Source organism: Shewanella gaetbuli (genome assembly GCF_023284065.1).
GTDB lineage: Bacteria > Pseudomonadota > Gammaproteobacteria > Enterobacterales > Shewanellaceae > Shewanella > Shewanella gaetbuli.
In genome coordinates, this window is the sequence record NZ_JAKIKP010000001.1 from 576,714 (window position 1) to 617,387 (window position 40,674).

A 40,674-nucleotide genomic window follows, 5' to 3' on the forward strand; every position below is an offset into this window, starting at 1 on the left:
TTGAGCTGCTTATTAACAAGAGAAATTAGTATGAATAACTTGTCAGGAACAACATATCATTCGCCAGTTATTGAAACCCATCTAACAAGCCCTGTAGGGCTATTAGCGTTAAAAGCGTCTTCTGTTGGATTAACCCATTTGACGGTGGTAGATCTTCAGCAGCAGTCAAGCCAAGTTACACCGCTATCAGAAACCTCAATTGTGCAAAAAGATAGTCAGCAATATTTAGAACAAGATATTACCCACGCTAAATCTCACATTAAAAATGTCCAAAAACAGCTAGATGAATATTTTTCAGCTAGGCGGAAAAGTTTTGACGCCCCCCTTGCCCCTAAAGGAACAGAATTCCAACAACAAGTATGGCAAGCATTGGCAGAATTACCCTTTGGTCAAACTTGCAGTTATGCCGATATTGCCTCAAGCATACATCGCCCCAAAGCGGTTCGGGCGGTAGGGGCGGCTAATGGCGCTAACCCTATCGCGATAATTGTGCCGTGCCATCGTGTGATTGGTAAAAGTGGCAAATTAACCGGCTATGCATATGGTTTAGAAATGAAACAGTTTCTATTAAATCTTGAGAGTCAATAACTTGGCTTTAGTGATTTTAGTAATGAACTTTTTGTTATCTTAGTTATACAGGATAAGGCAATTATTTCAGACTTAAGTTGCAAATTAAGGTAAAATCGACCGTTGGAATAATTGACTAAAAGACAACATGACACAAACTGCAGTTTTTACTGACTTCGGCTTATCACAGCCGTTATTAGCCAGACTTACCGAGTTAAATTATAACGATGCAACGCCTGTGCAGGCGGCGACGATACCTGCCATTTTACAAGGTAAAGATGTACTAGCGGGTGCTAATACCGGCTCTGGAAAAACCGCGGCTTTTGCGCTGCCAATTCTGCATGCTTTAGCTAGCGTTAAAGGTAAAAGCAGTGCTAAAGGCAATTCAGTCAGTTGTTTGGTTTTAGTGCCCACTCGTGAGTTAGCTAAGCAAGTTGCCGACAGTTTTACCTCTTATGCTAGCCACTTAAATGGCCAACTTAAAACCCTTGCGGTTTTCGGTGGCGTGTCGGTAAATACTCAAATGTTGGCGTTACGTGGCGGAGCCGATATTGTTGTGGCAACCCCTGGGCGTTTATTAGATTTAATTTCGTCTAATGCATTAACCTTAAATCAGCTAAGTCATTTAGTATTAGATGAAGCTGATAGAATGCTAAGTCTTGGTTTTACTGACGAATTAAAGCAAATTCTAGCCTTAATGCCAAAACAAAAGCAGACCTTATTATTTTCAGCAACCTTTCCTGAAGAAGTAAAATCTTTAGCGGCGGCATTACTAGAAAATCCACTTGAAATTCAATTGCAAAGTGCAGATACTAGCACCCTAGTACAGCGTGCGATAACCGTTAATAAAGAGCAAAAAACGGCACTGTTGGCTCATTTAATTAATCAGCACCAGTGGCGTCAGGTATTAATTTTTGCCAGTGCTAAAAATACTTGCAATCACTTAGCTCAAAAACTCGCAAAGCGAGGGATTAAAGCTGAAGTGTTTCATGGTGATAAAGCACAAGGTGCAAGAAATCGTGTGCTAGAGGCTTTTAAAGCTTCTGAAATAGAGGTATTAATAGCAACCGATATTGCCGCGCGCGGTATTGATATAGAAAAGCTGCCAGTGGTGATTAATTTTGATTTACCGCGCAGCCCGGCAGACCATATGCACAGAATTGGCCGAAGTGGTCGCGCAGGTGAGGTGGGCTTAGCCATTAGTTTATTGAGTCATGATGATTATCATCATTTCTCTGTTATAGAAAAAAAGAATAAATTTCGCCTTGAACGTGAGCAAATTGCCGGTTTTGAAGCGGATGAAAGTAGGCCTGAAGTTGAGGTTGCAAAACCCATGGCCAAACCAGCAGGGACGGGGAAAAAGAAACGTAAAAATCTTCCTCCAGTAAATAAAGATATCTGGACTAAAAATTAATTAAGTAGTGGTATATGAAGCATATTTTTTGGTTGATTGAAGGAAAACTTGCTGGGCGTAGTGGTCCAAACAAGGATGCATGGGATTTAACGGAACTTAAAGCCGCGGGGTTTGAAGCTATTGCGTCACTTAATAATGGCGAAATGTGTGACAGCGATGCAATGAAAGCATTAGGTATTGAACATCAAGTGTTTAACTTGCCTGACAATATCCCACCCGTTGAAGGCGATGTGGAAATATGTGCTGAAATTATGCCAAGGGTTCTTGAGTTTATTCGACATGCAGAAACGCAAGACAAAGCGGTTTTATTACACTGTCGCTCAGGTATTAATCGCACCGAATTAATGATGGCCTACTATTTAATGGAAAGTGGGGCGGCGCCAGTTCATGCGGTGAGTCAGGTAAGAAACGCCAGTGGTCTAGCATTTGACGCTGACGGCTGGGATCAGTTCGTTTATGACGTACTTTATCGGTTACAGTCGCCGTCAAATTAATCAATAGTTTTGATGGAGTAAGGAATGCTATCTCAACAAATACTCATAGTGTTTATGAGATATATGCTGTTAATGAGTCTAGCACTCCTTACTTTAAGCGGTTGCGCATCAAAAAATGTTTACCCCACAGCGCCGTTAGAATACCAACTGGCCAAACCTACCGATACACCACTTGCTAATTACCTTAATGCGTTACCTCAAATAGACACCCAAACTGGTGTGTATCCTTTAGGGGATGGGGTTGATGCGTTTGTTGCAAGACTCGCGTTTATTGAGTCTGCTAAGGTTTCGATTGATCTGCAATATTATCTTTTTCACGATGACGAAACAGGCAAAATTCTCACCTTATACTTGTATCGCGCGGCTCAAAGAGGCGTACGAGTGCGCTTATTGCTTGATGATATGGCGACCAAGGGCAAAGACTCAATTTTAAGTAAGCTGGTACAACATCCTAATATCAGCGTGCGGATATTTAATCCTGATAATGAGCGTACCTTCAGAACCCTTTCTTTTGTGCAAAACTTCAGTCGTTTGAATCATCGTATGCACAATAAGTCCTTTACTGTTGATAATCTCATTTCAGTGGTTGGCGGGCGCAATATTGGTGATGAATATTATTCGGCTAACGAGAATGTCGAATTTGGTGATTTAGATGTCTTGCTGGTGGGTGAGGTGGTGCCAGAAGTGTCTTTGCAGTTTGATTTATACTGGAATTCATCACAAGTTAGGCCTATTGAGCAACTTTACCCTTTAGAGGGAGAAGATAGCGTTCAAATCAATAGGGCTAATGAGCAATTTTTTGCTGACTACGAGACTGTAGTGGCAAATCATCCTTATGTTTATCGTTTAATCAAATCAACTTTATTACAAGATATCGTCAGTCATCAAATCGATTGGAACTGGGGCGGCGCTGAGCTGATGTACGATCCGCCCAATAAACTCAAAAACATTGACCAACCGTATTTACTTAATCAGTTGAATACTTTTTTTAGTGAAACCCAAGATGAAATATTAATTATTTCGCCTTACTTTGTGCCGACAGAGGCTGGGGTCACTGCATTAGTAAATGCAGTTAACTCTGGTATTGAGGTGACAGTTATTACTAATTCATTAGCCGCGACAGATGTGCTTGCGGTACATGCGGGTTACATGAATTATCGTCAACAACTGGTTGAGGGTGGGGTGACGTTATACGAAGTTAAAGCTTCACCAACGCGAAACAACAAGGGCAAAGCATCACAATGGCGAGGCAGTTCAAGATCAAGTTTGCACGCTAAGGTATTCGTTATTGACAATAAGTCGATTTTCGTTGGCTCATTTAACTTTGATCCTCGTTCTGCATGGTTAAATACTGAAATGGGTGTCGTTGTTGAACAGCCTCAGTTTGCGCAAACCTTTGCAAGTGTAATCAAACAGTCATTGACTAATAAAGTGTATCAAGTGGTAATTAAAGATGGCGATATTCAATGGTTAGATTTACAAACCCAGCAATATATCACCCAAGAGCCTGATAGTTCATGGTGGCAGCGATTTATGGCTAACACTTTATCTTGGTTGCCCATTGAGTCACAATTGTAAATGGCATTTAGTTTTCAGGCTAAATAACTGCTATATTTATCAAGTAATCATTTGCTTAGAAGGTACTCAATGGCAGCAACGGCAAGTAAAGCAAGTCAATCTCAAGGGCTACTGTTATTCCATTTGAATCATAGCCAGTTATTTGCCCTTGGCACGCTTAAAATCCGTGAGCTAGTTCCTTTCACTGAGTTAACCAAAATTCCTAATTCTCACCCCAGTATTATGGGCGCAGCGACCGTTCGCGGTGGCACTATTCCTGTCATTGATATGGCTGCTGCAATCGGCTTTCGCCCTATTGAAGAGGCTGAGCTAAAAAAGTGTTTTATTATCATTACCGACTGCCAACGGATGGTCATTGGTTTTGTGGTAAGAGCCATCGATAAAATTATTGAATGTAATTGGCGTGATATTGCGCCTCCTTCCAGTACCTTAGGTAAAAATGCTTATTTAACGGGCGTGACTCGTTTTGACGGACAATTGGTTCAATTGTTAGATGTTGAATTACTGCTATCAAAAATATTTCCCCATGATCCTAGCGTTAATCGCGCTATATTGACTGATGTGCAGCGAGAAAAACTTAAACCACTGAATATATTGATAGTTGATGACTCAAAAGTCGCCCGCAAACAGCTATCTGATGCGTTAGATTTAATGAATATTGGCTATGATGTCACCTCTAACGGCAATGATGCACTGGCTAAAATGGTTGATGCTGCTAATAACAAAAAGGCTATAGACTTATTGGTCAGTGATATTGAAATGCCTGGGCTAGATGGTTATGAATTATCGTTTGAAGTTAAAGATAATCCTGCTATTGCCAGTGCGTATATTATTTTGCATACCTCGTTATCCAGTGAAATTAGCTTAAGTCAAGCAAAACAGGTGGGGGCTAATGAAGCACTAACCAAGTTTGACGCCAAAGAGTTAATTGAAGCGATGCTGCGTGGCGCTGAATCTTTAAACCAATAGAGTGCTAGCTTAGATAACCACCAGACATGTTTAGTAAATGTGGCTGGCTTGAGAATTAATGGTAATAATCTTTGGCGATTAATGCTGTTTACTAGACATCCCCCTCGTCATACTGCTATACAACCTCTAAGTCTGTTGTAATAAAAATACAGACACAATAAAAAATAAATTGAAGGTCAAGTAATGAATCAAAATCCATCACTGTTAGCGCGCATCGCTAACGGTAGCCTCGTGCTACAAATTATTGGCGGTATAGTTCTGGGTGTTATTCTGGCAACTGTGTCTACTTCTGGCGCGGCACAAGCCGGTATTTTAGGGGACTTGTTTGTTGGGGCGTTAAAAGCCATTGCGCCAATATTAGTTTTTGTTTTGGTCGCATCATCTATTGCGAACCAAAGGAAAGACAGCCAAACCAATATGCGTCCTATTATCAGCTTATATTTAATTGGTACCTTAGCGGCCGCATTTACCGCCGTGCTGTTTAGCTTTATGTTCCCTACCACATTGTTATTAGCTACAGGTATTGAGGGCTCGAACCCGCCTCAAGGCATTGGTGAAGTGCTACATACTTTAGTGTTTAAGCTGGTGGATAACCCTGTTAATGCGTTAATGACGGGCAACTATATTGGTATTCTTGCTTGGGGGATTGGTTTAGGTGTGGCAATGCATCATGCTAGCGAAAGCTCTAAGCGTATGTTGGCCGACCTAAGTGATGGCGTTTCAACCATTGTGCGTTTTGTTATTCGTTTAGCCCCGATTGGTATTTTTGGTTTAGTGGCGTCAACGTTCGCTTCAACGGGCTTTTCAGCACTTGCAGGTTATGCGCAATTATTGCTGGTTTTGGTAGGTGCGATGTTATTTATCGCGTTAGTGATCAATCCATTGATTGTATATATCAAAATTAAACGTAACCCGTACCCGCTAGTGTTTAAGTGTTTACGTGAAAGTGGCGTAACCGCTTTCTTCACACGTTCAAGTGCGGCAAATATTCCAGTTAATATGTCGTTGTGTGAAGAATTAAAACTTCATAAAGATACTTATTCAGTGTCTATTCCTTTAGGTGCCACCATTAATATGGGCGGTGCAGCAATTACTATTACGGTGCTAACGCTTGCTGCAGTGCATACTTTAGGTATTCAAGTTGATTTTATGACTGCCATTTTACTTAGCGTCGTTGCAGCTATTTCTGCTTGTGGTGCGTCAGGTGTTGCGGGTGGTTCGCTGTTGCTTATTCCGTTAGCTTGTAGCTTGTTTGGTATTTCAAATGATGTGGCGATGCAAGTGGTTGCGGTTGGCTTTATTATTGGTGTGATTCAAGATTCTGCAGAAACCGCATTGAACAGTTCAACTGACGTGGTGTTTACTGCTGCAGCGTGTGAAGCGGCTGAGAACAAAGCATCAGCTTAATTTGAAATAACTTTAGTTATGAACTAAAAATGCCGAAGTAATTATTACTTCGGCATTTTTGTTTTAGTGGGTTTGTGGCTGGAGCTTTTTAATCAAACCGATGCTCAGGGCTGTTTATTAGAATCGCTCAGGGCTGTTTACTAGAAATGCTCAGGGCTGTTTACTAGAATCGCTCAGGGCTGTTTACTAGAAATGCTCAGGGCTGTTTATTAGAAATGCTCAGGGCTGTAAAAAGTCATTTCTTTTTGGCTATATGGATGAGTGATGATTAATGACTTGGCATGTAGCTTTAGCCGAGGGCTGGCATTAATCACTTGCTCATTTCCATAAAAGGTATCACCTAAAATAGGGTGGCCGATAGCCAGCATATGGACTCTAAGTTGATGGGTACGGCCTGTTTGTGGGTAAAGCTCAACTAAGGTTGAACCGGTGCGATGTTGTACAACCTTATAATCTGTAACCGCGGCTTTACCGTCTTTGCTTACCTGTTGAAAAGGTGGGTTATCTTTTTCAGGAGCTAAAGAAAAATCAATATGGCCAGTGTCTTGAGCAACAATTCCTGCCACTTCAGCAATATAGACTTTTTTGGCTAAACGGTTTTGAAACTGGGTTTTTAGATGTGACTCTGCTTTTTTATTGCGAGCAAATATCACCACACCTGAGGTATCACAATCTAATCGATGAACTAAAATTGCGTCGTTATAACGTTGTTTAACGCGATTAATCGCACAGTCTTGGGTATTTTCAGCGCGACCGGGATTAGATAACAGCCCTGAAGGTTTATGGATAACAATAATATCTCGGTCGATATAACGAATATCTAGCCAAGGTAACGTTGGCGGATTATAGGTAAAAATATGCATTAAAAGTAACTCGCTGCCCATAAACGAAATTTAAGTCCCCAGCTGGTGGTGACGCCAGAGGTAATAAAACGAATTTGATGATTTTTATCAACAATATAAATAGCGGGGAAGGCGTTTGCGCCCCACTGTTGTGAAAGAGTGTCAGTTGCTGGAGGTATTGACGCTTCATTTATCACAGGAAAATCTAAACCATTCTGTTGCATATAATGGCTAATATCTTGATTTGAGCCTGACGCAACTGCAATAGAAATTACCTGGTATTTATCTGATTTTGCCACGCTATTAACCATTGGAGAGGTCACTTTACATACGGCGCACCAAGTTCCCCAAAAATAGACTAATGTTGGGGTGGTTTGGCTTAATTGAACTGTGTGATGGTTAATAGTTGTTGCGTTAAGAGCTGGTGCTGTACCAGTTATCATGTCGCGTTGCAGGTAACTGGCAATGGCAAATAAAATCAGCGCAACTACACCAATATCTCTGAGCTGTTTTAGCCAGAATGATTTGGTCTTGAGCCGCTGGCTAAATGTCGGTTTATTTAGCATATTCATCAATCAATATTATTACAGTTCAGCTACTCGTTATTCTGGCAAGTATTCTGCTGGAGTTTTACGGCTATAAATACGTGAATAAGCCATAAGTTGTGGGTAAAAAGTTCTAAATGCAATTTCAATGTCGACATACAGTTTATCGACGTCTTTTTTCGCATGATCAAATAGTTCAGGTTTTGACAACCTTCTGCTCACTCCTTCAATGGCTTTATCTAATCCTTGTCGGGTTTGATAACTTGTTAACCAGTCTTGCTGAACAATGTTAGGAATAATATTTTTTAAAGCTTCAGGTAAATCAGCGGTTTGTTGCATGCATTGATATGCTTTTTGAGTAAAGCTGGCTAATGATTGGTGGTGATATTCGTCCCAGTAATAAGCTAAATAATGGTCAAAGGTGAGATCAATTAATATCGGTGCAACTCGGCGAGAGGTTTGTGGAAATAGCTTCAATAAGTCTGAAATGATTTCATGAGAGTCTGTAACGGTATCTATTTGTCTGTGTAACCAAATTCCCTGCTGCAAGTGCTTGGGGTGGTCAGAAATGCTGCCTTTTGCGAAATCGCCAGCTAAATTAGCTGTTAAGTGGGTGTCGCTAATATCGGCTAAATGCAAATGGGCTAAAAAGTTCATTATTTGGGCTTCTTTTTTGTAAATTTTACAGTATGATAACAACTAAACTATTAAAAAGTAGTGTTTTAAGGCCTTATTACTGTACCACAGTCGGTAAGTGGCCTAAATAATTAAAACCTGTGTTTGTTATCATAATATAAGCGTAATTTGATACGCTTGGCGTTCAATTTCTACCTTTAGTAATACTGTTTGGGATCATGGAAGATGAAAAACTGGCTAAATAAATTCTTAAGGCGTGAGCCTGCACCTGTGCGCAATAAAGTGCAGGTTGACCTGCATTATCATACACATCAATTTAGTATGGATGACTTTAAAAATGCTAAATTGCCACCCGTCACTGATGATGTGGCTTTGTCTTGTGACGATACCCCAAGCCATTCGACTGCCAGCTCATCGGATGCTAATTCAACAAAATAATTCGCTAAACTTGATCTTAATCTACTCTCGCCATAGACTAGCGGCCGTTTTTGACTAGTTGAGATCTTAATATGCGTGTCACCGACTTTTCGTTTGAATTGCCTGATGAATTAATTGCTCGTTACCCAACAGAGCAACGTAATGCGTCACGCCTATTAACCCTGAATGGTCAAAATGGCCAGTTAGCAGATAAGCAATTCACTGATTTACTTGAGTTAATTAACCCAGGTGATTTAATGGTATTTAACAATACCCGAGTGATTCCAGCGCGTTTGTTTGGTCAAAAATCAACTGGTGGCAAGTTAGAAATTCTTGTTGAACGTATGCTAGATGATAAACGAATTTTAGCCCACGTCCGAAGCTCAAAATCTCCCAAAGTCGACAGCATTATTAATTTAGATTCTGGTTATCAAATGAAGATGGTTGCACGCCATGACGCTTTATTTGAATTAGAACTCCTTGCCGACAACACTTTGTTAGCGGTACTGGAAGAAATTGGCCATATGCCGCTTCCTCCTTATATTGATAGACCTGATGAAGATGCCGACAAAGAGCGCTACCAAACGGTGTATAACCAAAAGCCAGGTGCGGTTGCCGCGCCAACTGCAGGACTTCATTTTGATGATGCTATGCTGCAAGCGTTAAAAGACAAAGGCGTTAATATTGCCTTTGTGACTTTACATGTGGGGGCAGGCACTTTCCAACCTGTACGTGTAGATAACGTACTTGAGCACAAAATGCACTCAGAGTGGGCGGAAGTACCTCAAACGGTTGTTGACCTTATTGCACAAACCAAAGCCGCAGGTAACCGTGTTGTTGCTGTTGGAACAACGTCAGTACGTTCATTAGAAAGTGCTGCCAAGGCATGTGGTGATGCCCCCCTAACCGAGTTTAGTGGTGATACTGATATCTTTATCTACCCAGGGTTTAACTTTAAAGTGGTTGATGCAATGGTGACGAATTTCCATCTTCCAGAATCAACGTTAATCATGTTATTAAGTGCATTTGCGGGTTATGACGAAGTCATGCACGCTTATCACCATGCTATTGAGCAGAAATATCGCTTTTTTAGCTATGGCGATGCCATGTTTGTGACGAAAAAAGCCCCCTAACAGGCAAAATTGATTTAAAATAAGCGCCCACTGATATGTGGGCTTTTTTATCGAACTTTTTGGGAATTTGATTATCTTCACTTGAAGTATCAATATTTGCCCTCATTACTATTTAAACTTAACTCGAGTTAAGTTTAGTTAACAACAACGAGTCAGACTGTTTATCTGGCAAGGTGAATTATGAAATTTGAATTAGATACTACAGACGGACGCGCCCGTCGCGGTCGTTTAGTGTTTGAACGCGGCACCGTTGAAACACCTGCTTTTATGCCGGTAGGAACCTACGGTACGGTTAAAGGTATGACCCCAGAAGAAGTGCGTGCTACAGGTGCAGACATTTTATTGGGTAACACCTTCCATTTATGGTTACGCCCTGGTGAAGAAATCATGCGCAAGCATGGCGATTTACATGACTTCATGAACTGGCAGCGTCCTATTTTAACTGACTCTGGCGGATTTCAGGTGTTCAGTTTAGGTGATATTCGTAAAATCACTGAAGAAGGGGTGCATTTTCGTTCGCCAATTAACGGTGAGAAAATCTTTTTAGACCCTGAAAAGTCGATGCAAATTCAAAATTCATTAGGCAGTGATGTGGTCATGATTTTTGACGAATGTACGCCTTACCCTGCAACGCATGATGAAGCACGTAAGTCGATGCAAATGTCATTACGTTGGGCACAGCGCTCACGTGACGAGTTTGACCGTCTAGAAAATCCAAATTCGTTGTTTGGTATTATTCAAGGTGGCGTGTATGAAGACTTACGCGACGAGTCAATTGAAGGCCTTACCAATATCGGTTTTGATGGTTATGCCGTTGGTGGCTTAGCGGTAGGTGAACCTAAAGAAGATATGCACCGCATTTTAGAGCATGTTTGTCCTCAGTTACCTGATGATAAACCTCGTTATTTGATGGGTGTCGGTAAGCCGGAAGATTTAGTTGAAGGTGTTCGCCGTGGTGTTGATATGTTTGACTGCGTTATGCCAACGCGTAACGCTCGAAATGGTCACTTATTTACCAGCGAAGGGGTGATTAAAATCCGCAATGCTCGTCATCGTGATGATACATCGCCGTTAGATGAAAAGTGTGATTGCTATACCTGTAAAAACTATTCACGTGCGTATTTATATCACTTAGATCGTTGTAACGAAATTTTAGGTGCGCGATTAAACACCATTCATAACCTACGTTACTACCAAATGTTGATGGAAGGTTTGCGTGGGGCGATTCAGACAGGTACATTAGACGACTTTGTAAAAGACTTCTACACCAGTTTGGGCCGTGAAGTACCAGAAGTACCTGAGTTAAAAGATTAATTTTTTATTTTAGTTTAATTAATACATAAGAAGAGAGAACTATGTTTATTTCAAATGCATATGCAAACGCGGCTGGCGCTCCACAAGGTGGCGGTACTATGGAATTAGTGTTCATGCTAGTCATGTTCGGCTTAATCTTTTATTTCATGATTTTCCGTCCACAGTCAAAGCGTGTTAAAGAGCACAAAAACTTAATGGCTTCTATTTCAAAGGGCGATGAAGTGCTAACCAGTGGTGGGATTTTAGGTAAAGTGACTAAGATTAGCGACGAAAATGATTACGTGTTATTAGCGATTAATGACAATAATCAAATTACGATTAAAAAGGACTATATCTCTGCAGTGCTACCTAAAGGTTCTATTGCATCGCTATAAGCCAAGAGGGCATCAGAGTGTTAAATAAATACCCTATGTGGAAAAACATCATGGTGATATTAATTATCGCCGTTGGTGCTTTTTATGCTATTCCCAACCTTTTTGGTGAAGATCACGCCGTTCAGGTTGTGGCAACTCGCGGAGCTGAAGTTACTACTGCAACTCAAGCAACGGTACAAGACATACTTGAGAGTAAAGGCATAGCGGTGAAACGCTCTGAGCTCGAAGATGGTCAATTACTTGTTAGAGTGGGTGGTGCTGAAGAGCAGTTAGTGGCTAAAGAAGCCATTGCTGAAGCCTTAGGCACCAACTATACCGTCGCGTTAAACTTAGCGCCTGCAACCCCTGAATGGCTTGAAGCCATGGGTGGTTCACCTATGAAGTTAGGTCTTGACCTTCGTGGTGGTGTTCACTTTTTAATGGAAGTGGATATGGGCGAAGCGATTCGCAAAATGGAAGAAGCGAAAATTGCTGATTTTCGTACTCAATTGCGCGAAGAAAAAATTCGTTATGCCGGTGTTCGTAAAACACCAAAAGGCATCGAAATTAAATTCCGTGATGAAGAAACTGTTGCTAAAGCTGAGCGTTACTTAAAAACGCGCAGCAACGATATGGTTTTCTCTGAAGACATTTCTGCCAACAACTTCTTATTAATTGCGCAAATGAGTGAAGCTTATTTAAAGCAAATTAAAGAAGAAGCCTTACAACAAAACATTACCACTATTCGTAATCGTGTGAATGAATTAGGTGTAGCTGAGCCAGTGGTTCAACGCCAAGGTGCTGAACGCATTATTGTTCAATTACCGGGTGTACAAGATACCGCTCGTGCCAAAGAGATTTTAGGGGCTACAGCGTCTATCGAATTCCGTATGGTTGATGATCAAGCTGACCCAGCAGCGGCTGCTAGTGGTCGTGTTTCTGCTGCATCTGAAGTGTACCAGCGTCGTGGTGGTGGTGTTGCAGTGCTTCGTAAAGAAGTGATGCTTACCGGTGACCATATTACCGGTGCACAGCCTACTTTTGACGAATATAGCCGTCCGCAAGTGGCTATCAATCTTGATGCCAAAGGCGGCAACATTTTCTCAAATGTGACCAAAGATAATATTGGTAAGCCAATGGCGACCTTATTTATCGAGTATAAAGACAGTGGTAAGCGCAACCCTGATGGCAGCGTGAAAATGACCAAGATTGAAGAGGTTATTTCGGTTGCTACTATTCAAGCGCGCTTAGGTCGTAACTTTGTTATTACCGGACTTGAGCATAAAGAAGCCCAAAGCTTAGCGTTATTACTACGTGCCGGTGCGCTTATTGCGCCAGTAACCATTGTTGAAGAACGTACTATTGGCCCTAGCTTAGGTGCAGAAAACGTTGAAAACGGCATGCAAGCGATGATTTGGGGTATGGCAGTTGTATTAGTGTTCATGCTGATTTACTACCGTGCATTTGGTGTTATCGCCAATTTAGCCTTGATGGCTAACTTGATTATGGTTGTTGGTGTGATGTCAATGATCCCAGGTGCGGTATTAACCCTTCCGGGTATTGCCGGAATGGTATTAACCGTGGGGATGGCGGTAGATGGTAACGTGCTGATTTATGAGCGTATCCGTGAAGAATTGTTAGCGGGCAGAAGTGTTCAGCAAGCCATTCATGAAGGTTATGCTAATGCATTCTCAACCATTGCTGATGCTAACATTACGACCTTTATGACGGCGCTGATTCTATTTGCTGTGGGTACAGGTGCAGTAAAAGGCTTTGCTGTCACGTTAATGATTGGTATCGCAACGTCTATGTTTACCTCTATTGTAGGTACTCGTAGCATTGTTAATGCGCTTTGGGGCGGTAAACGTCTTAAATCGTTATCAATTTAAGGAAGAGGTTGAACATGTTTCAGATTTTTTCAGTAAAAAACACTATCAACTTTCTTCGCCATGCAGCGCCGATTAGTATGCTGTCTATGTTGTTGGTTATTGCCTCATTCGTGTCTTTAGGCACCAAAGGCATTAACTGGGGACTCGACTTTACCGGTGGTACCGTGGTTGAGGTTGAGTTTTCTCAATCGGTCAATTTAGATGATTTGCGTGCTCAATTAACGACACCGAATACTGAGGGTGCAGTAGTACAAAACTTTGGTTCAACCAGAGATGTATTATTCCGCTTACCCGTTAAAGAGGATGTTAAAAGCGATATTCAGGCTGGCGAAGTGATGGACGTAGTTAAGTCTATTGACGCTAATGCTGAGCAAAAACGCGTTGAGTTTGTTGGCCCTCAAGTAGGTAAAGAACTGTCTGAACAAGGCGGTTTAGCGGTTATTGTGGCGTTAATCTGTATTTTGATTTACGTTTCATTCCGCTTTGAATGGCGTCTTGCTGCAGGGTCGGTAGCGGCACTTGGCCATGACGTTATTGTTACTTTAGGGATATTCTCGTTTTTACAGCTTGAGTTTGACTTAACCGTATTAGCAGGTTTGTTAACCGTTGTGGGTTACTCGCTCAACGATACGATTGTGGTATATGACCGTATTCGTGAAAACTTCTTGAAAATCCGTAAGGGTACTCCAGAAGAAGTGGTTAACCAGTCAATCACTCAAACCATGAGCCGTACTGTAATTACTACAGGAACAACATTAATTGTAGTGGCAGCCTTATTCTTAAAAGGTGGCACAATGATTCATGGTTTTGCCACAGCCTTATTATTAGGTATTTTTGTGGGTACATACTCCTCTATTTATGTGGCAAGTTTTCTGGCCATTAAACTGGGTATTAATCGTGAACACATGATGCCGGTTGAAATTGAAAAAGAAGGTGCTGATCAGCCTCCAATGATGCCTTAATCATTGCAACGTTGAGCATTAAAAAACGCCGTTTTAGGGAACTAAAACGGCGTTTTTATTGGCTATGATTTAAATCTAGTTGATTTTTAATTTAGTCTAATTTTGTTTGCATTAGTCTCTCGGTGACTCCATCTGAATCTGGCAATTAATTAACTCTCAGTGTTAATTATGACCAAATGACATAAAAAACCTGTTTAATATACAAATTGTTAACTGTGTTAAAGATGACGGTTAAATTATATTTTGACATTTTATCTATAAATTTATGAATATTAACATTGGGTAAGTGTCTGTTTATCAATGTTTTACGATTAAATTTGTTAAATGGCTATTGAAGTGTAGCGGCTGCGACATAAACCGAATTTTTGCCTGTTATCATTTTGTTAAAGGTTGGCCTGTTAACGACTCGACAGTGATTCACTTTGCCAGTAGGATGTTGAAAGCTCTAGTTAATGGGATGATGTATCGTATTCTTATTCGAAGACTGCGAATAATATTATCAGTGAGTTCTGCGTAGTAGGATAATAATAATGGAACAACAAAAAGTATTATTAACAGGGGGTAACCTTCTTCAAGCTCATACTTGGAAAGGGTTACTTGAAACCAGTGGCATAGGGGTTGATTTACGCGGTGAAGCTTTGATGGGCGGCGTGGGTGAGTTACCTGTTGATATGCAAACCGTTGAGTTATGGATAGATGCTGAACATTTGCCCGCAGCCAAAAATTTACTCGCCAATTTAGACGTAGTACACCCTCAATGGCAATGCGTACAATGTAATGAAGTGAATGATGGTAGCTTTGAATTATGTTGGCAATGTAGTTCACCTCGTAGTGAACAACACAACTAATCTTTTTATAGTCATTTTTAAGTATTCAGTATTCAGTATTTAGGAGGCTTTATGCAAGCAAACTCTGCATTTGCGCAATTAGTCGGTTCAGTAAAAGATAAAGTAACACCAATAAGTATTGGAGAGTTTCAGCAGCAAGATCATTGGCAACTTGTCGATGTTCGTGAAGATAGCGAATGGTTACAAGGCCACTTACCTAATGCAAAGCATGTTAGTAAAGGCATGATTGAGTGTGAAATAGAAAGTCGATTTCCAGATAAAGCTTCGCCAGTATTGCTATATTGCGGAGCGGGCCCTCGTTCGATTTTAGCGGCTTATAATCTTCAACTTATGGGGTATACCCAAGTTGCTTGGTTAGAAGGTGGTTTCAAAGCTTGGCTACAACATCAATTTCCAGTGGTAAAAGACTAAGTGCAATATTTTCCTTTATTTGTAGATACTAAAAATTTATCTGTTTTGATTGTGGGTGCGGGTGAAGTGGCAAGCCGTAAGTTAGATTTACTGGCTCGCACAGAAGCTGAAATTCATATTATTGCCCCTGATATTGCTGATGACATTAAGGCTTATCATCAACAAGGCCGAATTACACTCTCTTGCAGAGAAGTCTCTGACAGTGATATTGCTGACTACGACTTGATTTATTTAGCGACAGCTAACGAGCAGCTTAATATCGATTTAGCTAATATCGCCACCAGTAAAAATATTTGGGTTAATGTGGTTGATAACCCAAAATATTGTCGCTTTATCACCCCCTCTATTGTCGACCGTGGACGTTTAATCGTGGCTATTAGCACCGCAGGAGCTGCGCCAGTATTTGCTCGTACCATTCGTTCAAGACTGGAAACTATACTGCCTCAATCACTTGCTCCATTATTTGATTATGTGGCTGGTAAGCGTCACGAGGTACAAGCAAAGTTAGTCAATGGTAAAGATAGACGATTATTCTGGGAGCGTTTTTTCAATTTAAACCAAGATAGATTTGATAGTCGTACAGAACAGCATTATATAGATGCTTACAGCAGTTATAACAGCAGTGGAGAGTTACTGCTGCTGGATGAAAATGTGACTGCAGAATTACTGCCTATTGCAGCAATGCCGTTACTTCAAAAGCTGGATACTGTATTTATTGAAAACAGCCTAGATGAGCAAACTAATGAACTGTTACGCCGAGATGCCTCACGTAGTGCGCTGCCCGCTTTAAGTGTTATTACCGAGCAGTTTGAGCGAGGTGAGCGGTTACTTATTGTGGCAAGTACTGAAAAGATTCTCACGTTGAAATCACACTTCCCAATGGCAAAGCACCTTCGACCCGGTGCGTTATAGCAGTTTGAGTCATTTACATATACAACCCAAGGCGAGTGTAGGTTACACTCGCTTTTTTATTTTTAAGAGATCCCCATGGCACTTAAATCAACCGTATACAAAGTTAACCTGCAAATTGCAGACATGGACAGACATTATTACGCAGAGCACGCGTTAACCATTGCGCAGCATCCGTCAGAAACCGACACTCGGATGATGGTTCGTTTATGCGCTTTTGCATTAAATGCCAGTGAATCACTGCAATTTAGCAAAGGCTTGTGTGTGGATGATGAGGCTGAATTATGGGATGTGGATTTGTCGGGTGTTGTTCAACTTTGGGTTGAATTTGGTCAAGCTGATGAAAAATGGTTACGTAAAGCCTGTGGTCGTGCTAAGCAAGTGATTTTATATACTTATGGTGGTAGAAGTGTGCCGATTTGGTGGCAACAAAATCAGAGTGTGTTAAGCCGTTTTCAAAATTTATCAGTGGTTAATCTTCCTGAAGAAGCCGTTGAGCAATTAGCCCAATTTGTGGGCCGTAATATGGCAATTCAGGTGAATATTAATGAAGGACAAGTTTGGTTGTCTGATAACGATAATAGTGTGCTAATTGAGCCAGAAAAGCTCATGTAAAACATAACCAGAGTAATGTTTTTTAATAAATACAAGGATGTAATTTGAACTTTCATATTCGTAAAGCCAGATTATCTGACGCTCAACAAGCCTTTGATATTCGTAATCGAGCCATTATGTCTCAATGTATTAGTGCTTATGGTTTAAAGGCTATGCAAAAGTGGACTGATGGAGATTTGCCGTCAGCTTTTGCTGAAGCATTTGCGGCAAATGGCTATGTGATGCTTAACTCATCAAACACCATAATTGCTACTGGGATGATTGATTTACAGCGTGGGTTTGTTGATGCTTTATTTGTTGAGCCAGATTATCTCAATTTAGGAATAGGCCGAAAAATGCTTAACTACTTGGAGCAATTAGCGCTTAATAAGGGGGTTAAGCAACTTACCCTTGAGTCGACTCTAAATGCGAAGGCATTTTATCAAGCCTGCGGTTTTATGGGGGATGAGGTTAGTGTTTATCATTCACCAAGAGGGTTTGATTTAGACTGTGTTGTGATGACAAAACAGCTGTAATCCCTTTATGTTAGTACTCACTAACTATCTATCTATCTATCTATTGTTTGTACTATTTCACCTTGTATCATTATCGCTTTTTTTGCTTTGGTATTATTTTCAACTTTGATGTAATTGACCTGATAACCAATCGCTTTAGTAATTGATAATGTATATTTTTTTAGATGGGTTAATGTTTAATAATATTCATTAAAATAATAGTTTTTAATTGTGATTAATCATTAGGCGGTTTACTTTTCGTTATGGTAAATCTTGCTCCGTTTTAGGTGGCAAACCTTATCTTTATATTAGTTAGGGGAGTTCATTTATGCTTATCAACGGAGAATGCTCATGTTATCAAAATCTGTCATTATTGCAGCCTTATGCTTAACCTGCTTGCCTGCTGTGGCTCAAACCACCGTACCACAACAAACAGAGCAACAAGGGTTTTATGTGGGTGGTTTGATTAACAATATGGAGTTAGATTTAAAAGAAATAAACGAAGATGCAGTAGGTGTTGGCATATATGGCGGGTATCGCTTCAATGCTTGGTTAGGGGTAGAGGCTAATCTCTCAGATGGCATTAATTTTATTGATGTAAGCTTATCAACCACTTCGATTGCGCCAACCTTTATTTGGCAGTTTAATCCGACTTTTTCAGGTTTGTTAAAGGTAGGACCAACCTATATTCGGTCTGCTGCTGGACTTTCTGGCTATAAATACAAGATTAGCAACCATGCCGAGTTTACCGGAGTTGGGGTGGTTTATGGTGTGGGGCTTAATGCGTCCATTACCGATCACTTAGTGATCAGAGCAATGTATGAGCGAAGTGAAGGTAAGCTTGAGTCAGATATCCAACCCACTCCTGATTTTACTCATGTGGTTCAGCAGTTAAGCATTGGTTTACATTATCAATTTTAGATTTGTGTGTGAGCGTTTTGGCGTATTGCAAACTCAATAGCTGGAAAGACCTATAAATAAAAAGGTCACATTATTACAATGTGACCTTTCATATTTAAGCAGAACAGGGTTACAAAGGGTTATGGCTTTGCTTCTACTAAAGCATTAAAACCACCAGCATTCATTGACTGACTATAACCGGCTTCAGTTAAGGCATTATCTGCAATCCCGCTTCTGCGGCCACTACGGCAATACAGTACAATAGGGCTGTCTTTAGTGAGATTTAATGCGTTAACACCTTCAACAATTTCTTCAAAAGGAATATTAATCGCGCCTTCAATATGGCCTGCAGCAAATTCGTTTGCGGTTCTCACATCAATGACTACAGCTTGTTGTTCTATTTGTTTCCATGCCGACTCGGCATTAATGTCTTTGGCATTAACATGTGCAGATAACCCTAGCACACCTGTCATTAGCGCAGATAACAGTAAACGTTTTAATAATCTGCTTTGAGCACGAACTTTTTGTATAAATAGATAAGACACCATTAATTTCCTTGTTGTAGGTCGCTATGGCTATTTCCCTGACGCAATCATCGCCTCAGTTTTTAACCCTAACTTTTTCATTACCATTGCTGCTGGGCAAAAGCCCGTAAAAGCACTTTGAAATAGATTAGCACCTACAAAAGCGGTTAACCATATAAAATGATGACTGACGGTTGCCGTTAATACTAATGATAACAATACCATTAGCCCTGCAAATGCCATTATGGCGCGTTCGATAGATAAGCTCATTGGGTCACTCCTTTTTTATTGAATTACAATACGCTTGCGCATTGCGGCGTAATACAGCACCGGAATAACAACAAGTGTCAGAATTGTTGAAATTAAAATGCCGAAAATTAAGCTGATGGCTAAGCCGTTAAAAATAGGATCATTTAAAATAAATAGCGCACCAGTCATAGCCGCCACGGCGGTTAACATGATGGGTTTTGCTCTGACTGCACCGGCTTGGATAACGGCTTGTTCTAGTGTTATACCTTGTTCAAGTTGTTGATGTATAAAATCGACCAACAAAATTGAGTTACGGACAATAATGCCAGCTAGCGCAATCATGCCAATCATTGAGGTGGCAGTGAATTGGGCTCCTAATAAAGCATGACCAGGCATAACGCCGATGATGGTTAATGGAATGGGCGCCATAATGATTAGCGGCACAAGATAAGATTTAAACTGCGCCACGACCAATAAATAAATAGCAATCATGCCGACCGCATAGGCAATGCCCATATCTCGGAAGGTTTCATAGGTAATTTTCCATTCACCATCCCATAAAATGGCAATATCTGCTAAGCCGTCAGGTTGATCAACTAAGTGCTGTTGAATAGGGAAGGTTAGCTCATTATTAGCCTGATTTATTTGGCTATAAATATCAAACATTCCGTATAAAGGGCTGTCTGTTGGGCCTGCTACGTCAGCAACAACCATAATCATCGGCACCATATTTTTATGTACAATAGTGTGATTAATTGACGTTTTATTAATGCTCGCCACACTAGAAAGAGCGACCTCTTCACCAGACTGATTAATTAGCTTGAGATTTAATACTTGGTTTAAGTCGACCTTTTCATCGTCCTCCAGTTGCAAACGAATGGGTGTTGGATACCTGTTTCCAGCAGAATGAAGGTAGCTAACATCTTGGCCATTAATACTGGTAGCAATGGTATTCACTACTTCAGTATAAGATAGCCCGAGTAAGCTTGTTTTTGCGCGATCAATGCTAACTTGCCACAGTGCTTGCTGGGTAGGTAAAAAGATATCAACATCAACCACATGCTCTGTTTGTTTAAATCGTTGTTGTAAAGCCTGAGCGGTTTGCTCCCTTAACTCAGTTGTTGGAGCATACACTTCAGCGACAAGGGGAGACCAAACTGGCGGTCCAGGCGGAACTTCAACCACTTTTACCGCTGCATTATAACGTTGTGCTATTTCGGTTAATGGCGCTCTAACCGCTAGAGCAATGCTGTGACTGTCTCGGCTACGTTGTGACTTATCTACTAAGTTAACTTGTATATCACCTAGCTCTTGGCTGTTTCTTAAAAAGTAGTGGCGGACTAACCCGTTAAAATTCATTGGAGAGTTAGTACCGGCGTACCATTGTTGATGGTCAATTTCTTCTATGGTAGATAAATATAGGCTCATTTCCTGTAAAGCTCGTTGTGTTTGCTCAACGGGCGAACCTTCTGGTAAATCAACAATGACTTGAAACTCTGACTTATTATCAAACGGTAGCATTTTTAATACCACGGCTTGCATGGCAGGCAAAACCAATGCAGCACCAATTAATGCCACAATACCCAATGCAAGCCCTTTACGTGCTTTACTGGCATTATGGCCTATTAAAAATGGCGACATTAATCGGCTAAATAAACGGCCTAACTTATCCTCTTTAGTTTTAGTAATATTGTGGTTTGAACTAGACTGTTTGGCTAATAATTTATTAGCTAACCAAGGCGTTAGTACAAAAGCTATAACTAATGAAAGCAGCATTCCCATGCTGGCATTGATGGGAATAGGGCTCATGTAAGGTCCCATTAATCCAGACACAAATGCCATAGGTAATAGCGCAGCAATCACGGTAAATGTGGCTAATATAGTGGGACCGCCTACTTCATCTACAGCTGTAGGAATAATCTCCAAAAGTGGCTTGTTACTTAACGCCATATGACGGTGAATATTCTCGACCACCACAATGGCATCATCCACCAGAATGCCGATAGAAAATATCAGCGCAAATAATGATATTCGGTTTAGGGTGAATCCCCATGCCCATGAAGCAAATAACGTTAAAGCCAGTGTAATAATGATGGCAATGCCCACCACGGCAGACTCTTTTAATCCCATGGTGAAAAAAACCAGTAACACAACAGCTGAAGTGGCAAAGATTAATTTAAATATTAATGTGTTTGCTTTGTCTCCAGCAGTTTGGCCGTAGTTACGAGAGACTGCAATACCCACATTTTCTGGGATAATAAGGTTTTCTAAGGTATTAACGCGCTGCAAAATTGCATCAGCGATATCAACGGCATTCTCACCAGCTTGCTTGCCTATTGCGATAGTTACCGCCGGATAATCTCCGGTACTATCGACATGACGAACATGTTGCTTCGGGGTATCGCCTTTTAGTGTCACCTCTGCAATGTCTTGTAGATAAACCGCAGACCCATTAATGGGGTCAGAGTTAATTTTTATCAATAAGTTTTTTACATCATCAACCGATCTTAAAAACTCCCCCGCACGTACTTTTATTTCTTGGTTGTCTTGAACAACGTTTCCTTGTAAAGACACTTGGCTATTATCTTGTAATCGTTGGCTAATTTGTGAAATAGTGACCCCGTAACGTGCCATTTTTGCACTGTCTAGGCGGACATTTACTACCATGTCATGTCGCCCTTGGGTATAGATTTCTTTGGTACCCTTAATGCGTTTTAGCTCAGTTTCTAAGGTGTTAGCCGTAAGGGTGAGATCTTCAGTTGTGATTGTCTCTGATTTGGCAAATAGCGTTAAACTCACTACAGGTACATCTTCAATACCTCGAGGTTTAATTAACGGCTCACCGATACCGGCATGTTGATTAAATTTATCTTTGTTGGAATATAACTGGTTGTAAATTTTTACAATGGCTTCATCACGAGGTACGCCGACTTTAAAAATGGCGATGATTAATGCGCCGTCAGGTTGAGAAAATGAGTACAGCGTATCGATACCCTGAATTTCAGAAATAATTTGCTCAGCGGGCAAGGTGACTTGTTGGGCTACTTCACTGGGTGTCGCTCCTGGGTAAGGAATAAATACATCAGCAAAGGTGACATCTATTTGAGGGTCTTCTTCTTTGGGGGTGATAATAATGGCAAAAATACCCATTAATAAGCCAATAATTGCCAGTAGTGGAGTGATGGCGCTGGCTTGGAATGTCTTGGCTATTTTACCCGAAAAGCCAAGTGTGGGTGAGTTAGATGATGACATCAGTTTGGCTCCAAGTAATTAATTAGCGGTGAGTTTATGTAAATGTAAGATGTAGTGATTCGCATTCTTTACAATAATGTCGTCAGGCATAACGCCGGCTAGTACTTCAAATGACGGTACGCCGTTTTCATCAATAAAATGTTTACCTACTCTAATTTGAGTTTGTAGATAATTATCACCCACTTGACGATATACAGAAGTGACATCGCCAATTTGGTGAAGTGTGGTTAGCGGTAGACTAATAATGGATTTTTTATCAATAGCCAATTTAGTTTTTAACCATTGACCAGCGAATAATTCATCTTGCTGGTTATCTAAAATAGCGCGTACTTCTATGCTGTGATCAGCTTGATGACTAAACGCAAACGGGGTGATGTGATTGCTTTGATATTGGCGGTTGGGTTGATGCTCATCTAGATAGAAATTGATTTTAGTTAAATTTGCTACCTGCTGGCGATATTGCTGGGGGACAAAGAACACTGCTCTAAGACTATTCGTCGCGTATCCTGACAATAACCCTTGGCCAATCACTACCGTTTCACCCTCTTCAACTAACTTTTCGGTGATACGTCCGGTATAAGGAGCACTAATAACAGTGTAGTTAACAGTTTGTTTTGCCTTAATTAAACTCGCATTGGCTGCCGATACAGCTTGTTGGCTACTTTTTGCTTTTGCGGTCGCTTCATCCATTGAACCTTGGGAAATAGCACCTTGAGGAAACAAGGTTTTATAACGCTTGAGTTGTGCTTGTGCTTCTATGTTTATGGCTTTAGCTCGTGCCAGTTCAGCTTCTGCTGCTGCAAGCTCAGCGCCTTGCTCTTCACTGGTTATTTCCAGTAAAGGTGACCCAACAGAAACCAGATCATTGACGTCATAATGTATTGCCAACACTCGGCCTGAGGTTTGTGCGGCAACGGTGGCAGATTTTATTGGTTCTACCTTTGCGTCAAGTGTTAAGTATTGAACTCGTTCAACCTCAGTGGCAATTAGGGTATCAATATCAACATGGTTGCCCTGTTGTGCTGTAGCGGTATTTATTATCAATAAACTCGCTGCTGCGATGAGGAGTTGCTTACTGTTTTGAAGTGTATAATTGAGTGCTTTCATAATAACTGCCTTTAAGGTTCATAAGAAAATTCTAATGGACTTTTGAATGGCTTGCAATAAGTTTTATTAGAAAAAGTTAATGGAGTACCAAAGGTGCTTGTGAAATTAGATGAAAGGCATAAAAAAACCGCTCTAAAAAGAGCGGTTTAATCTATTTAGTACTCGCTTTTACAGCTAAGTTAAAATTTAGAACTTGTAGTTGTATTGTAGTGAGTAGTAAGTTGCACCTGAATCAGTGTAAGCATCAATAGTTGGAAGGAATGGGATTGAGCTCGCCTCAACAACGTGCACTTTTTCACCATCAACAATCGTGAAACCAAAATCAATACTTGATTTCTCATTTATGTTGTATGAGAAGCCTGCTGAGTACCACATACGGTCTGAATCAGGGATCGATAATGATGAGATAGCATCAACAACGCCTTGGTCATGCGCTACACCCGCACGAACAGTCCACTTATCGTTGATATCGTAGGTAGCGCCTAAGCTTAAGAACCAAGAATCTTTCCAGTGATAATTTTTTAAATCAGTTGCTGGGGCATTGTCATTATGAAGAGAAATTTTATCGAATGAACTCCACTGGCTCCACTGAGCGGTGTAATGCACTGCAAATTTTTCAGTTAATTGATGGTAACCAGCAAATTGTGCAATATCGGCTAATGGGATATTGATTTCATCAAACTGATTCCCTACTACAGAAATATCTCCGCTTGCTGCCATTTCAGGGCTTAGTCTGTAGCTTAAACCAAAACGGTGGTTTTCATTGATTTCATAAGTTAAACCTACAATACCACCAACAGCCCAGCCATCGGCATCAACATTAATCATTGAGCCACGAGTTAATTCGCCAGAACCTTGAATCATATCAAGACCAACACCAAGGCTTAATGCGTCGTTGATGCGATATGACATGCTGGCGTTTAGGTTAATCGTAGCAACTTGGGTGTTGCCAAGTAAGTCGACAGGAACAATTGTTTGGCCTTCAGTCAGTGGAGATAAGTCAGCACCTGTGCCGTAGTTACTGAATGCTGCAAAACCAAAAGCAAACTTGTCATTAACTGGATTAATGTAATAAGCATTTGGAATCATTTTGCCTGCACCCGCATTTTCGATTCCGCCAAGCTCATTACCCAAGAAGTTTACATCTGAGACTTCAACACTAACATCGGCATAGGTTAAGCCGACAGAAAGGCTTTTCTCATCAAATAATGCCATTGCTGCTGGGTTACGTGATAATACTGATGCGTTATCAGCAATAATTGCATCACCAGCCATCGCACGACCGATTCCGGTAGCTGATTGGCTATTTAATTGGAAACCCGCTGCAGTAGCTTGCGTGCTGGCAAGGGCTACCGCAACTGCTAAAAGAGTTTTGTTTAATTGAGTCATTGTTGGTCTCGTCTTGTTGGCTGTCTATGTAATATTAAGTGGCATTTTTATGCACATCTTTTAATGACAGCTTTGAATTTGCACGCATATTAGGTAAGGGGCGGGAACGTAACAACTCCGACCACCTGTTAGCTATTGTTAATATTGGGTTAATTTAAAAGAGTGCCATTTTTAGCGACAGAGTTTCATTTTTAAAAGGTGAATTAAAAGTTCTTATGTAGCAGGTTGTTAGGGTGGCGCTGTTTTTGTATTGTGTGTTATGGGGATGTTGATTTCAAACAAAGCTTAGTCTGAGCTGTTTGCAATAAAAAAGCGTACAACTGTACGCTTTGTAGTCTGGTCGTTACACCTATGCTTGAAAGGTGTGAGTCAGTTGTTTAATTATTGGTTCTTAAGTGCTCTTCAAAATCATCAAACTTGTTTTTGACTATTTCTCTTGGAGGTAGCAATGTGCTGGTGATGACACCCACAACCGTTGCTAGCAAAAAGCCTGGAACAATTTCATACAAGTCAAAAATCCCGCCGGTTAATTGCTTCCATGTAACGACGGTGATAGCGCCGACAATAATGGTCGCAATAGCACCATAACGGCTATAACCTTTCCAAAATAGTGATAATAAAACCACTGGGCCAAATGCAGCACCGAAACCTGCCCATGCATAACTCACTAATCCAAGTACGCTACTTTTTGGATCAAGCGCAATAACACCTGCAATTAGCGCAATGGCTATAACACCTAGACGGCCAACAAGCATTAGCTCTTTGCTGCTGGCTTGTGGACGTAACCATTTGCGATAAAAATCTTCAGTGATCACACTTGAACAAACTAATAGTTGCGAATCGATAGTACTCATAATGGCCGATAAAATAGCGGCAATTAATAAGCCTCCCACCCATGGATTGAATGCTGCGTGAGCTAAGTGAATAAATACCGTTTCTGGGTTTTCTAATGGCGCATTAGCAAAATATAATGTGCCTGCAATGCCAGTAGCTAACGCGCCAACAAGTGCAAGTAACATCCAGCTCATAGCGATACGGCGAGATAGGCGTAAATCTTTTGCACTGCCAATTGCCATAAAACGCGACAAAATATGTGGTTGACCGAAGTAACCTAGGCCCCATGCCAGTAACGAGACTAAACCAATAACTGTGGTTGATTCTCCAATAAATGACAACATGGCTGGGTCTAAGCTTTCTAGGTTGGCTTGGGTTTCAGATTGGTTAAAAATAGCAATAGGTACGATAATCAAGGCAATTAACATTAAGCAGCCTTGAAAAAAGTCAGTCCAACTTACGGCAAAAAAACCACCTACAAAGGTATAAGACACAATAATCACTGAGCCAATAAGTAATGCTATGGTGTAATCAAGGCCAAATACTTTTTCGAATAATATGGCGCCACCGACCATGCCTGATGAAGTGTAAAAAGTAAAAAAGACTAAAATTGTTACCGCTGACACCAGTTTCAACATGCCTTTATTGTCGTGAAAACGATGTTCAAAAAAGTCTGGAAGTGTTAAAGAATTGTCGGCAAGTTCAGTGTAAATACGTAGTCTTTTGGCTACAAATAGCCAGTTTAACCATGCGCCAAATACTAAGCCAAAGCCTATCCATGCTTCCCCTAGTCCTCCTAAATAAACTGCACCGGGTAAACCTAACAATAGCCAGCCAGACATGTCTGATGCACCGACACTTAAGGCGGTTACTGCTGGGCCCATTTTACGGCCACCTAATATGTAATCATCTACAGAATCTGTTTTTTTATAGGCCCAAAAACCAATGCCCATCATCACCGCTAAGTAACCTATGAATGTGATTAAAATAGGTGCTTGAATTTCCATGAGTATCCTTTGTAATTATCATTGTGGGACAATGCTAGCAGAAGTTTGATGTGGTTCACACTTTGACAGGGTTATTAGGCAAAAAAATACCCCAAGTCACTGTAAAGTGAGTTGGGGCAACAGAGAAGGTGAATATAAAGCAATCAAGCGTATTAAATGAAGGTGTTTTCAATTTCATTTTTAACGAAGTTCAAATCAGAACCTTCTTCACCCACCAGTATCATGTAGGCATCAGCCGTTTTAAAACCCTGGCCTTGATACTTACTGTCGGCAAATGCTTCTTCAAGCTTTAAGCGCTTTTCTGCTGGAACAATAAACAATGTCACCTTCTCACCATGTTCATCTTGCATCACTAAGTGAAGCGACTTAACGCCTTGAAAGTCACAATAAGCCGTGTAAAAAACTCTTCCGGGTTGCTGAATGAACTTAGACTGTTGAAGCCCTGACATACTCGCAAGCTTGAAGTTTACATCGTTATAGCCAATATCTTGGTTGGTACTTAACGCTTTAGCTTCATGATATACATGTGCCAATGCGTGCTCTGATAGGTCTACTGGCGTAAAACGTAACATGCTAAAACTCACTCCAACAATAAAGGCGATAGACGCCGCCATTGCCATTAAGTAACGAGTACGTTTTTTATGTTGTTGATGCTGATTAAGTTGCTGGCGCAGAATTAATTTTTCTGCAAGGTCATCAGGTACATTAATGTTTAAGGCCTGATTAAGACGATTGTCGAGATTTTTTAAATCATTAACCAACTTGGCATCGTCTGGACTTTCAGCGATATGTTTTAAAAAGTCTTCAGACTGATCATTAGGGTCACCGTAGGCTTGGCGACGGAATTGTAGATCATCCATTTGATTGACCTCTTAACTCTGGTGAATCTAAGGCGTCTTTAAGCTGGTTTCTGGCTCTAAAAAGGCGCGTCATTACGGTATTTTTATTTAACTCAAGTAGATCGGCAATTTCATCGCCACTAAAACCACCAATAAGCTGTAATAGTAACGGCTCACGATATTCGATATCCAATTTGCCTATTTGGCGACGAAGCCAGTATTGTTCAGTTTCATCTTCATTAGAACTTGAAAATACATCTTCAAGTTGCTCTTGCTCAACGTCACTGTAGTCAAACTGTTTGCGCTCAAACCTACGGGCATTTTCACGTCTTAAAATTGTGATTAACCATGCCTTAGCCGCTTTGTCATCTTTTAGAGAGTCTAAAGCACGCCATGCCCTTAAAAAGGTTTCTTGAGTGATATCTTCAGCGACATGTTTGTCTCCACATAACCAAAAGGCGTAGCGGTAAATGTCGGTATGAAGTGCCCTGACAAGGCTATCGTATCGTCTTTGTTTATCTACCATGTCAGATAAGACCGAGGCGTCAGACTTTTTATTTCGTATTTTTTGAAACATTTTTATTTTGTGTCATAAATGTTAGCAATAGCTTACGCGTTGTTAGCTTTTTTGCAATGACACAGCAAGCGTTTTTTATGCTAAAAAATAGATGTAAAACCCGCAGTTGTGGTGTTTTGGGGATTGTGTTGTGGATTGTGTTGTAGGGATAGACTCCTACTCCGTTAGTTAAACTTGCTAACTAACGGAGTAAGGGATAATACCAATTATGTTGCGTGCTATGGGTTAAGCGGTGCAATGGTTGAACGACTTACCTTCTGAGATTTAGGTTGATAATCTTTGATTGCTGCTAATAGCTGTTGAGTGTCGATTGTCGCGGTTTGCTGGCTATATTTTGCAGACTGTATTTGTGCGATAGCCTGTTGTAGGGCAGGTGTTAATTGGCTGATTTGTGCCAATGATACTGGCGAACCCAGTTGGTTTGAGAAATAACGTTGTAATGCATTGATAATGACACTGACATCATTACTATCACAGGCTTTTTTGATAGCCGACAAATCAGACGTTAGGTTAGTTGGCTGTTCTGTGACCGTTGTAATAGTCTGTTTTTTTGAACTTGCTTGACGCCATAACACTAAGGTTATTAACCATAAAGTGGCGAATGTTGCCGTTAGCCAAGGCCAATAACTTGCTGCACTTTGGGGATGTTCTGCCGACGCAACGGTTAAGGTATTATCTGCCATTTGTCCTGCTACTACGGTGATGGTTTTTGCCGGTAAGATGGCATATTCCTGCTGTTTTCTTTGGGCGTTCCACCAAGGCACTTTAATTTCTGGCAATGTATATGTACCAGGGACTGTAGGGACTATGGCCGCGGTTAAACTGTATTGCGATAAGACTTGGCCGTCTCTGATACCACTTTGACGTAAAGGCTTTTCAGGGTAAATTTTCAACCCCTTTACGTTAGGCATTTTGATTTCTGGCAAGCCATTTTCATCTACATTCATGGCAATCAAACTGATTGTGCGGGTGATAGGGCTGCCTGCTTCAAAAGTACTTTGTTCGTCTGGCCATACTTCTCGTAAAGTGACTAAATCACTGACAAGCCACTCGCCTTGGTAACTAGGGGGGTAGCCGTGGATTTGCATAACTTTGCGGTCTGCTTCGGTTTGCATAGGAATACTTTCGTTGAAGCTAAACATACTGCCGCGGCGCTGAGTTTCAATTAATACGTCGCCTGAAAAAGTCGCACCATTGATAATAATTTCCCCCGGTAAACCGGCAACAATGCCATAGTTTCTTTCGATAACACGGAATCGACGTCCATTAACAATTTCAGTGCCATCAATGTCTTCACCAATTTGTTTAATTGTGGCGCCTTTTACTTCAGGTGCACTTAATACTCCGCGTTGCAATTCAACCGCTAGGTATAGTTTGACTTTATAATTAATTAACTGGCCCACATAAGCTTCATCGACATTAGTGCTAACTTCAATATATAAGTCTTGGCTAGCTTGAGGCTGACTGCCTTTAGGGGCGACTTCTACAAGAATAGGGGATGAGCTTATGCCGTCAATCGTGAAGGCTGGAATGGTTAACTGACCAGTTTTTTTCGGTGAAATAAGCACTTGCCAGCGCGTTTCTTTGCTGGTTTTGAAGTTAATCATTTGGGTGCTACGACCCACGCTAGTGCGGCCCACAACAAAATCATTGAGTAGCTCAGATGTATCTAGCGCTCCGGCATTGAGATCATCGTCTGCAGTCACATTTAATACAAAATATTCCCCTTCAATAACAGGATTTTTTTCTATGCTGGCTTCGATTTTGGTTAGCGCCATTACCGAAGGGGCAATAATAAGCAGCGCTATGCTTAATAATAATCTCATTACCACTGTTCTGATTCCTTGACTTGTTGACCTTGTTGACGACGTTTTTGATATTCTAACTGCATCTTATTGCGTATAAGGACTTGTGGATCTTCATTGATGGCTCTTAAAGCTCGTTCCATATTTTCTGGCAAGGGTTCTTGCCCTGCCATTGTTGTGCTTACCACTTGTTGGTCACCTTCTTGTCCTTGCTCATCTGTTTGCTCAGCTTGTTGTGCTTGCTGAGTCATAGCCGAGTTTGCTTCAGACTGTTGTTCAGCTTCCTGTTGAGTGCCTTGGTTGTTTTGCTGAGTGTTAGCTTCCATTTGAGCATCGTTATTAAGCGGTTCATTATCTTTGTCATTATTTGACTCATCAGCAGAAGATTGCTGTTGTGAGGTGTCGTTAGACTCGTTTTGCGCTTCATCAGGTGAGACTGAATTATCGTCGGGCTCATCTTGGCTCTTGTCACTATCAGACTGTTGTTGATTTTGTTGTGACTCTTGTTCAGATTGCTGCTGACTTTGCGACTCATTATCATTACTTTGATTTTGTTGCTCAGACTGCTGCTGTTGTTCATCTGTTTGAGAACTATCATTTTGCTGTTCGGAACTGTTTTGATCAGAGCCGTTTTGATCTGAACTATTTTGTTCCGAAGATTGTTGTTCAGTGTTTTCTTGGTCAGAAGACTGGCCATTATTTTGTTGATCAGACTGCTGATTTTGCTGTTGCTGGTTTTGTTGTTCTAGTAATTTCTCTGCTAAGGCTAAGTTTTCTTGAGCCTCAGTGAAATCAGGCTTTTGCGATAACGCTTGTTTATAACGTTCGATAGCGTCGGGTAATTTACCTAATTGCAGTAAGCTGTTGGCTTGGTTATATACCCCTTCTGGGCTGTTATCTTGCTCAAATAAAGTCAGTGCTTGCTGGTAATCTTTATTTTTATAATGGGCACTGGCTTGCCAATTACTTGATGAAAATAGTTGGCTTGCTTGTTCATAATCGCCTTGATTAAAGGCTTGCTGTGCTTGTTGGTCTTTGGTGAGCCATAGGTCATCCCAAATATCAGCTTGGGCTGGTTGGCTAACGCTGGCGGTTAACGCCATTAAGGCTATAAGCCCGGCTAGCGGCAAAGATATAGTGGGCACTAACATACTGGGTAAAACACCGTGTTTGAAACTCATTAGTACAGGTAATATAAGTAGTATCGCGACATAAGGCCCTAAGTCTTGCCAAGCTTCGCTTTCTAGTTCAGTGGCCTTGGCTTTGCCGTCGCTGGCAAGCCATTGGGTTAATTGTTGAATGTCTGAACCATCAGTTTGGGCGGCAACGGTGATTCCTCCCCCTTGTTTTGCGAGGCGTTGAAGTAAGTTGATATCAGTTTGTGCAACGACCACTTCATTACTGCTGTCACGTAATAACTGACCATCAGAGAGCTTTATCGGGGCACCAGACTGACTGCCAAAGGCCAAAATGGATAAGCGATATCGGCTGTTTTCTAACGTAGGATAAACTTGGTTAAATTCATTATCTGAAACACCGTCAGTGAATAAAATAATATCGCCAGTGACATGACCGCCTTGTGCTAGTAATTCTTCGGCCAACTTGATGGCCGATGATAAATTAGAGCCTCGCACAGGCATGATATCTGGTGACAATGTAGGCAGTAGGTTTAACAACGTAGAGGTGTCACGGGTGAGAGGGCTGATGTTAAACGCATCACCTGCGTAGGCAATAAGACCTGTTTCACCTTGATCAATTTCGGCTAATAAATCTGTTGCTCTAAAGCGTGCATGAGATAACCGATTTGGACTTAAATCAGTGGCGTACATTGAATACGACATATCCATGATCAGCACTCGGCCTTGCTCAGTAGCAAATACAGGTAGATTTTGTTTGGTGACCGCTGGGCCTGCTAAAGCCACTACGGCGACTATCCAACAAAAACTCAGTATCCATTTCGGCTGGCTTTTATGGTCTTGGCTGTTACTAATTAACATCGCGCTAAGGTGTGGCGCTATATATTGCTTCCATGCTGAATGATGTTGATGCCGTTTCCAGAATAAGCCACTTAAAATCAGTAATGGAAGGAGGCCTAATAACCATTCGGGTCTAATAAAATGAATCATTATGATTTATCTCCTCTAGATAGAGAAGGTAAGGTGAATCCTGTTTGAAATTGTTGACGACAAGCAATCAAAATACTGCACAGCAGTGACAGTAAAAGAGGCCAATAAAACCACTCTTTTTTCGGTCGATAACTGAGTTGTTCCCGGCTAACGGGTTCAAGTTGATCAATCGTTTGGTAAATTTTTTCTAGCTCTTCAGTATTGCGAGCGCGGAAATACTGGCCATTGGTTTTATTGGCTAAATTTTGCAGCTGTGCTTCATCTAAATCCATTGAGGGGTTTACGCGTTCTTTACCGAAAATAGTTCGACGTTCAAGTATGTCGGCACCTACGCCAATGGTATAAATAGTCACATTTCGCTTAGCAGCAATATCGGCCGCTAGTTCAGGATTAATATTGCCGGCATTATTGGTCCCATCGGTCAGCAAAATTAATACTCGGTTGCTTTCCTCTACTTGATCGAAGCGTTTTACCGCGAGTGCAATGGCTTCACCTATCGCCGTTTGTTTACCGACTAAGCCAATTTGGGCATCGTTTAAAAATTTAGCGACAGAACGTCTATCTTGAGTGAGTGGTGCTTGTAAATAGGCATGATCAGCAAATAAAATTAACCCAAGTCGGTCACCATTTCGGCGCTCAATAAAGTCAGCCATAACATGCTGAATAAGACTAAAGCGGTTCACCACTCTGCCGTCAATGACCATATCTTCAATTTGCATACTGCCTGACAAGTCAACGGCCATCATTAGGTCTCGGCCTTGTGAGGGCAGTTCGATTGGCTCTCCTAACCATTGAGGTCTGGCGATGGCGCAGAGTAAGCCTAGCCACATAAGCCAATAAAGTTTACGTGAACGGCTGACTTTGCGTTGGCTTTGTTGGGTGATGCTTTGGCTTGCACCAGGAAGTTGTAGATGACCACCTTGATCAACCGTTTTTGATTGTCGGATAAAGAAAGGTAGTGGCAACAACAAAAAGACTAAAGGCCAGCTAAAACTTAACATGCGACCTCACTTATGCCTTGTTGGGTCGTTGTAATGGCGACATGTTCAAATTTATCTTTATTATTTAGCCATAAACTGGCAAGTGAAAATAACTGTTGGTTCTCTTCAGGGGTTAAGCCAGAAGCTTGGTAACGTTTTACTAATAAATCTCCAATGAGATTTTGTTTATTTGTGGGTAAGCGTCGATCTAACCAGTTAAACCACGGTGTACCATTTAAATGTGCCAGCGACGCCCTTGGTAAATAAGTGAGAGCCGTTCGTTTTAAGAGGCTATTAACGTCTGCGGCAAATGATGCAGATTGTACATCCATTTCAGTCAGCAGCTTTAATGCCGCTTTACGTGGTGCGTGATATTTTTTGTGTTTTAACCATTTAGCTAATAACGCCGTAAATACGATTAGAATAGCTGCCAATAAAATCCAGTATCCTGGTGCAATAGGCAGTGATGAAACCGTTTCAGGTAAAGCGATATCATGCATTTGCTCTAGCGGGGATGGCGCTGGTGTCACGATCGGTGCGGTTGCGGTTGCAGAAGGTGCTGCGGCCATGATGATAAATGTAGATAAAGTTAACATTTAGCGTAGAAGTTCCAGTTGGTCACTTAAAGGTTGTCCAGCATCGATAAATTTGGGCTGAACACTCAGTTGATTCATTAATTGAACAAACTCTTGTTGTGATGCAAGCTGTTCGGATAACCACTTTTGGTAGCTGTCTCGGGTTAATGTTAATTGTTGTTTTCCATCTCTTACCGGAAACGCAAATTGTTTAGGTAAGTTGATTGTCCCTTGCCGTAATGGATCGGTAATCACAAATGCACCTATGTCGCAATGACGTTTTAATTGGGTCAGTGGGGCTAAACATTGAGGTGTAAAGTGATGCCCGTCAGTAATTATCCAAACCAATGACCCTGGTTTTGCAATTCGTTGCAAGCGTTGGCAAGCTTTATATATGTGTTCAGGGTCTTGGGGAAGGTTATCAAATTGATTTAGCTGATTTTGATGAACATCAACTAACCCTGATGATAACTGCAACATCCCTTGTCTTCGGCTGCGCGGCTTCAACTCTAGGTGAGTAGTTTCGCTGGCAATTAGCGCGCCTAGTTTATCGCCATGTTGTACGGCGCTCCACGCCATTGTCGCAGCAACATGCGCAGCTTGAACGGCTTGCAGCATCAACTTTGAACCAAAGTACAAACTATGGCTTAAATCAACTAGCAAAAAAATAGGCCGTTCACGCTCTTCGACAAACAATTTGGTATGGGCTACTCCCGTTCTTGCCATTACTCGCCAATCAATTGAACGAACGTCGTCACCATTTTGATAATGGCGCACTTCAGCAAACTCCATGCCTCTGCCTTTTACTAGGCTAGCTCGGTGTCCTGCCATTGATGCCTTAGAGCGAGTTTTACGATCAACCACCACATGCGACAATGTCTGACAAGCAATAAGCTCTTGCTCAGTGAGATTCATTCCATCACTAAATAGCGGTAATGTCGGTGAAGCATTCGTCATAAATTAAGGCACTGCTACTTGAGATAAAATTGAGTTTATAACGTGATCGGCACTAATTCCTTCAGCCTGAGCTTGATAGCTTAATAACAAACGATGCCGAAGAACATTCGGTGCAACCGCTTGAATATCTTCAGGAGAAACAAAGTCTCGTTCATATAACCATGCGCGTGCTCTGGCGCAGCGTTCTAATGAAATAGTGGCTCGTGGGCTGACACCATATTCAAGCCATTTTGCCAATTCGTCACTGTATCTGGCTGGTTGTCTGGTAGCCATAATAATTTCAACAATATATTGCTCTAATGGCTCAGCTAAATAGATATCAAGTGCTTGGTCTCTAGCGGCAAAAATGTCGGCTTGAGCCACAGGTTCAATTGTTGGCAACTGCTGACTTAGCGCTTCTTTACGAGATTGACGTAAAATGAGGGCCTCAGTTTCAGCGCTGGGATAATCTAAATTTAAGTGCATTAAAAAACGGTCAAGCTGAGCTTCAGGTAGCGGATAGGTGCCTTCGTTTTCTAATGGATTTTGAGTCGCCATAACCAAGAACAATTTAGGTAGGGTATAACTGGTTTTGCCCACTGTAACCTGACCTTCAGCCATTGCTTCTAATAAAGCTGACTGAACTTTAGCAGGGGCTCGGTTGATTTCATCCGCTAGAATCAGATTATGGAAAATTGGCCCTGCTTCAAATTCAAAAGTACCGGTTTGTTGACGATAAATATCAGTACCGGTTAAGTCAGCAGGAAGGAGGTCTGGGGTAAATTGAATTCGGTGAAAGTCACCTTCAACCCCATCACATAATGCTTTAACAGCACGGGTTTTGGCTAAGCCCGGTGGCCCCTCTACTAATAAATGACCATCAGCAACTAGTGCTATTAGTAAGTTTTCAGTTAAAACGGGTTGCCCCAAAATAACACTGTCGAGATACGTTCTTAAAGATTGAAATCGGCTTAAAGGCATATTGTTACTCGAGTTTGGCTAATAACATTAAGGTAAATTCGCCTTATGTTATGAATTATATATAGATTTGGCTAGTAGAATTAACAGATTTTAACCTGAACAATATCATGTTTTTTAATCCTACATATAAAGTGAAAAGTCAGACAGTTAACCGCTAAGATAGTTCACATTTTGCTATTGATTACTCCATTCATTCAAACCATAACATTAATCATGACAAATGGAACAACTTAAAATATTCAATAAACGATGATCATTAGTGGTTAGTGTTAATAGGTGATAAACCGTTATGACGTAATCAATAGGTTGCCGTTAATTAAGTGGCTTATAGGGACTGAAAAAATTGGATGTGCTGAAGAACTGAAATATATCTAAACAGGTGTTTAAAACCTGCCAATAAAAAGTTAGAATCAGATCACACTTTGATGGTCTGACCACTAGTTGGTCGATAATGGATATTTATCAACTTGGGTTAACTTTTCCAAGATTACAATAATAGAGGGTGAAAAATGAGTGACAGACAACAGGTAACAAATGCCCGCGGTGAGCGTATTGCCATCGTAGCAGGCTTGAGAACGCCTTTTGCTAAGCAGGCTACTGCGTTTCACGGTGTGTCGGCTTTAGATATGGGCAAAATGGTAGTCAATGAGCTGTTGTCACGCTCAGAGTTGGACCCAAAATCGATTGAGCAATTAGTATATGGTCAAGTGGTACAAATGCCAGCTGCACCCAATATTGCGCGTGAAATTGTGTTAGGTACCGGCATGGATGTGTCTACTGATGCCTATAGTGTCACCCGTGCTTGTGCGACTTCATTCCAATCTGCAGTTAACGTAGCTGAATCAATTATGACGGGGAACGTTGAAATTGGTATAGCGGGGGGAGCTGACTCATCTTCAGTTTTACCTATTGGCGTGTCTAAAAAATTAGCTCATGCATTAGTCGACTTAAATAAAGCCAGAACATTTCAGCAAAAGTTTGCCATTGTTCGTCGTTTAGGACTTAAAGATTTATTACCGGTTCCTCCTGCTGTTGCTGAATATTCTACTGGCTTATCGATGGGGCAAACGGCTGAACAAATGGCCAAAACCTATAACATTAGCCGTGCAGACCAAGATGCTTTAGCACATCGTTCACATACTTTAGCGACAGAAACATGGAATTCAGGTGTGTTACAGCAAGAAGTGATGACCGCTCATGTGCCGCCATACAAGCAGTTTATTGATCGCGATAATAATATTCGTGAAAACTCAGTATTAGAGTCTTACGCGAAATTACGTCCAGCCTTTGATCGTAAACATGGCACAGTGACCGCGGCTAACAGCACCCCGTTAACTGACGGTGCATCAGCTGTTATTTTAATGAGTGAGGGCAGAGCCAAAGCCTTAGGTTATACGCCTATTGGTTATATCAAAAGTTATGCTTTTACTGCCATTGATGTTTGGCAAGACATGCTAATGGGTCCCTCGTATGCCACGCCATTAGCGTTAAAACGTGCTGGTATGGAATTAGAAGATTTAACCCTAATTGAAATGCACGAAGCATTTGCTGCCCAAACCTTAGCGAATATGCAGATGTTTGCCTCTAAGAAATTTGCTGAAGAAAAGCTAGGCCGAAGCCGTGCGATTGGTGAAATTGATATGAGTAAATTTAACGTACTAGGTGGCTCGCTTGCTTATGGGCATCCATTTGCGGCTACAGGTACTCGATTAATCACCCAAGTATGCCAAGAGCTTAAACGTCGTGGCGGTGGCACAGGGTTGGCAACGGCCTGTGCAGCAGGTGGTTTAGGTGCAGCAATGATAGTTGAAGTGGAGTAATTACAGTGGAAAAGACATTTAATTTACAACGTCGTGAAGACGGCATTGCTGTACTGACCATGGATGTTCCTGGTGAAACCATGAACACCTTAAAAGCTGAGTTTGGCCCTGAGATTTCAGAAATTTTAACTGAGGTTAAAGCAGACGCTAGCATTAAAGGCTTGGTAGTTATTTCTGGTAAAAAAGACTCATTTGTTGCCGGTGCTGATATTAGTATGCTTGCAGCATGTAAAACTAAGCAAGATGCCAAAGCGTTATCACAACAGGGACATGTGGTTTTTAATGAACTAGAAAATCTATCTATTCCTGTTGTGGCGGCGATACATGGTGCGTGTTTAGGTGGCGGTTTAGAGCTGGCCTTAGCATGTCATTTACGCGTGTGTACCGACGATAAGAAAACGGTTTTAGGTGTCCCAGAAGTTCAGCTTGGCTTATTACCAGGCGGTGGTGGCACCCAACGTTTACCTCGTTTAGTTGGTGTTACAACAGCATTGGATATGATGTTAACGGGTAAACAAATTCGCGCTAAACAAGCCATTAAAATGGGATTAGTAAACGATGTAGTACCCAGCTCAATTTTGCTAGAAACGGCAGTTGAATTAGCTAAAAAAGGTAAAAGTGCGGCTAAACCCGTTAAAAAATCAACAGTCAATAAGATTTTAGAGTCAACGTCATTCACCAGAGACATTGTATTTAATCAAGCGGGTAAGCAAGTTGAAAAGAAAACTGCGGGTAACTATCCGGCACCTGCAAAAATTATTGACTGTGTACGCCAAGGGTTAACTAAAGGAATGACTAAAGGCTTAGAAGTTGAAGCCAGCCATTTTGCCAACCTTGTTATGTCAAAAGAGTCAGCAGCGTTACGCAGTATTTTCTTTGCTACCACTGAAATGAAAAAAGAAACGGGTGCAGAAGGAACCGAGCCTGCGAAAGTGAATAAAGTGATGGTGTTGGGCGGTGGCTTAATGGGCGGTGGTATAGCATCTGTTACCACGACTAAAGCTAAATTACCTGTGCGAGTGAAAGATATTTCTGAGCAGGGGTTAAGTAATGCCTTGGCCTATGCTTATAAATTGCTAGATAAAGGCGTTAAGCGCCGCCACATGACTCCAGCGGTTAGAGATAACATTATGTCTCTTATGACCACAACTACAGATTATAAAGGCATTAAAGATGCTGATATTGTTGTTGAAGCCGTATTTGAAGATTTAGCATTAAAACATCAGATGGTTAAAGATGTGGAAAGAGAGTGTGGTGAGCATACTATCTTTGCTTCTAACACTTCTTCTTTGCCTATAGGGCAAATTGCTGAAGCTGCAGCTCGTCCAGAAAATGTCATTGGTTTACATTATTTTTCTCCTGTTGAAAAAATGCCATTAGTGGAAGTGATAGCCCACAAAACAACCTCTGCACAAACCATTGCTACTACCGTCGCTTTTGCCAAGAAGCAAGGTAAAACCCCGATTGTTGTGCAAGATGGAGCGGGTTTCTACGTTAACCGTATCTTAGCGCTTTATATGAATGAAGCGGCTCAATTGTTGTTAGAAGGCCAGCGAGTTGAACACTTAGATCGTTCACTGGTTAAGTTTGGTTTTCCGGTGGGGCCAATGACTTTATTAGATGAAGTGGGCATTGACGTTGGTGCTAAAATCTCGCCTATTTTAGAAAAAGAGTTAGGTGAACGTTTTGCAGCGCCAGCAGCATTCGATAAGTTATTAGCAGATGATCGTAAGGGGCGTAAAAACGGCAAAGGTTTCTATCAATATGGTGCCAAAGTGAAAAAGGCGAAATTGGTTGATGAAAGCGTTTATGGCGTTCTAGGTATTCAAACTGCTTCAGATAAACAAGCCAAAGAAGTGGCTGAGCGTTGTACCATACAAATGCTAAATGAGGCGGTGAGATGTTTAGAAGAAGGCATTATCGCAAATGCTAGAGATGGTGATATTGGCGCTATATTTGGTATCGGATTCCCACCATTCTTAGGCGGGCCATTTAGATATATTGACACTTTGGGTGCTAAAAACTTAGTGGATACCCTGTCACGTTATCAAAAGCTCTATGGTGATCGCTTTGAAGCCTGTGAATTGTTGAAAACGATGGCATCAGATGGTTCCACTTTTCATACCTATGGCGCTAAATAATCTATAAGCATAATTAGCGGCAAACAGTTTGTATAAAAAAACGGCAATGCATGGCCGTTTTTTTTTGCCGTTACGGCATACTTCTGCCTAATTTTTGGTCGATAATGAACAGCTATTAGGGTATTATTTAACCCACAAGTTACCGTTTAGCGTTACTTTCCAGAGGATATAGCCAAAGCGATGTAGCTAATATGAGATGATATTGGATATTTAAGCCATAAAATTAAAGGATTATAATCTACTGAACGTATAAAGAGGTATTCAGTGCTTGTTGATTTTAATTGGTTGTTAGTCTTTGCGATAGTTGTATTAAGTAGCTTATTTTTCGGCTTCTCAGCTTTTTATGCGGGTTTAGCAGTAAAGCGTTGGGCTTTAGTCGGTGGGCTTTTAGGGCCTGCAGCGTATCCGTTATTTAATACACATAAGCATTTGGCTTACCGCAAAGTTGAAGGTAAAAGTTGTCATAGAGTTAAGCTTTAGTATTAATGATATTCAGCGCAACAAAAAAGGAGCTTATAGCTCCTTTTTTAATTGCAATTTTTGGCTTATTACTTCCACCAAGCTTTAGCTTGTATCACTTCTAAATGCTCAAGTCCTTCAGGAAGCTTCACTTTTTTACGTGCAGGCTGAGCTAAACCTAATGCCACTCTAATAGAATAAAACATGATTAAATCCTCTTAAGCGGTTTGTGTATTTAATACTTTGATGTTTGGGAATCCCGCAATTTGGGTGTCGAGTACTTTAATGTTTGGGAAACCTGCAGTTTGGGTGTCGAGTACTTTAATGTTTGGGAAACCTGCAGTTTGGGTGTCGAGTACTTTAATGTTTGGGAAAC

The 40,674-nt window shown here is 41.2% G+C and carries 38 protein-coding genes; 21 read left to right on the plus strand and 17 right to left on the minus strand.

What is annotated here, in order from left to right; genetic code table 11:
* Positions 1-30 precede the first annotated feature (30 nt).
* The 6 genes from L2672_RS02520 (at position 31) to sstT (ending at position 6,429) form a co-directional block, all read left to right on the plus strand.
* Positions 31-588, plus strand: coding sequence for a methylated-DNA--[protein]-cysteine S-methyltransferase (locus tag L2672_RS02520; protein ID WP_248994247.1), 558 nt, complete (start codon positions 31-33; stop codon positions 586-588).
* A gap of 127 nt (positions 589-715) precedes the next feature.
* Positions 716-1,981 (plus strand): DEAD/DEAH box helicase, encoded by a 1,266-nt coding sequence (locus L2672_RS02525; protein ID WP_248994248.1) that lies wholly within the window; start codon positions 716-718, stop codon positions 1,979-1,981.
* 14 nt (positions 1,982-1,995) lie between these two features.
* Positions 1,996-2,475, plus strand: coding sequence for a protein-tyrosine phosphatase family protein (locus L2672_RS02530; RefSeq protein ID WP_248994249.1), 480 nt, complete (start codon positions 1,996-1,998; stop codon positions 2,473-2,475).
* 24 nt (positions 2,476-2,499) lie between these two features.
* Complete coding sequence (locus L2672_RS02535) at positions 2,500-4,053, plus strand: phospholipase D family protein (protein WP_248994250.1); 1,554 nt, start codon at positions 2,500-2,502, stop codon at positions 4,051-4,053.
* Between the two features lie 69 nt (positions 4,054-4,122).
* Positions 4,123-5,022, plus strand: a complete 900-nt coding sequence (locus L2672_RS02540; protein WP_248994251.1) for a chemotaxis protein — start codon at positions 4,123-4,125, stop codon at positions 5,020-5,022.
* 183 nt (positions 5,023-5,205) lie between these two features.
* Positions 5,206-6,429 (plus strand): serine/threonine transporter SstT, encoded by a 1,224-nt coding sequence (gene sstT / locus L2672_RS02545; RefSeq protein WP_248994252.1) that lies wholly within the window; start codon positions 5,206-5,208, stop codon positions 6,427-6,429.
* Positions 6,430-6,638: 209 nt separating this feature from the next.
* Here the strand turns inward: sstT and L2672_RS02550 are convergent, their stop codons facing one another.
* Genes L2672_RS02550 through L2672_RS02560 form a run of 3 tightly spaced genes read right to left on the minus strand, consistent with a single transcriptional unit; the run spans position 6,639 to position 8,473 of the window.
* The gene (locus L2672_RS02550; protein WP_248994253.1) at positions 6,639-7,292 is read right to left on the minus strand and encodes an RluA family pseudouridine synthase; all 654 of its coding nucleotides are present in this window, start codon (positions 7,290-7,292) and stop codon (positions 6,639-6,641) included.
* Positions 7,292-7,837 (minus strand): protein disulfide oxidoreductase, encoded by a 546-nt coding sequence (locus L2672_RS02555; protein ID WP_248994254.1) that lies wholly within the window; start codon positions 7,835-7,837, stop codon positions 7,292-7,294. Before L2672_RS02555 ends, L2672_RS02550 begins: the two co-directional genes overlap by 1 nt.
* Positions 7,838-7,873: 36 nt before the next feature.
* On the minus strand, positions 7,874-8,473 hold the full coding sequence (locus L2672_RS02560) for an acyl carrier protein phosphodiesterase (protein WP_248994255.1): 600 nt from the start codon (positions 8,471-8,473) through the stop codon (positions 7,874-7,876).
* A 204-nt stretch (positions 8,474-8,677) separates the two neighbouring features.
* Here L2672_RS02560 and L2672_RS02565 point away from each other — a divergent pair, with 204 nt between their 5' ends.
* The 12 genes from L2672_RS02565 (at position 8,678) to L2672_RS02620 (ending at position 18,718) form a co-directional block, all read left to right on the plus strand.
* Positions 8,678-8,890, plus strand: a complete 213-nt coding sequence (locus L2672_RS02565; RefSeq protein WP_248994256.1) for a hypothetical protein — start codon at positions 8,678-8,680, stop codon at positions 8,888-8,890.
* Between the two features lie 71 nt (positions 8,891-8,961).
* Positions 8,962-10,002: a tRNA preQ1(34) S-adenosylmethionine ribosyltransferase-isomerase QueA gene (queA, locus tag L2672_RS02570; RefSeq protein ID WP_248994257.1), complete on the plus strand. Its 1,041-nt coding sequence runs from the start codon at positions 8,962-8,964 to the stop codon at positions 10,000-10,002.
* 180 nt (positions 10,003-10,182) lie between these two features.
* A complete protein-coding gene (gene tgt, locus L2672_RS02575; RefSeq protein WP_248994258.1) occupies positions 10,183-11,316 on the plus strand; it encodes a tRNA guanosine(34) transglycosylase Tgt in 1,134 nt (377 codons plus the stop codon).
* A gap of 41 nt (positions 11,317-11,357) precedes the next feature.
* Positions 11,358-11,690, plus strand: a complete 333-nt coding sequence (gene yajC / locus L2672_RS02580; protein ID WP_248994259.1) for a preprotein translocase subunit YajC — start codon at positions 11,358-11,360, stop codon at positions 11,688-11,690.
* 17 nt (positions 11,691-11,707) lie between these two features.
* The gene (gene secD, locus L2672_RS02585) at positions 11,708-13,558 is read left to right on the plus strand and encodes a protein translocase subunit SecD (protein ID WP_248994260.1); all 1,851 of its coding nucleotides are present in this window, start codon (positions 11,708-11,710) and stop codon (positions 13,556-13,558) included.
* A gap of 14 nt (positions 13,559-13,572) precedes the next feature.
* The gene (gene secF, locus L2672_RS02590; protein ID WP_248994261.1) at positions 13,573-14,520 is read left to right on the plus strand and encodes a protein translocase subunit SecF; all 948 of its coding nucleotides are present in this window, start codon (positions 13,573-13,575) and stop codon (positions 14,518-14,520) included.
* 530 nt (positions 14,521-15,050) lie between these two features.
* The gene (locus tag L2672_RS02595; RefSeq protein WP_248994262.1) at positions 15,051-15,368 is read left to right on the plus strand and encodes a putative signal transducing protein; all 318 of its coding nucleotides are present in this window, start codon (positions 15,051-15,053) and stop codon (positions 15,366-15,368) included.
* Between the two features lie 51 nt (positions 15,369-15,419).
* Positions 15,420-15,779: a rhodanese-like domain-containing protein gene (locus L2672_RS02600; RefSeq protein WP_248994263.1), complete on the plus strand. Its 360-nt coding sequence runs from the start codon at positions 15,420-15,422 to the stop codon at positions 15,777-15,779.
* The gene (locus L2672_RS02605; RefSeq protein WP_248994264.1) at positions 15,780-16,691 is read left to right on the plus strand and encodes a precorrin-2 dehydrogenase/sirohydrochlorin ferrochelatase family protein; all 912 of its coding nucleotides are present in this window, start codon (positions 15,780-15,782) and stop codon (positions 16,689-16,691) included. It abuts the gene before it with no gap.
* Between the two features lie 75 nt (positions 16,692-16,766).
* A complete protein-coding gene (locus L2672_RS02610; protein ID WP_248994265.1) occupies positions 16,767-17,303 on the plus strand; it encodes a YaeQ family protein in 537 nt (178 codons plus the stop codon).
* 44 nt (positions 17,304-17,347) lie between these two features.
* Positions 17,348-17,818, plus strand: coding sequence for a GNAT family N-acetyltransferase (locus L2672_RS02615; RefSeq protein WP_248994266.1), 471 nt, complete (start codon positions 17,348-17,350; stop codon positions 17,816-17,818).
* Positions 17,819-18,148: 330 nt separating this feature from the next.
* Positions 18,149-18,718, plus strand: coding sequence for an outer membrane beta-barrel protein (locus L2672_RS02620; RefSeq protein ID WP_248994267.1), 570 nt, complete (start codon positions 18,149-18,151; stop codon positions 18,716-18,718).
* 119 nt (positions 18,719-18,837) lie between these two features.
* On the opposite strand, the gene L2672_RS02625 is transcribed toward L2672_RS02620, so the two are convergent.
* From L2672_RS02625 to L2672_RS02690, 14 genes are all read right to left on the minus strand, one after another.
* Entirely contained in the window at positions 18,838-19,242 is a 405-nt protein-coding gene (locus L2672_RS02625) for a rhodanese-like domain-containing protein (protein WP_248994268.1), read from the minus strand.
* Between the two features lie 30 nt (positions 19,243-19,272).
* Complete coding sequence (locus L2672_RS02630; RefSeq protein WP_248994269.1) at positions 19,273-19,491, minus strand: YgaP family membrane protein; 219 nt, start codon at positions 19,489-19,491, stop codon at positions 19,273-19,275.
* 15 nt (positions 19,492-19,506) lie between these two features.
* A complete protein-coding gene (locus L2672_RS02635) occupies positions 19,507-22,722 on the minus strand; it encodes an efflux RND transporter permease subunit (protein WP_248994270.1) in 3,216 nt (1,071 codons plus the stop codon).
* An 18-nt stretch (positions 22,723-22,740) separates the two neighbouring features.
* Complete coding sequence (locus L2672_RS02640; RefSeq protein ID WP_248994271.1) at positions 22,741-23,829, minus strand: efflux RND transporter periplasmic adaptor subunit; 1,089 nt, start codon at positions 23,827-23,829, stop codon at positions 22,741-22,743.
* Positions 23,830-24,015: 186 nt separating this feature from the next.
* Positions 24,016-25,218 carry an OmpP1/FadL family transporter gene (locus L2672_RS02645; protein ID WP_248994272.1) on the minus strand — a complete coding sequence of 401 codons (1,203 nt, stop codon included), beginning with the start codon at positions 25,216-25,218 and terminating at the stop codon, positions 24,016-24,018.
* Positions 25,219-25,595: 377 nt separating this feature from the next.
* A complete protein-coding gene (putP, locus tag L2672_RS02650) occupies positions 25,596-27,059 on the minus strand; it encodes a sodium/proline symporter PutP (protein WP_248994273.1) in 1,464 nt (487 codons plus the stop codon).
* Between the two features lie 152 nt (positions 27,060-27,211).
* Positions 27,212-27,919, minus strand: a complete 708-nt coding sequence (locus L2672_RS02655; RefSeq protein ID WP_248994274.1) for a DUF3379 domain-containing protein — start codon at positions 27,917-27,919, stop codon at positions 27,212-27,214.
* A complete protein-coding gene (locus tag L2672_RS02660) occupies positions 27,912-28,475 on the minus strand; it encodes a sigma-70 family RNA polymerase sigma factor (RefSeq protein WP_248994275.1) in 564 nt (187 codons plus the stop codon). The genes L2672_RS02655 and L2672_RS02660 overlap by 8 nt, the downstream gene beginning before the upstream one ends.
* A 218-nt stretch (positions 28,476-28,693) precedes the next feature.
* Positions 28,694-30,307 carry a BatD family protein gene (locus tag L2672_RS02665; protein ID WP_420833118.1) on the minus strand — a complete coding sequence of 538 codons (1,614 nt, stop codon included), beginning with the start codon at positions 30,305-30,307 and terminating at the stop codon, positions 28,694-28,696.
* Positions 30,301-32,409 (minus strand): vWA domain-containing protein, encoded by a 2,109-nt coding sequence (locus tag L2672_RS02670; protein ID WP_248994308.1) that lies wholly within the window; start codon positions 32,407-32,409, stop codon positions 30,301-30,303. The genes L2672_RS02665 and L2672_RS02670 overlap by 7 nt, the downstream gene beginning before the upstream one ends.
* Positions 32,406-33,407: a vWA domain-containing protein gene (locus L2672_RS02675; protein ID WP_248994277.1), complete on the minus strand. Its 1,002-nt coding sequence runs from the start codon at positions 33,405-33,407 to the stop codon at positions 32,406-32,408. The genes L2672_RS02670 and L2672_RS02675 overlap by 4 nt, the downstream gene beginning before the upstream one ends.
* Positions 33,401-33,982: a DUF4381 domain-containing protein gene (locus L2672_RS02680; protein ID WP_248994278.1), complete on the minus strand. Its 582-nt coding sequence runs from the start codon at positions 33,980-33,982 to the stop codon at positions 33,401-33,403. Before L2672_RS02680 ends, L2672_RS02675 begins: the two co-directional genes overlap by 7 nt.
* Positions 33,983-34,918 carry a DUF58 domain-containing protein gene (locus L2672_RS02685; RefSeq protein WP_248994279.1) on the minus strand — a complete coding sequence of 312 codons (936 nt, stop codon included), beginning with the start codon at positions 34,916-34,918 and terminating at the stop codon, positions 33,983-33,985.
* Between the two features lie 3 nt (positions 34,919-34,921).
* The gene (locus tag L2672_RS02690) at positions 34,922-35,878 is read right to left on the minus strand and encodes an AAA family ATPase (protein WP_248994280.1); all 957 of its coding nucleotides are present in this window, start codon (positions 35,876-35,878) and stop codon (positions 34,922-34,924) included.
* 509 nt (positions 35,879-36,387) lie between these two features.
* On the opposite strand from L2672_RS02690, the gene fadI reads away from it, so the two are divergent.
* The 3 genes from fadI (at position 36,388) to L2672_RS02705 (ending at position 40,319) form a co-directional block, all read left to right on the plus strand.
* Positions 36,388-37,698 (plus strand): acetyl-CoA C-acyltransferase FadI, encoded by a 1,311-nt coding sequence (gene fadI / locus L2672_RS02695; protein ID WP_248994281.1) that lies wholly within the window; start codon positions 36,388-36,390, stop codon positions 37,696-37,698.
* Between the two features lie 5 nt (positions 37,699-37,703).
* The gene (gene fadJ, locus L2672_RS02700) at positions 37,704-39,839 is read left to right on the plus strand and encodes a fatty acid oxidation complex subunit alpha FadJ (protein WP_248994282.1); all 2,136 of its coding nucleotides are present in this window, start codon (positions 37,704-37,706) and stop codon (positions 39,837-39,839) included.
* Positions 39,840-40,103: 264 nt separating this feature from the next.
* Positions 40,104-40,319: a hypothetical protein gene (locus L2672_RS02705; RefSeq protein WP_248994283.1), complete on the plus strand. Its 216-nt coding sequence runs from the start codon at positions 40,104-40,106 to the stop codon at positions 40,317-40,319.
* Positions 40,320-40,674: the final 355 nt, after the last annotated feature.

Coding starts and splice junctions, on each gene's coding strand:
- L2672_RS02520 (WP_248994247.1), top strand. CDS start 31: ATGAATAACTTGTCAGGAACAACATATCATTCGCCAGTTATTGAAACC.
- L2672_RS02525 (WP_248994248.1), top strand. CDS start 716: ATGACACAAACTGCAGTTTTTACTGACTTCGGCTTATCACAGCCGTTA.
- L2672_RS02530 (WP_248994249.1), top strand. CDS start 1,996: ATGAAGCATATTTTTTGGTTGATTGAAGGAAAACTTGCTGGGCGTAGT.
- L2672_RS02535 (WP_248994250.1), top strand. CDS start 2,500: ATGCTATCTCAACAAATACTCATAGTGTTTATGAGATATATGCTGTTA.
- L2672_RS02540 (WP_248994251.1), top strand. CDS start 4,123: ATGGCAGCAACGGCAAGTAAAGCAAGTCAATCTCAAGGGCTACTGTTA.
- sstT (WP_248994252.1), top strand. CDS start 5,206: ATGAATCAAAATCCATCACTGTTAGCGCGCATCGCTAACGGTAGCCTC.
- L2672_RS02550 (WP_248994253.1), bottom strand. CDS start 7,292: ATGCATATTTTTACCTATAATCCGCCAACGTTACCTTGGCTAGATATT.
- L2672_RS02555 (WP_248994254.1), bottom strand. CDS start 7,837: ATGCTAAATAAACCGACATTTAGCCAGCGGCTCAAGACCAAATCATTC.
- L2672_RS02560 (WP_248994255.1), bottom strand. CDS start 8,473: ATGAACTTTTTAGCCCATTTGCATTTAGCCGATATTAGCGACACCCAC.
- L2672_RS02565 (WP_248994256.1), top strand. CDS start 8,678: ATGAAAAACTGGCTAAATAAATTCTTAAGGCGTGAGCCTGCACCTGTG.
- queA (WP_248994257.1), top strand. CDS start 8,962: ATGCGTGTCACCGACTTTTCGTTTGAATTGCCTGATGAATTAATTGCT.
- tgt (WP_248994258.1), top strand. CDS start 10,183: ATGAAATTTGAATTAGATACTACAGACGGACGCGCCCGTCGCGGTCGT.
- yajC (WP_248994259.1), top strand. CDS start 11,358: ATGTTTATTTCAAATGCATATGCAAACGCGGCTGGCGCTCCACAAGGT.
- secF (WP_248994261.1), top strand. CDS start 13,573: ATGTTTCAGATTTTTTCAGTAAAAAACACTATCAACTTTCTTCGCCAT.
- L2672_RS02595 (WP_248994262.1), top strand. CDS start 15,051: ATGGAACAACAAAAAGTATTATTAACAGGGGGTAACCTTCTTCAAGCT.
- L2672_RS02600 (WP_248994263.1), top strand. CDS start 15,420: ATGCAAGCAAACTCTGCATTTGCGCAATTAGTCGGTTCAGTAAAAGAT.
- L2672_RS02610 (WP_248994265.1), top strand. CDS start 16,767: ATGGCACTTAAATCAACCGTATACAAAGTTAACCTGCAAATTGCAGAC.
- L2672_RS02620 (WP_248994267.1), top strand. CDS start 18,149: ATGTTATCAAAATCTGTCATTATTGCAGCCTTATGCTTAACCTGCTTG.
- L2672_RS02630 (WP_248994269.1), bottom strand. CDS start 19,491: ATGAGCTTATCTATCGAACGCGCCATAATGGCATTTGCAGGGCTAATG.
- L2672_RS02635 (WP_248994270.1), bottom strand. CDS start 22,722: ATGTCATCATCTAACTCACCCACACTTGGCTTTTCGGGTAAAATAGCC.
- L2672_RS02640 (WP_248994271.1), bottom strand. CDS start 23,829: ATGAAAGCACTCAATTATACACTTCAAAACAGTAAGCAACTCCTCATC.
- L2672_RS02645 (WP_248994272.1), bottom strand. CDS start 25,218: ATGACTCAATTAAACAAAACTCTTTTAGCAGTTGCGGTAGCCCTTGCC.
- putP (WP_248994273.1), bottom strand. CDS start 27,059: ATGGAAATTCAAGCACCTATTTTAATCACATTCATAGGTTACTTAGCG.
- L2672_RS02655 (WP_248994274.1), bottom strand. CDS start 27,919: ATGGATGATCTACAATTCCGTCGCCAAGCCTACGGTGACCCTAATGAT.
- L2672_RS02660 (WP_248994275.1), bottom strand. CDS start 28,475: ATGTTTCAAAAAATACGAAATAAAAAGTCTGACGCCTCGGTCTTATCT.
- L2672_RS02675 (WP_248994277.1), bottom strand. CDS start 33,407: ATGTTAAGTTTTAGCTGGCCTTTAGTCTTTTTGTTGTTGCCACTACCT.
- L2672_RS02680 (WP_248994278.1), bottom strand. CDS start 33,982: ATGTTAACTTTATCTACATTTATCATCATGGCCGCAGCACCTTCTGCA.
- L2672_RS02685 (WP_248994279.1), bottom strand. CDS start 34,918: ATGACGAATGCTTCACCGACATTACCGCTATTTAGTGATGGAATGAAT.
- L2672_RS02690 (WP_248994280.1), bottom strand. CDS start 35,878: ATGCCTTTAAGCCGATTTCAATCTTTAAGAACGTATCTCGACAGTGTT.
- fadI (WP_248994281.1), top strand. CDS start 36,388: ATGAGTGACAGACAACAGGTAACAAATGCCCGCGGTGAGCGTATTGCC.